The organism is Pedobacter frigidisoli, assembly GCF_032678525.1.
In the GTDB taxonomy this organism is placed as follows: domain Bacteria; phylum Bacteroidota; class Bacteroidia; order Sphingobacteriales; family Sphingobacteriaceae; genus Pedobacter; species Pedobacter frigidisoli_A.
Genome location: NZ_JAVTSE010000005.1, coordinates 1 through 57671 on the forward strand (window position 1 = coordinate 1; position 57671 = coordinate 57671).

A 57671-nucleotide genomic window follows, 5' to 3' on the forward strand; every position below is an offset into this window, starting at 1 on the left:
AGTAGTGGTGGCAGCCGTTGTAGCTTCCTGTGCAAATAATTGTGATGATAGGCCTAATAAAGCAATCAACATTGTTGATTTTGTAATTCTCGTATTCATTTTTTCTATTTTAAATGTTAATGTCTTAACAGTTTTTTTACATCACTGTTTTGCATCATCAGAGAAAAAATCCTGCCAAAAACAGACAAATTCATTCAAATAGCATATTATCAGGCTTTTAAGATAGTCGATTTAACACATAATAATGTTACTTTTAACATTTGGAAATGTCAGATTTTGTATGTATTTCAGTACAAAACATTAAATCGGCATTAGAAAATCAGCTTTTTTCAGATGGATTTTTCTTCCTGCTCAGCAACATATCAACGGTTTTCTCCAGGCGTGAAAGGCGCGTCTTCTCTTGTTTGGCAGATAAAATCCATAACACGTATTCTTTTCTGTGCGAATAGGCCAGACTGTTGAAGTAGGTAAGGGCCACTACATGTTTACTGAGCAGGGCTTCGAGATCAGGTGGTACCTTTATAATTTTATTTACAGGATCGATGTATTCTCCATACTCATTGCTTTTGATGTGGTCATTGCGCATCCCTGAAGCTTTAACTTCGGTAGAAAGTTTCAACCTGAGCCCTGTCCATATCCCGTTCACCGCTGCCGAGGCGCAAGGCGATAAGCCATACACCTCCAGCTCTTTCCAGGTTTTCATCAGGTCGAGGTCCGACTCAACCTTCGATGATTTTTTAGGATAAAACACCCAGAAGATTGTTTTCGCATTGATACGCGGTAAATGATCTTCAATCTGGCGGTTCAAAGTGGATTTAGCAGTAGTAAAAGTAATCAGTGCACTAAAATCACCTTCTCCACCGTACACCAGTGAGACGTCAGAGGGGATATCACCAAATATTGCAGCAGCGTTTTCCGGAGCGTCTACCACTTTAACCCGATAAGCAGGCTTGATTTGAAGTTTCTTAAGTAACAGGTTTTCCATCCCGGACATTTTTAAAGCCTCAATTTAGCAAAGAAATCCCAGAAAACAATACCTGCCGATATCACAATATTAAAAGAATGCTTGGTACCAAATTGTGGTATTTCGATACATTCGTCGATTTTTGACATCACTTCATCACTTACCCCATCAACCTCATTGCCAAATATCAGCGCATATTTCTTAGCCGGATCGGGCTTAAAGGTATTAAGCATGGTACTATTTTCCGCCTGCTCAATGGCCACGATCTCATAACCTTCAGCACGAAAAGCATCTACAGCTGCAGGGGTATCGGCATAATGAACCCAATTGACAGACTGGGTAGCACCCAACGCGGTCTTTTCAATTTCACGGTGTGGTGGCTGCGCTGTGATGCCACATAACACCACTTTCTCTAATGCAAAGCCATCTGCAGTGCGGAATATCGATCCTACATTATGCATACTGCGTACGTTATCTAAAATCACTATAACAGGCAGTTTCTCCTGGGCTTTAAACGCTTCTATGTCCGGGCGATTCAGCTCATCTAACTTTAACTTTCTCATCAGGCCGCAAAATTAAATAATTAATCTGGTTTGCCGTGGCAAAAAACTCCGTCCATCCTGCATCAAAAAAAGAAAATTCAGTTAAGTTTGCTGGGTAAATCAAAGCCAATTATCATTATGAGCGTTCAGCAGATACCAACAGGAATATTTATTGATGGTGAAGAAATCATTGCCATCGAACTCACCAATACAAAAGGCACTTATGTTAAAATCTTTAACTACGGCGCCATCATTAACAAGTTTATCGTAAAAAACGCAAAAGGAGAAAAGCAGGACATTGTACTGGGGTTTGAGACCATCGAACAATACCTTGATCCTGAATATATTGCCAATGGTGTTTACCTGGGCGCTGTTATAGGCCGGTATGCTAACAGAATTAAAAACGGTTCATTTTCTATTGGAGATGAAACCTATAAACTGGCTCAAACGAACGGCACTGAAACCTTACACGGGGGTGTAGTTGGGTTCGACAAAAAAGTTTGGGATATTGTGGAGCTGGATGAAGACGAATCATTTGTGACATTGGAGTATGAGAGTGTGGACGGGGAAGAGGGCTTCCCTGGAAACCTGGTTGTAGATCTTACCTTTGAGCTGACTGAAAATGACGAGCTGATACTAACCTATGAAGCAGAAACTGACAAGGCTACAGCCATCAATTTAACACACCACGGCTACTTTAATCTTTCAGCAACGGGCGAGACTGTAAGTAAACATCAGCAACAGATTTTTGCTTCAAACTCACTGGAACAGGATGGCAATTTTTGTCCCACGGGAAGATTACTGCCCGTTAGCGGAACGCCTCTTGATTTTACACAACCAAAAGAAATCGGTAAAGACTGGAATCCTGATGAAGGTTATGACCAGACTTTCGTACTGGATAAGGAGTATGGGGATTTATCCCTGGCCAGTAAAACAACTGAGCAGAACAGTGGTTTAGTACTCAGTGTATATACAACTGAACCTGTTGCCCATTTTTACACCGCTAAATGGCTGAAGGCAAAAAATGGTAAAGGCGGAAAAGATTACGTTGGTTATGGAGCATTCTGCGTGGAAACACAGCATCACCCGAATGCCGTGAATATTCCGGAATTCCCGACGACGATACTGCAACCTGAAGATTTGTATACACAAACCACGATTTATAAAGTATCACTATATTCCTGAACAATATTTACGAAAGCGCAGATTAAGCGTGCAGAAGCAAAATAAAAACTGGTGAAGGAAAAGATCAAGCCTACATAAGGTCACAGCCTTTCCAGCACCAGTTTGATGGCTTGTTCAACAATTTTATCGGGCGATTTACTAAACTCAAACTTTACCCGGCTGGCCAGGATGGCGTTTATCGACAAAGCCTTATGCCCTAAAACTTTGGCCAGGGCATAGATTCCGGCTGTTTCCATCTCGAGGTTGGTAATCCGGTATTCGTTGCTTTTAAAACTATTGATCAGGCCAATAAAATCAGGTATCAAATTTTCAGCACGAACTTTGCGGCCCTGAGGGGCGTAGAAGCCCGGAGCAGTGATGGTGATGCCATGGGTTAAATCTTTACCAATGGTATTCAATAAAGTGTCATCAGCAGCGGTTAGATAGGGATGGATGTTTGGGAGCTGGCCAAAATGCGAATTTACATCTTGCAGCAAATCCTGTTCCTTACCTGATGGATTTTGCTGGTAATAGTTCATCAGCGCATCCATGCCCAAACCAAATGAGGAGGCGAGAATCGTTCCCATCGGGATATCCGGCTGAACCGCACCAGATGTCCCTACGCGGATGATATTTAGCGACCTTAGCTCTTTTTTGACTTCCCTGCGTTCAAAATCTACATTTACCAGTGCATCCAGTTCGTTGAAGACGATATCGATATTATCGGTACCAATTCCTGTAGACAAGACGGTTACTCTTTTAGCACCTACATAACCGGTATGGGTGATAAATTCACGTTTGCCTTTTTTTAGTTCAACCCGGTCGAAATGCTTACTCACTTCACCTACACGGTCTGGGTCTCCAACAGTGATCACCGTATCTGCGACATCTTCGGGAAGCAGATTCAAATGGTAAATACTTCCATCAGGGTTGATAATCAGATCACTTTCAGCTATTTTCATGGTGGGGTTATTTGAGTTATATGGTTTGTATATACCTGGTCTTCACCTGGTCTATTTTATCAAATTTAGCTAAAACCTGGTTCAAGCTAATCTTTCTGACTTCAAATTTCAGTGTGCAGTTTGTATCGAACTGCTGATCAAGCACCTTCAGTTCTTCGTCTTTCACTACTTTCATCACGTCATTCATCTGAAGATATTCAAAATCTACTTCATAAATATCGTTGACGGTTTTAGAAACGATGTGTGCCGCGTTGAGCGCATCCACACTTGCCGTTTTGTAGGCATTAATTAAACCTGGAACACCCAGCAGCGTTCCCCCGAAATACCGTACTACAACAATTAAAACGTTCGTCGCATCGGCAGATAACAAACAATTTAAGATGGGTCGCCCGGCCGTACCTGATGGCTCACCATCATCGTTAATCCTGAACACTGACCGATCGGGACTAAGCCGGTAAGCGTAACACCAATGCCTGGCTTTGCTATGCTCAGCGCGGAGGTTTAACAACAGGGGCTTCACCTCTTCTTCCGACCGAATAGGGTACGCATAGGCCAGAAACTTACTGCCCTTATCACGAAAAATGCCTTTTGAAGCACCTTCGATCGTTTTATAAGTATCATCGAACAGCATTTTGCGATAAAGTGATGATGATTACTGCGGCCAGTGCCAATAAAATACCCATGTAGTTGAGTTTCGTCAGCTTCTCTTTAAACACCAGGATACCAATAATGCTGCCTACAATAATTACACCCAGGTTCATGGCGGCAAATACGGTCGACGGATTGTTAGCCAATGCCTTATGGGCCTTCATGTAAAAAAGAATATTGCCAAAATTAAATAAGCCCAATATCAGTCCACATGCCAGGTTTACCAGTTGAAGTCTGATTTTCCCGGTGATTGCTAAAAACACCACAATTACCAGGGCAACCACAAAAGCCATTGCAAACACGATAAACAGGGACGTGGTATAAGGAACCGCTTTATATAATGCAATCTGCTTAAAAAGCACATCTATGATACCGAAGCCAGCGAAAACCAATACCGGATAAAGCCAATTTCCTTTAGTTTCATTAGTTTCAGCCTTACGCAGAAACGTGAGAAATATCGCAGGAAAACCTACAGCCAGACCAATGATTTTTAACTGATTGAAGTCTTCTTTAAAAATAAAGAAAGCTGCCAGAACAGGAATGAATAGCGACAGGCGCTGAGCGATATCCGTTTTCACAATACCCAGATTTTTGATCGATGCCGCAAGGATTAAAAATACAGAGGGAAGTAGGATAGCTATGGGTATATAGATCTGCCAGGGTGCCGCAGCATTAAGCAGGCTAACGTCCGGTTTAAAAAACAAGAAACAAAGCAACAGGGCAGCAAAATAATTAACGGCAACGGCTTGAATGATGCTGATCTGGTACCGCTTTGCCAGTTTCAGTAACACGGCTACGGTAACACTACAGCAAATACTTAAAACAATAAATATCATTTATTTATGGCGTTTATGTAAATGGAAAGCTTATCTGTTCCAACCTGTTCCTGGTTGATTAAATGGCCGTTGATAGCAGGCGAGGCTATTCCTTCCGTCCAGCTATTGGCAGAGGTAAATATCCTGGCTTCATCCCAAAGGCCCCCCTCTAAAAACTGCAGGAGAATCTGCACGCCTCCTTCGATGATGACAGATTGAATATCCATAAGATACAGCTGAAAGGCAATTTTCTGGGCCAGATAAAAATGCATGTCTTCCATCTGAATGTAATGGATGTTATTTTCAACATCTGTTTTAACCTCGTTAAAGATGATGGTTTTGGCCTCCTGATTGAAAATGTGATTATTTTGAGGTATTTGTAAATTACGGTCGATCACCAACCGCACAGGATTCTTGCCCGGCCATTCGCGCGCAGTCAAATGCGGATTATCAATGATGGCGGTTTGCTTGCCGATCAAAATGGCATCCTCCTCTGTGCGCCACTGGTGTGCCAGTCGTTTGGCCACTGCACCGCTGATCCATTTCTGATGGCCATCTTTGGTGGCAAAGTACCCATTTGCCGTTTCTGCCCACTTTAAAATTATGTATGGCCTTTGTTTTTCTATACGTGTAAAAAAGCGTCTGTTAAAATACCTGCAGGCTTCATCCAGAATCCCGCTGGAAACCTCAATCCCGGCATTACGCAGCTTTTCGATACCTTTGCCGTCTACTCCCGAAAAAGGGTCACGGTTGCCAATAATCACCTGCTTCAGCTGATGCTTAACAAAAAGATCAGCACAGGGCGGGGTTTTGCCGAAATGGGCACAAGGTTCCAGGTTCACATATGCAATAGCTTGCTTTAAAAGCCCGGGGGCCGCATCGCCATAACGATCAAATACAGATTGAACCGCATTGGGCTCAGCATGTGCCTTTCCAAACTGCTGATGATAACCTTCACCAATGATTTTCCCGTCAACAACGATGACGCAACCCACCATGGGATTAGGACTTACATTACCGATTGCCAACGCTGCTAATTCCAGACAGCGTTTCATATAAAATTCATGGGTCATTGTTGCAAAAATAGTAAAAAATGCCTCATTGAACTCATAAATAGATTCCATATGATGTCAATTAAGTAATTTTACAGCAATGAAAATTGGAGCCTTAAAAGAGGATTATATCCTGGAACTTGAAATGTTATATGATGAGGATGACGCAAAGGTTTTGCTTGAAATGGCAATAGAACATATTACCGGCATTCCTTATCGTAAATTGCTCCTGCTACCAGAAGATCAACGACTCAATCCCATACAGGTTCAGCAGTTACTAACGGTGTTAAACGACCTTAAAATAGGAAAGCCTATCCAGCACATATTAGGAGAGGCTCATTTCTATGGGTCAGTTTTTAAGGTGAATGAAAATGTGCTGATTCCAAGGCCGGAGACTGAGGAACTGGTCGACTGGATCATCAACGATCATGCTGGTTCTTCCACTAAAAACAAAAGTGTGTTGGATATTGGCACAGGCTCCGGATGTATTCCCATATCGATCAAAAAGTATCTTCCGGCATTCCGGGTAAGCACGATGGATGTCTCGCCTCAGGCGCTTGATATGGCAAGAGAAAACGCATCGCAGCTGAAAACAGATATTAATTTCATCAATGCCGATATCCTGAACTATACAACTGAAGATAAATTTGATATCATCGTGAGTAATCCTCCATATATCAGGGAATTAGAGAAAGAGCAGATGCATAACAATGTACTGTCGCACGAACCTCACATGGCCTTATTCGTGAGCAATGAGGAACCACTGGTTTTCTATAAAGCCATTGCTGATTTTGCAAAAAAACAACTTCATCATGGCGGCCAGTTATATTTCGAAATCAATGAATATCTGGGTCAGGAAACAGTTGATATGCTTCTGGCTAAAGAATTCTCTGACATCGAATTAAAAGCCGATATGCAGGGAAAGGACAGGATGATAAAAGCCGTCCGGGTTTAGTGGACGGCTTAAAAGATAAAGCTCCCCATCGCGGGGAGCATCTATCCAACTAACAAAACATATTTTTAAAAGCTGAGATTGGGAGCATCTGTATATTAAGATCCTTTTTTAACCAATTTGTATTCGATTACCGGTTTACCACGGGTACCGCCATCGTTTGAAATAAAGCTCACAAATTTCAATTTGTAAACGTTACCCACGCCATCTTTAATTAAATAGAATACGTTCGAATTCACACCAATTGCTGTCCCTGTAGTAAATCTCCAATTGGATCCAATTACATCTCTTGCAGAAGAAAAAGTAATTCCGGTTAAATTTGATTCTGAAAAAGAAGCATAAGTTAAACTTGTGGTAACAGCTATTGATGCTGCTGTTACACCACCTATATTGTTAATGAAAACTAAATCTGAGAATGCATACGGCAACTGAGTTATAACTCCTGCTGCAGAAGTAGTAGATGTCCAATACATGCTATATCCCCAAACAATATCCCAACTTGCTTTTGCCGGTTCAACAGTTACTGCTGTACCCTTAACCAAGGATGCAAACTGAAAATTGGCTTCAGTATTTTTCGTGATATCCAAAGTTTGGTATGTAGTAGCGGCAACTTTGGCATACTGTAAAGTATAACCTGTAGTTCCTTTTCTGATAACACGTACTTTATATAATTCATCATTGGTAAGAACGGTATTGGTTCCACCTTTTCGGTTGATGATATAAACTTTGTTTTCTAAATCAGTTGCAGAGATTGCAGCAATGACAGGCTTATTGATAATACTTGCTTCCCTTGGATCATCGATAACTACGGGGGTAGTACCAGTTGCAGTCAACACACCGCCACCTTGTCCAACCTTAAGCAGGTTGGCATCAAAATCAGCAATACTTACAGCATTAATATCTGTTTTATTCACCGCTAAAGCAGAGGCGCCATTAGTAGAATTTAAAATTACCTTAAAATCCGATCCTGAATAAAATCCCAAATCCCAACTATCTCTGTCAACAGCGGTTTGCTTATCAGTACTAAAATCAACATAAACACTATTTCCTGCGGCACTTCCCAGTTCTGCTCCAACTAATCCATTCAGTGTAAGCGTACTCCCGTCTGATGGCGGAACTACCACAATAGGTTCGTCGCTATCTTTTTTACAGGCTGCAAATGTTACGGCGATAAATGCTATCGCAATCATTGAGTTAAGTTTGTTCATTTTCTGTTTTTTAATTCTTAGTTATATTTAAATTTTATTCCAGTTATAAGTTAGTCCAAGCGTATATGATCTTCCGTAACTCAGGGGAACAGCTCCGGTGGTTGTGCTATGTGGATTAGCCGATGAAGCTGAAGTCGCCGTACTGTTTAATTGGGTTACGTTGAATATATTTTTAACTCCCGCGTTAATGGTCAGGAATTTCCTGATATTCTTATTAATCATGAAGTCGGCAAAGCTGAAACCCGATATTTTGGTTTGCTGATAGCCGCCGGTGGTGGTTTGAAAGCCCAGTTTATCACCGGTGTACTTATAAAATAAACTCACACCGCCATTTAGCCTGGTAAGCTTGTAGTTCAGGCTTGCCGAAACTTCCGGAGACCATATCACTTTACTGCCGGTGAACTGCTCATCCTCTGAGTAATCATGATAGCTGCCGATGTAAGAGAAACCCAGGTTAGCCTGAAAGCTTTTGTAGATCAAAGTATTATCTAGTGTGGTACCAACCGTTTTAAAGTTAGCCACGTTAAACAGGCTGGTCACCGCATCATCGTTCGGATCTTGTGCAAAATCAATTTTGTTCTTAAACTTATTGAAAAAGCCTGCAAGGGTAGAGCGAAACTGAACACTTTCAGTAGTAATACCCGACCAGGCCACCGAACCATTAAAACTATTTGATTCTTCAGCCTTCAGGTTTGGATTACCGTAAATGACATGACTGGCATCTACAAAATCATAATATAGTTCCCTTAGTGCCGGTGACCTAAAGCCCCGTGCATAAGCTAACCTTAAATCCAGCGTTTTACTCAGCCGGAACTTCGTGTTTAGTGAAGGAATGACCGGTGGTGCATCATAGATTGAATTTTTGATGAATCTGAGACCCGGGCGGATATTCATCCAGTTTACCGGCTTGATTTCTGATGAAGCAAAAAAGGCGTAATCAGAAATGACAGGCGTTCCAGATATCCTTTGTCCTGATGCGCCATCACGATTATATTCAAACCCTGGCTGAAAAGAAATCAGATCATTAAGCTTATAAATAGCAGTAGTGCGAAAAATAGCAGAGTTGAACTTAGCCACATCCTGTTCTCCGGCTGCAGTGGTTAATTCTTCTGTATTGTTAGTAAAATCATGAAGAACGGTACGTGTATTCCTTTGCAAGTCGGTATAACCAGCAATTGCCGTAAGCTGTAGGTTAGGGTTTATCCGCCATTCCGATTGCAACTGCTGCGTATAACGGTCTGTTGTATAAGCTGCGAGTTTACCTTTTCCGAGATCATTAATCCCATAGCGTACATCAATAACTTCATTTACCCCATCTAAGCGGTACCAGATATTAAAGTTGTCATTCTTATAACCCACTTTCGCATTTCCCAGCCATTGCTCTTTTGGTTTCCAAAAGGTACCCCAACTGTTAAACTGCGCAAGTGTAGCCGTTTTGGGAGGGAGGTTCCATCCGCCAAATTCATTATGGCTTCCACCTGCCAGCGCACTCCAGCCATTCTTTTGCCAGCTCAGGTTTAAGCTCTGGTTATGTACCCCAGATCCTGTAAATCCATTATATTCTTTACCAACCGTTTCTTCCTGAACCCGGGCATTAACATTAAAAAGTGCATTTGCAGGTTTTTTAGTAATGATGTTAATTACCCCAGCCAAAGCATCCGTTCCATAAACAACAGACATCGGCCCTTCAACAATTTCAATCCGATCAACTGTATTAATATCAATCTGCCCAAGGCTTTCTCTCGTATCCGAGCGGTCAACCATCGGTACACCATCGAGTAAAATTTTAACGTTTCTTCCAGTCATGCCCATTAACGATACGTCTGTAGTGCCCAATGTCAAATCATTGCTAAATCTAAATCCGAGTTCTGTATTTAATACCTGCTGCAAATTAGTTGCCCCGCGTAGCCTGATCTTTTCGGAACTGATTGTTCTGACGTTATACACGGAGTTTTTTAAAGTTTGCGGACCAAACTGACCTGTTACCACCACATCCTTTAAATCGGTCGCCCGGGCGGTATCCACTTTAACATCCTGTGCAGCAGCAGCAAAACCGCAAAGCAAAAAAGCAACAGATAAATATTTATTCATTTATTTAGACTAATTATAAACAATTGTGCAAATTTGTGCATTATCAGGAAGAAGTGATAACGCCAAACGGATAATTAATGCCGCTACACGGATTAAAACAAATGGAGATTCAGCTTTCAGCACGCCAAACAGGAAAAGTCATTTACAGTAACAACCATGCCTCTGATATGAATACAGAAACGGGCATACAACAGAATAAAGCAGTTATAGATCATCCGGATTACCAGATTTCAATCTTTGAAAAATGGTTTGAAGGAGTGCAGGTCACCAGTATCAGTATCGCAACGGGAGCCCCGGCAGAATTTAGCTTGCAGTACAATGATCAGCAGATTAGCTATCTATTTAGCCTGGAAGGAGAAGTAAGCTTCCCTGCCACCGGTCAGGGGTTGCGATCATTAGATGTCGAAAGTATCCGGCGAACCAAACTAGACGGTTCAGGTTACCAGGATTTCCAGGTTTTAAAAAGTGCGGAACTCATTTATCTCCAGCTCACGTCAGCATACTTCCAGAAAATAACAAGTCAGGAGTGCTCCGGTTGCGCTTTCAGCCTTCCCCCGGATCAGGTCTCTCTGGAAGTTAAAGCATTGTTGCAGCAAACCAGCAACTATGCTTACACCGGCAGGCCCGAACGGATTTACCTGGAATCAAAAATAATGCAACTGTTGCTTTTACTGGCAAAACCAAAGGATCTACAGGTTGCCGGCATCAAAGACGATGATGTAAAGAAGATACTGCTCGCCAGGAAAATTGTAGAAGACAACCTGCAGAAACCGTTTTCACTCATCGAACTCTCACGTAAAGCGGGCATTAATGATTTTAAGCTAAAGAAAGGTTTTAAAGCACTTACCGGATTTACGGTTTTTGGATACCTTTATAAACTGAGGATGGAGAAAGCCCTTTTCTACCTGCAACAGGAGCGAAGACAGGTAAATGAGGTATCTTTTCTGGTAGGTTATAAAAACCCGCAACATTTTATCGTCGCATTTAAACGACACTTCAATTTGCTGCCGGGAAGCCTGAACAAAAGTTAGCGCAAACGTTTGACGAGCCTAGTTTTCGTCGTTTACCACCAAATCAGATTCTACAATCGTATTGAAATATGCCTGATTCTCCACGTTGGGGTTACTCATCAGATCCAGCAGAATATTAGCTGCTTTCTGTCCCTGCAAATAGGGGTATTGCTCTACAGATGCCACAGGGCAATGATCCAGGTAACTGATGAATGGTAAATTCGCATAACTGACCACATCAAAATCATTAATCACCTCCAGCTTTTTGAAATGTTTGATTAAAAACAAGGCTACATAATCATTGAAGGCTACAATAGCTGTCGGCTTCCGTTTGTGGTTAATCAATTCATCCGCAGCAGCAATAGTTCCCTTTTCTGTTAAATCGCAATTAACCACCAGCGTAGGATCAAATTTCAGTCTGTTGTACGTAATCGCCTGCATGTATCCTTCCTTCCGCTCTTCGCTTGCGTAAAGGGTAGTTGGACCATTGATTAAACCAATTGTTCTGTGTCCTTTCTTTAGCAGGTAATTTACAGCCTTCACAGTAGCACTCTCCAGACTGCAGGCTACATAATGGACATTTTTAAAAGGGGGAATGCGGTCGAAAAATACCACAGGGATATTGAAAGTACTTAATTTTTCGAAATGGTCGAACTTTGAGGTGTCTTTACTGATGGAAACCAGCAGACCATCCACCCTTTGATTTTTCATTTTTTCCACCAGCCTTACTTCGAGATCGTAATCATCATGCGACTGGGCAAAGATTACGGTATAGTTCTTTTTCATCGCCTCATCTTCAATGGCAGATATTGCTGTAGAAAAGAAGTGCTCAGACAGTTCAGGTAAAATTACACCAATGGTATAGGTTTTACCTTTCTGAAAAAAGATAGCCGCATTATTGGGCTCGTAGTTTAACGACTTCGCAAGTTGCTTTATTTTCTCACGGGTTACAGCACCAATACTGGGATGATCATGTAATCCCCTGGATACACTAGAAGGAGAAATATTTAATATTCTCGCAATTTCCTTTATGGTTGTTGGCTTTGATCGCATTCTATCAGCTAAAGTACATTAAATTCTTATATCAACTAATTTACACATTAATCAAACGTTTGCGTTCTTTTTTAGACGCGTTTTCTTTCCGTTCGCATCAAAATATGAATACATTCGGAGAATCAAAGATCAACAAAACCAAATCAACAATGAACAGAAGAGAATTTGTACGAAACGCCGGATTAACCACCGCAGCTATCGCTACCATTCCTGATCAAACCTTATTTGCTGCTCAGGTTAAAGACAGAATAAAGGTGGTGATGATAGGAGTGGGCCTGAGGGGACAAAACCATTTAAGCCTGGTTTTGAGGCGTGATGATGTAGAGCTGGTTGCCATTTGTGATGTAGATGACAAAATGCTTCAGATGAGTAAAGCCATCATTTCGAAAAGCGGAAAACCAATGCCTAAGATTTTCACAGGTGATGAGAATGCCTGGAAAAAGATGCTGGAGATAAAAGATCTCAAGGCGGTCATCATCGCTACACCATGGGAACTCCATAAACCCATGATTTTAGGCGCCCTTGATGCCGGCATTAAATATATCGCCACCGAAGTAATTCTGGGAATTAACCTGCAGGATCACTGGGATGTGGTGCATGCTACAGAAAAAGCCAATGCCCATGTAATGATGCTCGAAAATGTATGCTACCGCCGTGATGTACTGACTGCACTGAACATGGTTCGCCAGGATATTTTTGGTGAAATGCTGCATTTGCAAGGCGGTTACCAGCACGATTTAAGAGAGGTGAAATTCAATGATGGTGTAAATCCTTACGGCCATGGTGTTGAATTTGGCGAAAAAGCTTTTTCTGAAGCACGTTGGAGAACCAATCATTCGGTATACCGCAATGGCGATCTATATCCAACCCATGGCATCGGGCCGGTGGCACAATGCATCAACATTAACCGGGGTAACCGTTTCCTTAAACTCAATTCCTTCGCTACAAAATCCCGCGGTCTGCATAATTATATTGTAGATAAGGGCGGAGCAAGCCATCCGAATGCAAAAGTCAACTTCAGACTGGGTGATATCGTAACCACCACAATCGACTGCGCAAATGGCGAAACCATTATTCTTCAGCACGATACCAATCTGCCTCGACCTTACTCCCTGGGTTTCAGGTTTCAGGGTACCAAAGGACTTTGGATGGATGTTAATAAAAGTATTTATGTGGAAGGAGTGAGCAAGCCCCATACCTGGGATAATGCAAAAGAATGGTTAGATAAATATGATCACCCGCTCTGGAAGAAATACGGCAACGATGCCCAGGGCGCTGGTCACGGTGGTATGGATTTCTTTGTGATCCATGCATTCATAGAAGCAGCAAAACGCAACGAGCCTACTCCGCTTGATATATATGACGCCGCAGCATGGAGTGCCATCACACCCTTAAGTGAGCAATCTATTGAGCTGGGCAATGAAACCGTCGAGTTCCCCGACTTTACCGGCGGCAGGTGGATGAGCAGAAAACCTGTATTTGCGTTAAACGATGATTATTAATCCAACAAAAGTATCTCTCCAAACCCGGGAGATACTTTTATACATTTTATTTATGAAACTGATTGATTCCAATTTTATTTGTTAAGTTTACGATAGGTTAATAATGGCTTAATGATACTTGCTTTAATTTGAAAGCGATCATGAATACCTGTAAACCTCATCCCTTTATAATATCATTTTACACCCCAACTGTAATAAACACATGTTTTTTTAACTCATTGTGAATTGGATATGTATAAGGAATTGGAAAGTAACTTCTTTTACCTGGTAAAGCTAAATAAAAACAGGGCATTTCAGCTCGTGTTTGATGCTTACTGGAGTATTATTTTTAATCAGGCATACAAAAAAGTAAACAATACGGATGTGGCTAAAGACCTCGCCCAGGAAGTTTTCGTATGCTTGTGGGATAAGATTGACTTGCTCGATACGGAAGGCAGCGTACTGGCTTATTTATATGCCATCCTGAAGAATAGAACCTTAAAACTTTACGCACACGATGATGTTAAACTTCGCTATGCCAATAAAGTAGCTAAAAGCGGAATTCCCGCAGATCACCACTCTCAGAACATCCTCCTGGAAAAGGAACTCAAAATGATTATCGATGATGAAGTGATGAGGATGCCGGCAAGGATGAAAGAAATCTACCTGATGAAGAAAGAGGATGACCTATCTATCAGGGAAATTGCCGAAGAACTTTCCCTTTCCGAACAAACCATTAAAAATCAACTTCAGACTGCATATCAACGCCTGAGGTTGCGCGTGAGCGAATACGATGCCTCGCTGGCCCTTCTGGCCCTGATGATTAGCAGATACATGTCTTAATCTGCCCATTGTTATTCAGCCCGGGATGCTGCTTTGCATCCGGGTATATGATGGAAACTGAATAAATATTAAGAGGGCTATAGTACTTTATCATGTTTCAGGGTATATCCTAGAAAAGCGACTGTTTTGGAACACGATTACATCAAACAACTGATCAGAAAATACAACAATCAAACTGCAACCGCTGAGGAAAAGTTGCTGGTTGAAGACTGGTACGCCCGTATTGAAGGTGAAGACCTTTCATCTGCTGAAGCTGATCTTGACGCGATTAAAAGCGAAATCTATACAACGGTGATCAGCCGAATCAGTCAGCAGCATTCAGCACCGAATAAACAACAACCCGTAAAAAAGTTGTTTCCCCTTTTTGCAAGGGTTGCGGCATTGCTGATCATCGCCCTCGGAGGCTTTTATCTGTATTTCCACAAACCGATACACCCATTTATTAAACCCAATACCAATCAGGCCGCCCAGCATCAGATTAAGCCGGGAGGAAACAATGCGATTTTAAAACTGGGTAACGGGCAGGAAATTATATTGAACGAAAGCGCCGAAGGCCAACTGGCATTGCAGGATGGTGTGCTCATCACCAAAACCAGTAGTGGTGAAGTGACCTACCATTTCGCCAATCAGCAATCAACGGCCGGCATTAAAAATAATACCATCTCCACCCCAAAGGGAGGCCAGTATCATCTAATTTTAACTGATGGAACCCAGGTATGGCTGAATGCCAGCTCTTCAATTACATTTCCCACCGCATTTACAGGCACTAAAAGAAACGTAGCGATAACCGGAGAGGCTTACTTCGAAGTAGCAAAGGACAAACTGAAACCTTTCATGGTGCATACCGACCAATCGGTAATCACTGTGCTGGGTACCCATTTCAACGTCAATACCTACAGTGATGAGGATGATGAGCGGACAACACTGCTGGAAGGTGCGGTAGCCGTTAAAAATAATACAAAAACGGAGCTTTTACATCCGGGTGAGCAGGCCACTATTGCCAGGTCTTCTCCAAACATAAAAGTGAAAACCATGGAAAATCCCGATGCTGCCATTGCCTGGAAACAGGGATATTTTCAGTTCTCCGGCTCCGATCTGAGGTCTTTTATGCGGCAGATTTCCCGCTGGTATGATACTGAAGTGATTTATAATGGTGAAATACCGGTAAAATCCTATACGGGTAAAATCCCCAGGAATTCAAGTGCCGAAGAGCTGATCAGGATGCTTTCTTACTCAGGTATTCACTGCCGGATTGAACAGGGAAGAATAACAATTAATCCTAAATAAAGAACCAAAACCAAACTAATCTTTAAAAAACCAAACCGCTATGAATTAAGAAATACCAGTCACACCCAGGTAATCTCAAAATAAAGAACGGGAAGTGTTCGTACCACCCCCCGTCAGATTTTAGGGATTTACGCTCCTGAGGGGAAAGTTCCGCTGCAGGAAAACAATATTGATCTAAGCCATAATGTTTTAAAACCCAAATTCAAAGGTATGAATTTAAGTAGATTCTTGTATATGGCATCGTCCATAGCAAGCAGAACAAAACAACTATTAATTGTAATGAAGCTAATTGCAATCATTTTACTTGCTTCTTTTTGTCAGGTTAGCGCCAGTGTTTACAGCCAGAACCTTACGCTTAAGCAAAAGAACGTATCTATCGATGTCGTTTTTCGTTCCATCGAAAAGCAAAGCGAGTATGTATTTCTTTATGACAACCTGGAGCTAAAAAATGCCAAAAAAGTGAGCATAGACGTTAAGGAAATGTCCATTGAGCAGGTGTTGAACATCTGTTTCAAAGACCAGCCGCTCAACTACAAAATATTCGATAAAACAATCGTATTGAAACGCAAATCAGAGCCGGTTATGAACCTGATTTTTGAAGCCATAAAAGGAAAAATACTGGATGAAAAAGGCCTGCCTATTGTGGGTGCCAGTATTTTAGTTAAGGGGACCAAGACCGGGGCTACCACGGATGGGAACGGTGCTTTTACTATTAATGCACCAATCGGCGCCACGCTGGTCATATCCTACATTGGTTATACCTCCAGGGAAGTGGCCATTGACACCCAGCGGGAATACAGCATCTCCCTTCAGCCGGCCTCCAACGATCTAACCGATGTGGTCGTTACCGCCCTGGGTATCAAGCGATCGGAAAAATCTTTAGGCTACGCAGTACAAAGAGTTGGCGGAAAAGATTTACAAACCGTGAAAGGTGTTGACGTCGGCACGTCGTTAACCGGTAGGGTGTCAGGACTGGTAGTCAAAAACTCGACTGAATTCAACGCGCGGCCGACGATCGAGGTACGTGGTGAAGGTGCCTTATTGGTTATTGATGGTGTGCCTTATCGCAACATGTCACTAAGAGATATCCCAACTGATGACATCGAGAGCATGGACATTTTGAAGGGACCAACAGCATCAGCATTATATGGCTCAAGAGCCCCGGGGGGAGTAATTTTAATCACGACTAAAAAAGGTTCGGCAGGAAAAGGATTCTCTATTGATTTTAATAGCAATACCATGACCTCTCTTGGATATCTGGCCATACCTGATGTACAAAGTTCGTATGCACGCGGTCAGAACGGCGTAATTGACAACGATTATGTTTGGGGACCAAAATTAGATGTGGGTGGCACCGCCAGGGACTGGAATCCGGTAACCAAACAATTTGAAGATAATATGCCATTGGTATCAAAGGGAAAAGACAATTTAAAGAACTTCATGTCTAATGGTATCGTACTGAACAATAACCTGAGCATCGCACAATCGGGAGAGAATGGAAGTTTCAGAATCGGTTTAAACGATATTTATAATAAAGGCCAGTTTCCGAACCAAAATTTAAACATGGTAAATCTGACCATGGCTGGTGAAATGAAGCTGAGTGACAAATTTAAACTGGAAGGACACATGGGCGTGAGCAAGAGATGGGCAGATCAGGTATGGGGAACCGGTTATAACAATCAGGGTTATCTTTATCAGCTGGTCATGTGGACGGGAACAGAGTATGACATCCGTGATTACCAGGACTACTGGAAAGTTCCAAATAAAACCCAGAACTGGATGTACACCAACTGGTACGATAATCCATATCTGATTGCTTACGAAAAACTCAATGGAATACAGAATAACACCGTAAATGCAAATGTTACAGCTACGTATAACATCAATAAAGATTTGAGTGTATTGGCAAGAATAGGATACGATAATTATAACAATAAAACCTCTTTCCGAAATCCAACAGCGAATATCTTCAGTACACGTGGTGGCGCCGTAAACGGTAGCGGCTGGAATGCGAAAGGGATGTACTCTATACGTGATTCGGTGGGGTTTAGTACTAATAATGATTTGATAGTCAATTATAAAAAGAAACTAAATAAGGTTACAATTGACGCACTAGCTGGAGGAACTATTTTTTATTTCCAGAATCAAATTTTAGAAGCGACGACTAAAAACGGGTTAATTTCTCCAACATTCTATTCAGTTGCTGGTTCGGTTGAACCTCCGACTGTTGCGCAGGGAGGTAATAGCCAACAACTGAACAGTTTGTTTGGAAGGGCCTCAATTGGGTATGCGGATGCTGTATTTCTCGACTTTACCGGCAGAAATGACTGGAATTCGTCGCAACCAAATACCTCCAGATCTTATTTTTATCCATCCCTAGGCTCAAGTGTAGTCGTTTCAGAACTCGTGGATCTGCCCAAGGTGATTGATATGTTCAAGCTTAGAGGCTCATGGGCTATATTTAAAACGGCCTTTAATCCATACGCCATCAATAGGACATACGGTACTACAACCTCAGCGTGGAACACACTCAATTCTGCTAATTATCCTTCATCACTATTAGGCTCTGATCTATTACCAAGCTCACAAAGAACCTATGAAATTGGTGCGGCCGGATATATGTTTAAAAGACGCTTGCATTTTGATGTCGCCTATTTTAATAAGCTTTATTATAATCGCCAGGCTAGTGCCAGCATTGCTGCCACATCAGGGTTTTCTACAACACTGGTCAACCTCGACGAAACCTATGAAAGACGCGGATTGGAAATCACAGTGGACGGAACTGTAATCAAAAACAGCGATTTCCAATGGAATTCAACCATCAACTGGTCTAATCAGCACCGGTATTATGTCGACCTGGATAGCAAGTATTCACCCGACAATTTATGGACGGCAAAAGGCGCACGACTGGATAGTTATACAGGCACGTATTGGTTAACCGATCCGAGTGGAAATGTTATTCACCAGAATGGTGTGCCTGTCAAAAGCACCTATTCAAAAGTGCTGGGTTATACCGATCCGGATTTTAGTTTGGGTTTCATCAATAATTTCAGCTACAAAAACTGGTCGCTGGGCATTAATATTGATGGCCGTATAGGAGGCTGGATGTACAACTACATCTATGATAAAATGTTCGATACCGGAACCGCACCGGAAACTGATAACCAGTACCGTTATGATCAGGTAGTAAATAAATTAAACAATTACGTTGGCACAGGAGTAAAGGTCGTTTCCGGCACAGTAACCTTCGATAAATATGGGCAGATTGTCAGCGACACCAGACAGTATGCGGTGAACGATGTTCAGGTAGGTTATCAAAATTATGCGCAGAATTTCAGGGGTGGCGATCTCGGCTTTCAGAATGCAAGTTTTGTAAAACTCCGCGAAGTATCATTGGGTTACAGTCTGCCCGCGAAAGTTACAGGCAAACTGGGCTTAAAGAATGCTTCGTTCTCCCTAACCGGCCAAAACCTGTTCATGTGGACGAACTTTAAATACTCCGACCCGGATGTGGATACGGAAAACCTCAACTCACCATCCATGCGAATGGTCGGATTTAATGTTAAAGTCGGCTTTTAGTGATCAACCATATTTAAGAAGATGTTATGAAAAGTAATTTTTTGAAATATACCTTATTATTATCTATACTGATATCAATAAGCAGTGGCTGCAGTAAATTCGAAGCCATTAATACCAATCCGAATGCAACCACTGAGGTTAATTCAGCAATGTTGGCCACCAGCATGATCCTGAGCATTACGCGGAGCGACATCAGTACCACAAAAGCATTTATGCAGCCATTTCTGCTGGGCAAATACCTCACCTGGGGCGAAGGGCAGGAGGGCTTTCAATACAATCGCCTTAACCGCACAGATTTTGATCGCATTACCGTATTAAGAAATATCACCCCAATGGAGACTTATGCTACCAGCGATGCATTGAGAAAATCCTATCAGGCCCTTGGGCACTTTGTAAGGGCATGGCAGTTTTTCATCAGCACCATGCAGGTGGGTGATATCCCTTACACAGAAGCAGTAAAAGGGGAGTCGGCCGGGATTCTACAACCTAAATACGATACTCAGAAAACTGTTTTTCTGGGTATATTAGATGAGCTAGATCAGGCCAATGCCTTATTTGCCCAGGGTGCAACATTTGAAGGCGATCCGATCTTTGCAGGAAGCACCGAAAAATGGCGTCGTTTAACGAACAGTTTTGAACTGCATGTTTTAATGAATCTTTACAAAAAAACCACCGATGCAGACTTAAAGGTTATAGATCGCTTTAAAGACATTGTAGCAAACCGCTTATTGATGAGGGACTACAACGATAATTTCGCACTGGCCTATAATGCTACAGCCGGACAAAATTATCCCTGGAGTGATGTACCCGCGGGCTCAGGAAACTCCTTTGTAAAATCAAACTATACCATGCTTAGCAATGTGCTGCTAGATCCGCTTAAGGTTACCAACGACAGGCGTTTGTTTTATTATGCTAAACCCTCTGCCATCAAAATAACTGCCGGGTTTCCCCAATCAGATAAGGCCGCCTATCCGGGCGTAGAGCCATCTGATGCGTTTTCCGCTTTGCAAACCATCAGGGTAGGCAAGGACTATGCAGATATTAATAACCGCTACACCAATCTGGTGAATGCAGAACCGGTAGGGGTTTTTAACTATTGGGACCTGCAGTTCATTCTTGCAGAGGCAACACTTCGAGGATGGATTTCTGGCACAGCAGCCCAGACCTATTACGCCAATGGAATTAAATCATCGATGACTTTCATTGCGGCCAATACACCCGACCTGGCCGACTACCACCACAACATGAAAATGGATGCCGCCTACATTGATGCCTTTCCGGCTACAGTAGCACTGGCAGGTACTACCGACCAGCAGATTGGTCAGGTCATCACGCAGAAATATGTGGCCAGCTTTCTGCAGGGAAATAAATACCAGTCGTGGTTCGAAAACCGCAGAACAGGTTACCCGGTATTTAAGCTCAATACCTCAACAAACTTAAACACCCCTTCAACCAGTTTACCTTTACGCTGGATGTATCCGTCAAACGAACTGAGTTATAACTCAGTGAACCTTGCTGCAGCCATAGCAAGCCAGTTTGGGGGGAATGATGATAATAACCAGATCATGTGGTTATTAAAATAAACAAAAGCCGGAATAATACCTTTAAAAGCCCTGAGTTCATCAGGGCTTTTTTTGCTTTGGGCTGACGTAAAGCTAATTTCTATTTATATAAATTAGCGCTCTAAAATTTTAAGATGATCTTTATCTATATATTCCTTATCCTGGCACTAGTGGTGTTCATAGTACTCAACCTGCCTGTTTTCGGTCGCTTACCTACCGGCACTCGCCTTAACCATATTCAACATTTATCAAATTACAGGGATGGCGCACTGCAAAACCTATCGCCAACCTTAATGCAACCGGAGGGTGTAAGCTTTTTTACCCTTTTGAACGCTTTTCTTTTCAATAAGAACCGGGATAAGACCCCATCCAATCCGCTGCCATTCATCAAACCCGATCTCAGTAGCCAAGCAGCTGGTGATGAGGTGGAGCTCATCTGGTTCGGACATTCTTCCTACCTGATTAAAATCAACGGATACAGGATTCTGGTCGATCCTGTTTTCAGTGAAACCCCCTCGCCATTTTCTTTCATAGGGAGCAAAGCTTTCAAGGGCACTGGTTTTGTACAGGCTGGCGATTTTAAAGATATCGATGTACTGGTCATCACCCACGACCACTATGACCACCTGGATTACCAGAGTGTGTTAAAAATCGCACCCAATAGTAAATCCATAGTCACCTCTATAGGAGTAGGCTCACACCTGGAAAGATGGGGTGTACCGGCCTCAAAAATTAATGAATTATGCTGGGAGCAGTCGGTTACGCTATTCAATGAGCTGAAGTTCACCGCTGTATCCGGACGGCATTTCACTGGCAGAAAATTCAGGCGGAACCAAACCTTGTGGTCGGCGTTCATACTGGAGTCCGCGCAATCGAAACTTTTCCTGGGAGGAGATTCTGGCTATGATACCCATTTTGCAGAAATCGGCAACCAATACGGTCCCTTCGACCTCGCCCTACTCGAATGCGGGCAGTACAATGCCTACTGGCCTTATATACACATGTTTCCCGAACAAACCGTGCAGGCCGCAATAGATCTGAAAGCAAAAGTACTGATGCCCGTACACTGGTCCAAATTCAGTTTAGCCATGCATAGCTGGGATGAACCTGTAAAAAGGGTAGTGGCAGCTGCAGAAAAGCTGCAGTTCCCGATGGTGACTCCACAGCTGGGTGAGACCGTTATCCTCAATAAATATATGCCTGAAGAGAAATGGTGGCTTCAAGCCTAAAACCCTAAACAAAAACAGCATACTGGTGTTTTATGCTTAAAGTATAAGCTATGAAAACCGATCTTACCGAAATATTTCAAACCATCAGGGCTGGCCTGCAACCTTATGCCACGCGTGGATATACCGTGCATGAAAACTCAGAATCGGGATACGATTTATACAGTGAAAAAAATGTGGAAGAGAGCGGTGGAACCATTACAGAAAGATTTTTTGCTGGTATCTATATCAACGGAGATCAGGTAGAAGTTAAGATAAACTCCACTGTTTTTTCCGCAGGAAAGGACGAGCTTTTGGAATTTAGTCCTGAACAATCTGGTTTAAAAACGAACAGGCTCGATGATACGAAACGCAAAGAAGTGGAAACCCTTATAGAGATAGCTCATTCAAAGTTTAAGGAAAAAGAGTGGATTTAAGATTCTGTTCTTAAATTTGCATCCGGTGACTACAAGTCGCCGGATAAACTGACCCGATTGAACAAAGCAGCTCAAACAGCAACCAACTGGATTTCACTATTACAATCTGAACTGAAAAACGAAGGTTTACAGGGCCGTCTTATTCATGAAGATGGCTTTCGGTTGCTCGTAATCGACGAGGATCAGCTTTACCTGAATCTCATCCCCCTGAATAATCAATGTCATCCTTTTCAGCTCATCAGGCTGCAGGAGAGCTATCATCTCCATCAAAAAAAATGCATTCATTTATGGGAAGATGTTTGGCAAACGCGGTCTCCGCAGGTTTTAGCCAGAATAAAATCCCTTTTGGGAGATAACATCCGGATTCATGGCAGAAAAACCAGGGTGGTTAAACTTGACAAACCTGTCGCAGATTTATTTCTAGCTCAAAATCACCTGCAGGGAAGCGTGAGCAGCCGTTACAAACTGGGCTTGTTCGAAAAAGAAAGTCTTGTAGCCGTAGCCACCTTTTCGGCCCTGCGCAAAATGAAGCATAGCGACAACTATAAGTCTGCAGAACTGATTCGTTTTGCGGTGAAGGCTGGTTATTCTGTAACAGGTGGATTAAGTAAACTACTCAAACACTTTGCAGATCAATATCAGCCAGATGATATCATGAGCTACGCCGACCGGGACTGGTCGGCCGGAGAAGCATATAACAAGCTGAATTTCGAATTCACTAATGCCATTGACCCACAATATTTTTACCTCGATGGAGAAGGGAAACGTAAATTAAAAACGGATGTTTGTACCAGCGGTAAGGAAGTTTTCAATACCGGTAGTCTGAAATTTATATGGAAATGCAAGGATGGAAAATACTAACCTGATCATTATCCTGGGGGCCACGGCTTCCGGAAAAACCCGGCTTGCGGTTCAGGTTGCCCATGCCCTGAACAGCGAGATCATCAGTGCCGATAGCCGGCAGGTATTCCGCAAAATGGATATTGGCACTGGAAAGGACCTGAGCGAGTATTTGCTCGGCAGTCGAAACATCCCATATCATTTAATCAATATCCTGGATGCGGGAGAAAGGTACCATGTGGATGCCTTCAAAAATGATTTTTACCAGGCTTTTGAAAGCATCACTGCAAAAGGTAAAATCCCCGTATTGTGTGGCGGAACCGGAATGTATATCCATAGCCTGCTCCAAAACCAGGCCTTCACTGCTGTACCGGTAAATGAAGCACTCCGAAAAGAACTTGACCTTCTTTCTAAGGAAACACTTCAAACCATGATCAGCAAAAGCCAGCATCTGCCCCTGGTGGATCTTTCTTCAAAGAAAAGACTGATCAGGGCAATTGAAATAGAAACTTTCCTGCAATCGAACACACTTGAGGCAGTTGAACGGCCTGAACTGAGACCCATGGTTTTCGGATTGAAGAGTGAAGTCAACCTGACGCGTTCTAAAATATTAAAGCGGCTGGATGATCGTTTCGACCAGGGAATGATTGCCGAAGTAGAAGCGCTGCTTGCTGAAGGAATCACCACGGATATGCTGGTATTTTATGGTCTGGAGTATAAGTTCATCGCGCAATACCTTGGCGGTTTGCTCGATTTCGACGAGCTGAGAAACAAACTTGGTATAGCCATTTGCCAGTATGCCAAACGCCAGAATACATTTTTCAGGAAGATGGAAAGGGATGGAGTGACCATAAACTGGCTCAATGCCGGCGCTGAAACCAACCTTTTAAAACAGCTTATCCTGCAAAAGGTTTAAACTAAATTAAATTATTCTTTTAAGTGCTGTTTATGACCAGATTATAGCTATTCGCTATAAATAACAGGCTTTTTGGCACAGCCTTTGTAACCATTAACACATATTATTTTACCTAATAAAACGATATCTTAAAATGAAAACAATTACTAAAATTCTAGCTACTTCAGCAGCTGTAGTAGCACTATTTATCTCTACAAATGCAAACGCACAAAATAAACAAAAATTAGGCATAGGAATTATCGGTGGTATCCCTACAAGTGACGCTTACGGTGTGGCTTTAGGTGCAGACTTACGTTATCAGTTTGATGTCGATAAACAATTATCCATTCCGGTAACTGCAGGTTATACCCGTTTCCTGGGTAAGGAAATTGGCAACACAGGCATTGATGCTCCTGATTTTGGTTATATCCCGGTTAAAGTTGGTGCCAAATATTTCTTTAACGATTCAGGATCCGGCGTTTATGGATTAGCTGAACTGGGTGCTGGTTTTGGAACCAATAAAGGCGCAGGAACATCATTTGTATATTCTCCGGCTTTAGGCTATGCCTGGAGCAACGGATTAGATCTTGGTGTTAAATATGAAGGTTTAGCAAGAGACGGTGGTAGCACAGGTTATGTTGGCTTACGTCTGGCTTACGGATTTAGTTTATAAACCACAAAGTATGTTTAAAAAGCCCCGCACCTGTGCGGGGCTTTTTTTATTTCAGGACATTTTGAAAAAGATGAAAATTAATAAATCTGATTACATTCCGGTTACGTAAGTATGATAAACCTTATCATTAAATTACATATCGAATATGAAAAACATTACTAAATTCTTCGCAACAGCAGCAACGGCAGTTGCAATTTTCGCAAGCACAAATTTAAAAGCCCAAACTATGGAAACACCAGCAGCAGGAAGCGGTATGGCATTCAAGGTTGGGGTAGGCGTAAATTATGGCTTATTTCCTGATCGTTCAGAAATGGACTACGGTTACGGTGCAGATTTAAAATTACAATACGACTTAAGTCCGTTTGTGGCCGTTACTGCATCTGGTGGTTACACACGCCTGAAATGGAAAGGCAGTCCTTTGAAATTCGAATTTATTCCATTATTGGGCGGTGTAAGGGTATTTCCAATTGAGAGAATGTACCTGGCTACTGAACTTGGATCAGGACTAGCGGTTAAAGACGGCGCAAATATGAACTTCATCTACACCGGTGGGTTAGGATACGAATGGAAAAATGGTTTAGATCTTGGAATCAAATACGAAGGATATGTGAACAACAGTTCATCGGATTTGTATTTTATGAAAACAGGACAGTTCAATTTGAGATTAGCTTATAATTTCAAATTATAATTAAAACATCATTTAATTGGGAAGCCCTGCAGTTTGCAGGGCTTTTTTTATTGATTTCATATTATAATTGCTATTTTGAGCCGAAAACCAAATACAATGAAAAAAATATTCGGCATTGCCATTTTAGCCACTTTACTTGCTTGTAATCAATCAGAGAAAAAATCGGAAAATCTTTCAGATTCGACAACTAAATCAGCTTCGGCAAATCACGATGTTAAAGTGAAGGATGCCCAAAAGGACAGCATCCTGGTTCAATATTTCAACTTAAAAAATGCCCTTGTAAAATCTGATTCTTCAAAAGCACAAGCTGCAGCAAAAATCCTTGAGAAAAGTTTAGCTGGATACGAAGGCTGTGAGCCTACCGCTTTAATTGCCGGGAAGATTGCTTCAAAGGCAGATTTGGCTACCCAGCGTAAAGATTTCACTACACTAAGTGCAGATATCATTGCACTGGTTAAAAGCAGTGAGCTTGAAAAAGGTACAGTATATGTACAACATTGCCCGATGGCAAACAAGGGCGATGGCGGTGACTGGTTATCTTCAGAAAAGCAAATCAGAAATCCTTACTACGGCGATGAAATGCTGGAATGTGGCAGCGTGGTAGAGGAAATTAAAACCAAATAAGAAAACAGCAGAAAATCTTAATCAAATCATGATTGTTACGTCACACCGACCTAATTTTCATATTAAATTAACAGATTTGTTATGCCCGTATATTAATTTTATATAATTTAGAAAGCTATAAACACAATACAATAATATGTCAGATATTGCAGAGATCAAAGTTGATGGTAAGACAATAGAATTGCCAGTAATAACAGGAACAGAAGACGAAAAGGCCATTGATATTTCGAAGTTGAGAGATCAAACCGGCTTTGTCACTTTAGATACTGGTTTTAAAAATACTGGTTCGACAAAAAGTAAAATCACGTTTTTAGACGGCGAAAAAGGTATCCTGAAATACAGGGGATATTCAATCGAGGAACTTGCAGAGAAATCAAGTTTCCTGGAGGTAATTTATCTGATTATCTATGGCGATCTTCCTACGCAGCAGCAGGTGGATGATCTACAGCTTGAAATCAACAAACACACTTTGATCCACGAGGATATGAAGAAGTTTTTTGATGGTTATCCTTCCAAGTCTCACCCAATGGGTCAGCTAGGCTCCTTAATTTTCTCTTTATCTACATTTTACCCTGAGTGTTTAAAGCCTAACCAAACTGCCGAAGAGCAAAACTTAACCATTATCAAGTTGCTGGCTAAATTACCGACTATCGTATCCTTTATCTATAAAAAGTCGTTGGGTAACCCGCTTATTTATCCTAAAAACAAATACGATTATGTAACTAATTTTCTTTGGATGACTTTCGGACAGCGTACTGAAGATTATGAAGTGAATCCAATTGTGGTGAATGCCATGAACAAGTTGTTGATTCTGCATGCAGATCACGAGCAAAACTGTTCGGCATCAACCGTACGTATTGTTGGATCGTCGGATTGTAATTTGTACGCATCAGTAGCAGCAGGTATAGCCGCATTATGGGGTCCGCTTCATGGTGGCGCCAATCAGGCTGTAATCGACATGCTTGAACTGATTAAAGCTGATGGTGGTGATACAGAGAAATGGATTGCAAAAGCAAAAGATAAAAACGATCCTTTCCGCATGATGGGTTTTGGTCACCGTGTATACAAGAACTTCGATCCACGTGCCAAAATTATTAAAAAGGCATGTGATGATATCCTGGAGAACCTGGGTATCAATGATCCGGTATTGGAGATTGCCAAAAAACTGGAAGAAGCAGCATTAACTGACCAGTACTTCATCGACAGAAAATTATATCCAAACGTAGATTTCTATTCAGGAATCATTTACCGGGCATTGGGTTTCCCTTCAGAAATGTTTACCGTATTGTTTGCACTTGGCCGTTTACCGGGATGGATTGCACAATGGAAAGAAATGCACGAAAACAAAGAACCAATTGGTCGCCCGCGTCAGATCTACGTTGGTGAAACCGACCGCCCTTTTGTAAATATCAAAGACAGAAAGTAAGCTAAATACAGCTAAAATATTAAGCCACAGGTTCATGGAGCCTGTGGCTTTTTGCGTTTTTTACCAGATCTTTTCCACAATCCCAGACCAATTGCAGGGTACCCCCCAAATACTGCATTGGCGGGGGCTCTACAGGGGATTGACAGGGGGGTGGTAGGGGGTTAGTAGGGGCATTTCCGTACCAACCCCCCTTCAAGTCCGGGTTAAGTCCCTATAAATCAACTTGCAAATATTATTCCTAATCGCTATGATTGTATAAAAAAACAGATTATGGGAATTTTAGACAACGGCTTCAATGGAGGCTTTAGAGGAAAACTCGGAAAAGTAGTAAGCTATCCTTTATTTGGGCAGCAGGTTATTCGTACAGTAGGAGAAAGGCATACCCCTTTTTCAGAGAAGGAACTCGCAAATCAGCGTAAGTTTGCATATGTTCAGCAATGGTTCGAACCCTTAACAGAATTTCTCCGCGTGGGGTTTCACGGCTATGCACAAACCTATCAGGGATTTTTAGCAGCAAAATCCTACAATTCAAAAAATGCACTGATCACAGATGATGCAGGATTTTATATGGATCCGGCTCTTGTATTGCTAAGTTATGGGCAGCAATCCATGGCCGCGGAGGTTGAAGTAAGCAGCAATGAAAAAGGTTTAGTTACTTTCAACTGGAGTAAAGAGGGATCCTATAGGTACGATGACCGGGTGATGCTGGTGATCTACAATCCGGAACAGCGTAAGGTAAAGTTTGAAACTGCCGGATGCAGACGTCAGGTCGGAACCGCAACGATAAATGCAGGGGAGCGTTTTTCGGGTATGAAAGTTCATGCGTACATCGCATTCGTATCAGAAGACCGCAAAAGCAGAAGCAATAGCAAATACCTGGGTGAAATCGAAATTCTGTGATGCAAAAAAGCAGCAGAAATAAATTTTTGTTTTACACTGCCACATAATAGATCAGATTGAGCATGATCATTTCGGTGAAGCTAAAGGCCACATAGTACAGGATGAAAATCATTAACATTTTACCCACTACTTTCTGGCGTTGATAGAACACCTTCAGTGCTTTGAACATATACCAGCAAATCCATACGACCACGCCTATTTTAATAATACTGGATACGATGGAATCTGCTCCGAAAATGTATTTGATAATGGGCTGGGTGAATATGGAGATGATAAAATAAGCAGTCATCCCGTGTATAGTAAAAATCAGGTGGTCCAGGTAATAAATGTGGTTACGGCGGAAATTCCACATGATGAAGAGGGCCAGTAAAGGCATGAGGAGGAAGTACTGCTTAGGCCTGTTATGCTCCAGGGTTTCTTCAATTACTTCTGATTTTTCGCCAAGGGTAATCGAGCGCTTTTTGATCATGCGCTCAAACCAGTTGTCTTTTTCCATGAGGGGCAAATGCTTCTGCCTGTTGAGGTAAGCTTCGTAGGTAGAATCATTACGTTCATCGTGAATTTCACTGAACTTTGTAATGATCCGGGACAGTGAATCAGAACGGTTGGCTTTATTTTGTTTTTTCAGATCAGCAAGTACAGTGGTTTGCTGATGGAAAGTCATGCTTTTGAAAGTACTTTTATCGATATCTTCTTTAATGCCTTGTTTTACATCGTTAGCAATGCCTGGGGCATGCTTGAGAATGCCCGCGGCACCCAGGCGTTTATCAACAGAATCGAGCGCTGCTCTCTGCTTGTTTTGTGTCTCCACGCTCACATGCTCTTTTTCTTTGGATGTATGTTTGGGGGAGTACGCCACCAAAAAATAAACGATGGAAACAAAGATGTACATGCTCACCGGATTGATGTAGCGGGCACGTTTACCGGCAAGGTAATCGAGCGTTACCTGACCAGGCTGAGTGAGCAGGGGGGTTAAAGTTTGAAAGAACTTATTGTCGAAATGAAAATAGTGGGCAATGCTGTGGCTGATAAAGCCCCAGAAGCTTTCCTTAAGTTCTAAATTAGGCTGACCACAGTCGCTGCAATAATGTTTTTCTACATGCGATCCACAGTTCAGGCAATTGTGTTCTTTTCTATATTTTCCGGCAGACATGAGCGTATTTCGAGATAAAAAATTTTAATGGGTAATGGCATCTATGGCTTTCTCTTCGGCGATGGTGTGCTTGTGTTTAAACATCAACGCAAAAAGAATGGTAATCAACAAAGCATAAATGGTGAACGACAGCCAGATATGGTGCCAGTCTTTCATGTGAATGGCTTTATCAAAGGAGCCATCTGCTAGGATGCTGACGCCCTGACTTTTTACAAAATCAATAAGGTGGCTATTGGTACTTTCGGCACCTACAAATTCTGATGTGGCCTGTAGGTTTGAAAATGAACGGGTGAAATATTTATCGATCATCCATCCTGAAACCAGACTACCGAAAACGGCACCGAATCCGTTGGTCATCATCATAAACATGCCCTGGGCTGAAGACCTGGTTTTAGGGGTAGTGGAAGTTTCTACGAAAAGTGAGCCTGAGATGTTAAAGAAATCGAAGGCCATACCGTAAACTACGCAAGAAAGGATAATCATCCATAAATTTCCGGCAGGGTTGCCATAAGCAAACAAGCCAAAGCGGAACACCCAGGCAAGCATGGCAATAATCATTACCTTTTTAATTCCAAAACGCTTTAAAAAGAATGGAATCGCCAGAATGAAGAGGGTTTCTGAAACCTGAGATATCGACATGATGATGGTAGAATAGCGCACCACAAAAGAATCTACATATCTTGGAAAGTGTTTAAACTCATCCAGGAAAACATCGCCGTAGGCATTGGTAAGTTGTAATGCACCACCCAGAAACATGGAAAAGATAAAGAACAAAGCCATTTTGTAGTTTGCAAAAAGCTTGAAGGCCTCCAGACCTAAAGTTTGCATTAGCGAGGCTTTCTCCGATATCAGTTTACTTGGTTTGCATTTAGGGAGACTAAAACTATAAATACCCAATAATAATGCGCCCGTACCTGCAATGTAGAACTGATTTGCACTTGCTTTACTGCCACTGAGGTTGGTAATCCACATGGCTGCAATGAAACCCACCGTTCCCCATACGCGGATGGGCGGAAAGTCTTTCACCACATCAAGGTTACCCGATTTCAATGTGGTGTATGATATTGAATTACTTAATGATATGGTAGGCATATAAAAGCACATGGCTATCAGGATGGTCCAGAAAAAAGCATTCGGACTTTCCACCTGCGGAAGATAAAAGAGTACGGCTGCGTATAAAATATGAAGGATACCATACAATACTTCTGCATTTACCCATTTATCTGCTATGATTCCTGTTAAGGTAGGCATGAACAAGGATGCAAATCCCATGGTCGCGAATATGGCACCAAACTGTGTACCATCCCATTGTTTTGTTCCGAACCAATAATTTGCAATTGTAATTAACCAGGCGCCCCATACAAAAAACTGCATAAAGCTCATCAGCGTTAAGCGAAACTTAACATTCATCATATCGTGTTGTTTGATTTTTGAAAGTAAAGGTTGAATATAGAACTATTTTAAAAGATATTTAAAAAAAGGCCCAAATTATTTTAAACAATTTGGGCCTGTTCTATTATGGCTGTATTTTATCTGTTGTTTTCATGAAAAAAGATGAAAATTCACCCGGTTTTATGATTTTCCCCGTTTATTCAGTTCATCTCTCAGCCTTGCAGCTTTTTCATAAGCTTCATCGGCAATAGCTTCCTGTAATTTTTGCTGCAACTCTTCAGTGGTTAAATCCCCAAATCCCTGTTGCGGGGTGGCTGTCATGCTTTCTGCTTCAGGTTCTTTGGCAATAGAGTCCATATTTTCCAGAAAAAGAAAATCATTACCTTCAATTACAATCCCTGCCGAAGCCAGAATAAACTCATAGGTATAAATCATGGCATCGAAGCGCACGGCGAGAGCAATCGCATCAGATGTGCGGGCATCAATCTCATGCGTATTTTTCCCGTCGCTACAAATCAGTTTGGCATAAAAAACGCCGTCTACCAGATTATAAATAATGATTTCCTGAATATTGATATGAAAAGTATCGGCCATCGATTTGAACAAATCATGAGTTAAGGGCCTGCTTGGGGTCATTTTCTCAATTTCGATGGCAATGGCCTGCGCCTCAAAGGCACCTATAATAATGGGGAGGCGCCTACGTCCGTTTACTTCACCTAAAACCAGGGCATAAGCGCCGGATTGTGTCTGACTGTAAGATAAACCTACAATATCTAACTTAACTTTTTTCATATATAAACGAAGACCTTACAGGTTTGGAAAACCCATAAGGTCTTATCAGTCTTACCCTTTATGTGCTTTTAAAGCTTCAATTAATTTAGGAACAACTTCAAAAGCATCGCCCACGATGCCATAATCTGCAACCTTAAAGAAAGGTGCTTCAGGATCTTTATTGATAACAACAATCACTTTTGAGGAGCTTACACCTGCTAAATGCTGGATCGCTCCTGAAATTCCGATTGCAATATACAAATTAGGACTGATAGCAATCCCGGTTTGTCCAACGTGTTCTGAGTGAGGTCTCCAATCGGCATCAGAAACCGGCTTAGAACAAGCCGTTGCAGCACCCAATAAGGCTGCAAGCTCTTCAATCATTCCCCAGTTTTCCGGACCTTTCAATCCTCTCCCTGCCGAAACCACCAGTTCAGCATCAGGTAATGATACCTTATCCGAAGCACGAACGATATCTTTGATCACCGTACCTAAATCGGATTGTTTTACATCAGCAGCAAAATTTTCGATGGCGATGTCTGTGGCATTTTCTTTTACTCCAAATGCATTCGGATTCAATGCGATGACTTTATTGGCAGATGTCAATTCGGTAATGGCAAAAGCTTTTCCCGAATAGGCTGTTTTTTTAATGGCAAACTTTCCGTCAGTGCTTGGAAGCTCAACTGCCCCGTCTGCTAAACCTGCCTGGAGTTTTACCGCAATACGGGGCGCCAAACCTTTACCTGAGAAAGAGTTGGAAAGCACGATGATATCTGCGCCTTCTTTTTCAGCTGCAGCAGCAATTACGCTGGCATAAGCCTGGTTCACAAATGTTTTCAGCTGCTCAGCACTTACGTTCAACACTTTCGATGCACCGTATTTACCTAATTCTTTTAATTCGCTTTCGGCCACGTCGCCAATGGAGATGGCAGTTAAACCAGTTGACTGCTGATCGGCAATTGCTTTGGCATAGGAAACTGCTTCAAAAACAGATTTTTTAAACTTACCTTCAGCTTGCTCTACATATACTAATACTGACATATATTTATTTCTTGATCCTTAAAAAGGATGGTGTAAACGATTGGATAGTTAATATTTACCTTCAGGGAATCCGGATTAGATCACTTTAGCTTCGCTGTGTAATAGTCCGATTAAAGATTCAGCCTGATCTGCAGCGATTAATTTTACAGCACCACGTGGGGCAGGAGTTTCATATTTGGTTACTTTGGTCACGGCATCAATTGCAACCGCCTCTACAACAGTTAAAGGTTTTGTTCTGGCACTCATAATACCACGCATGTTCGGGATTTTAGGTTCAGCAACGCCTTCAGCGCAGCTGGCTACAAACTTCCCAGTAACCGTTAACACTTCTTTTCCGCCTTCAATTTCTCTTTCGATGGTTGCTGTGCTTCCGTCATAATCGAGTTTCTTGATGATGGAAACAGAAGGGATGTCTAAAAATTCGCCAACCATAGCGGCAACCTGGTTTCCATTGAAGTCGATGGATTCGCGGCCGGTTAATATCACATTAAAATCTTTATCTGCAGCGTAAGAAGCAATTTGCTTTGCTACAAAATAGGCATCGCGTGGAGCAGCATTTACACGTACCGCATCATCGGCACCAATGGCTAATGCCTTTCTGATGGTTGGATCGTTAGCAGCCTCACCCACATTAATTACGGTTACGGTGCCTTTACCACCTTCGGTTAGTTCAATAGCCCTTGATAATGCAATTTCATCATAAGGATTAACAATATACTGAACTCCGGCAGTATTGAATTCGGTATTATCGTTGGTAAAAGTTATTTTTGTCGTCGTGTCGGGCACGTTACTGATACAAACTAATATTTTCATATGTTAAATTGATTTTTAAGTGATATGAATCTGAACAAGCAATAAAGATGCCTATAAATGTTTCATATTTGTTTTGAATTATATATAAGGTCTGTTGCAAATTTAATTAAAAAAGCAAGGAAATAAAATGTCATCTACACGTTTAGCCAAGTTATTGGAGTTTTTAGAAAGTGATCCTAACGATCCGTTTATATTATATGCCTTAGCCACAGAGTATAACGCTCAGGATGATAAGGAAAAAGCCTATTCTTTTTACCTTAAGTTAACTGATGAGCACCCGGATTATGTAGGCACGTACTATCACCTTGGCAAGTTGCTGGAAAAAGACAATCAGAAAGAGAAGGCGATTGAGGTTTACCAGAAAGGGATGGTGGTAGCCCGGAACAAGCGGGATATGCATGCATTCTCGGAGTTACAAGGCGCTTACAATACCGCAGCAGGCCTGGATTACGAAGATGATTAATCCGGCAAAACCTATAGCCGCCAAGAGGCAGTGGCTTTTCATCAGAAACGTACTCTTTTTCACGTTTACTTCCTTTGGTGGTGCGCAGGCCCATTTAGCCTTGCTTTTAAAGTATTTTGTGCAGGGCACGAAGTTCATTTCAGAAGAAGAGTTATTGGAATTAAATGCACTGGCTCAGGTACTTCCGGGTCCGGCCTCTACACAAACTTTAGTTGGTATTGCCTGGAAAGTAGGTAAGCTTAAACTGGCAATTATTACCTTTCTGATCTGGATTTTGCCTACGGCAGCGGTCATGACTTTTGCCGCCATCAGTTATGCCTTATTGGATCAGAAGCAGAAGTTCAATGACATATTAGAGTACATTCAGCCCATTGCGCTGGGAATTGTGGCCTATGGTGCCTGGCAACTGGGCAAAAAAGTACTCACTTCGCAGGTATCTGTATTTCTGGCTGTCGGTGCGGTGGTAGCCACATTTGTACTACGCAACGCTTATGTTTTTCCATTGGCCATTCTGGTGGGGGGAATTATTTCTTCGGCTATTGAAACACCAAAAGAAGAAACCGAGCTTCGGGTAAAGTTATTCTCGAACATCAATCCCAGAAAAATGATTTACTTTTTAGGTGCGCTGCTGCTGTTTGCGATGGTTGGTGCGGTAATTAACAGAACATCACCTTTCAGTTTGCCTATACGTTTACTGGAAAACTTTTACCGTAACGGTATCCTGGTGTTTGGTGGCGGGCAGGTATTGGTGCCACTGATGTTTACCGAGTTTGTAGAGATGAAGCACTACCTGAGCTCTTCCGGTTTTTTATCGGGGTTTGCCTTACAGCAAGCACTGCCGGGCCCTACGTTTTCTTTCACCAGTTATCTGGGTGCCCTGAGCATGAGAAACTTTGGCTATGGCATGACCGGACAAATACTGGGCGGTTTAATTGGGGTGATCGGGATTAACCTGCCGGGATTAATCCTGGTGCTGTTTATTGTTCCGTTCTGGGATGATTTAAAAAAGATATCCAGAATCCGTCATAGTTTATCGGGTATCAATGCCGTAAGTGTAGGCTTTATCATTGCGGCTTTTATCCTGTTATTAATCCCCATGAGTCTTAACTGGCTTTTTATGGGCATTATGGTGGCTACTTTTCTGCTGTTGAATTTCACTAAAATCAGTCCGCCGGTTATTGTGCTGATCGGTATTTTGATCGGGTATTTGTTTTAAGCTTTTCGAAGCATAACCAAATCCATTAGCCCAGGCTGTTGGTGAACCTCATCTTAATCCCGCTTTGGAAATTCTGAATGGTTTTAAAAATTTCGATCAGGGTAACCTTATCAATTTTAGTGAGGCTGTTGATTTCGATGAAATTATTGGGGGCAGCGTGGTCAGCAATGATTTGTCGCGATTGATTTTTCAACCGCAAGCCCATCAGGTAGTAGTAAGACTGCATCAGCTCGTTGAATTGTGTATCATTAAATACGCCCATGTCTTTCAATGCCCTCAGGCGTTCGCCGGTATTTTCTTTCTGAAAGATCCGGTTTTGCAGCGCATACACGCGCACCAGATCCACAATCGGCGTCATGGCTGTTTTGATATCAAAAACCTCTTTACTTGCTATTTTCTGGGTTCTGATGTTTCTAAAATAGGTGAGGGGTGGCTCATACAGCAAAGCATTTTTGGCCAGGTATACATAGAATTTCTCTATCGGTTTTTTAAGCTCATCATCAACGAACAGCCGCAGCTCCTGCATAATACTATCGTCGCCATAAATGGCCCGGCAATCAAAGAAAGCGGCAAACTTAACTGCAGCTTCGGGTAAGGCCTCTTCAATCCAGTTTTTGTAATTGTATTTCCAGTGCGACAGGGAGTGGGTCCAGTTGGGGTTGGTGGCCATATAATCTCCATCGCAGTATACGAAACCAACGTAGTTTAACTTATCAGAAACCTGCGTGGCAAAATCGAGAAAATAGGTCCGTACCATTGCCCTGTTCTCTTCAGGTGTGTCCTCATAAATAATGGCGTTATCCTGATCGGTTTTAAGCGTAAGTTCTTTTCGTCCTTCGCTACCCAATACCATAAAAACAAATTTAGCTGGTGGAGGACCGAGTTTAGCAATCACATCCTCAATGATTTTATTGGAAATGGCATCAGCAATGGTGGTTACCACCTCGTTTACAATTTCGGCATGTACGCCACGGGCGAGCAGCTGGGCGACGATGCCGGGCACTTTGCGCCATTTGGACCGTAAATCGGTGGTATTGGCTGCTGATTTCACCGACTGGATGAAGACCAGTGGCGATTGGGCCTGTTCACTTAATAACCTGTTTTTACTGAGAAAACCTACATATTCATGTCCGTTTTTAACGAGCAGGTAGCGCGATTTGGTATTAAACATGAGCAGGAGTGCTTCATACACATATACATCACTTGCTATGCTCACAATATTTTCGTCCATTACGTTACTGATGGGCGATTGCGAATCCAGTTGGGTGGCAATTACCCGATCGCGAAGCGTAATATCGGTCACGAAGCCTAAATATTCGTGATTGTGATTTCTGATGAAAAGACAGCTGGTTTTATTGGCAGCCATTTGCTGTGCCGCCTGATATATTGGAGTTTCAGGCAGGCAACTGATGATCTTTTTATAGGCAAGATCATTAATTCTGGTATTATAAAGCTGATCAGCAAGCAAATAATTACTGGATACGTCAGTTTGATCGTTCACGGCTGCTACCAGTGAGGCGGCGACGTCTTCCTGTGATTTGCTGAATTTTTCATCCATAGATTAAAATGAAAATAACCGGCTGATAAAACTTTTAGCAGTTTCCGGATTTGCGCCTTTATGGTTAATGGTAAAATTATTATTTTGTTTAGTAATGCTTTCTGCTGTTACATTACCCATTCTTTTAAGCTCGAAAAAAATACGCGAGGTATTTAATGCATCGGCAAGGGCCTGATGAAAAGCTTCAGGCTCTTCATTAAATAAGGCCTCGTAAAACTCATTAAGCTTTAAAAGCTCTTTTGAGGGGTTTGTTACAAAGGGTGCACTCGCTTTCATGGTACAAAATAACGGTAAATGATTCAATTCAGTTGGTTTTCCGATGCGCTGGTGCTCGGCGTTGACCATATGGTAATCGAACTCCATAAAATGGCCGACAACCAGTGGCTGATACCTGATCAGGTCCTGATTTAAAGCTTCAAGGGCCACCTCACGCGAACCACCATTGATCATCAGAAATGCTTCTGTAATATGGTGTATTTTCTGTGATGATTTTTCAATTTTAAAATCGCTACACTTGATAAAATAATTAGCGCGCTTAACCTCCCGGTATTCCTGATCAAAAATCACCCAGGCTAACTGTATAATATAGGGCCAGTTCTTTTCCTTATCGTAGGGAGCCGACCAGTTTTTTGGCAAACCGGAAGTTTCAGTATCGATAAATAAGAAAAAATCTTGCACTATATTTGGATTAGCTGTTGAGATCAGATTAACATTGATCACCTGGTTCCAAAGATAGCGATTTTGCTGAGAATTGGAAGTCGCCGAGATAGCCATTGGCCACCTCGTGGAATTGCTGCACCTGCGCTTGTTCCCAGGCCTGGTCGAACTGAAAAACGGCAGCCATAAGTGTACCGACGGTGGGAGCCATCTCTTTTGCAGCTTTCGCATCTACAAATAGTACTCTTAGCCTGCGCGCTAGTATGTCCTCCACCGTTTCAGCCATTTCATGTTGTGCAATCCAGACTACCTCTGCCTGTACGTGGGGGAAACCGGGATGAAGTTTTTGGTTAAGTGCAGGATTCTTGAGGATCAGTTCCGCAATCTTAAGCCGGTCGGTCCCATAGATATTCAGGTAGTGAGAGTCAGTCGCTTCTGTTGACCCATGAATGGTGAGGTTGTGGGTGACACATGCCCTGGGTTGCAGCTGTGCGCGGCTGACGGCGAGTTCTACCGTTTCCTCTGCCATTTTTCTATAGGTAGTCCATTTACCTCCAGTGATGGTGATCAGGTTTTGGGGCGATACAACCAGCTTATGGTCTCTGCTGATTTCCTTTGTGCTTTTCTTTGCGGAGTTGGTAGTTGCCGCTAATGGCCGGAGTCCGGAAAATACGCTGAGTATATCTTCAGCCAATGGCTTTTGTGTAAGGTATAATCCTGCGGTTTTTAAAATAAAATCAATTTCCTCCTGAAGTGCCCGGGGCTCCAGAAGATGTTCCTTTAAAGGGGTATCGGTAGTGCCCACCAATACACGATCGTGCCAGGGAACAGCAAATAAAACCCTGCCATCAGAGGTTTTGGGAATCATGAGCGCTGCCTCAGTGTTGAGGAAGTGCTTGTGCAGTACAATATGTACCCCCTGACTGGGGCGAACCATTGGCCGCGCCTGCGCATTACTCATTTTGATGATATCATCCACAAACACACCCGTGGCATTGATCACCACCCTGGCGCTGAATGTTGATTTATTACCAGTAATCACATCCTCCGTTACCACACCATTGATGTTTCCGCTACTAGCTGTGGTTAATCCGGTAACTTTGGTATATGTAAGCAATGTCGCACCGTATCGCACGGCCGTTTGCGCCAGATTAACGGCCAGGCGGGCATCGTCAAATTTCCCGTCATAGTAACTGATACATCCCTTTAAGCCCTTTTCTTTTATACCAGGCATTTTGGCTATACTCTTTTCTCGGGAAAAGTATTTCGACTTTCCAAAACTGTATTTCCCTGCGAGCCAGTCGTATAATGTGAGTCCGGCAAGGTATTTAATTACTGAAAACCAGCTGTAACAAGGGATCAGAAACTCTTCTTTACTGACGAGGTGCCGGGCATTGTGCCACAGAAGGCCGCGTTCTTTTAAGGCATGTTTTACGAGATCGACATCACCCTGTGCCAGGTAGCGCACCCCTCCATGAACCAGTTTGGTACTTCTGCTGGAAGTGCCTTTGGCAAAATCAGATTGCTCGACCAGAAGGGTATTAAATCCTCTGGAGGCCGCATCTAAAGCAGTTCCTAATCCGGTTGCACCACCGCCAATGATGATGATATCGAAAACTGTACCGGGTGGAATATGTGATTGATGGAACCTCTTCATTAACAAAATGCAACAAAACGAAACAATGGGTAATTATATAAAATAAAAATCACAAGCATACCAGGCAAAGGATTAAAAAATCATTAAATAATGATGTAAAATATTTGTGAGAATGTTTTTATTGCTATTTTGCACCAAGTTAATTATATATATCTATGATGAATTTGGCTGAAAGGCACCAGTTTATTTTGAGTCGTTTACAACGTGACCAGTACATTAATGTTGTTGATTTGTGTAAGGAGTTGAAAGTTTCGTCGGTTACAATAAGAAAGGATTTAAAACTTCTGGAGGATAAGAGCTTACTTTTTAGAACACACGGGGGCGCCACCGTTAACAATCCTTACACTGTTGACCGCCCGGTAAATGAGAAAGAGAAGATACAATCATCTGAAAAAAACAAGATAGGAGCGGCGGCGGCGGCGCTGTTAAACGATAATGATTCCATTGCCATTGCATCAGGAACAACAGTCCTTTATTTTGCAAAAAACATTACACCAACAGCAAATTTAACTGTTGTTACTTCGGCATTGAACGTAGCGCTTGAACTGCAAAGGGAACCAAATGTTGAAGTGATTCAACTGGGCGGGATTTTACGTAAAAGTTCATCGTCAGTTTTAGGTCCTTATGCAGACATGATCCTGCAGGATTTTTATTTTAACAAACTGTTTTTAGGTGTGGATGGAATAGACCTGGATTTTGGTTTAACCACTACCAATGCCATGGAGGCCCATTTGAACAGGAAGATGATCAGTGTGTCGCAGAAGACGATTGTACTGGCTGATTCTACCAAATTCGGTAAAAGGGGATTTGGAAAAATCTGCGGACTGGAAGAAATAGATCATATTATCACAGATAAAGGAATTTCTGAACAAATTGTAAAACATTTAGAGGGTTTAGGTGTTACTGTTACTATCGTATAGAAACCAACCCTATTCGAATTAACCCAAACGTATAATTGAGAAATGGAAAAAAAGAGAATACACATCCTTGAAGATGATCAGGAAATTAGAAATGTAATTCAGATTTTATTAGAGGAAGAAGGCTTTGAACTTCAGCTTTCATCATCATTTGCAGAATTGAAACAAAACATTCAGGATGCCATGCCTGATCTTTTCTTATTGGATGTGATGTTACCAGATGGTAACGGCGCAGAGATTTGCGAGGATTTAAAAACAGATATATTTACTAAACACATTCCGATTATTGTGATGTCGGCACAGAATAACAGTGAGCAGAAGGCAATAGATGCGTTCGCTGACGATTATATCAGTAAACCATTCGACATTTACGATGTATTGGACCGCATCAATGCACAGATTAAAAAGAGTGAATCGAAAAGCGCTACGAAAGCATAATCAGATTTAACTTCATTTATATTGAAAAAGGGTTGGCCATTGAAATGGCTAACCCTTTTTCTTTTTCTCAGGATTTTTCCCTATCTATTCGATAAAAGTCCACTTGCATCGATGACCGCTTGCACCATTTTGTAACATTTTTAGGTGATTTAGGCAGGACAGGCCTTTAACCAATTCTTTTTCAGCGGCTTTAAGTTGATTTGACATTTAGTCCTTCTTATTTGGATCAAGTCTAAATAACCCCTATATTTGCGACATAAAAAAAATGCCACACGGTTTCGGACCCGTGTGGCTAACCGGAAACCGGCTCACCTTTAATCTCTGTTAAAAGTCATGCAAATTAAGAAAATTTTGCTAACGGGTATACTATGTGCCTACGTAATTTTCAGCTACGCCCAAAATTTAACCGCCACCGTTTCAGGAGTTGTTAAAGGGGACAATGGCGACCCCATTCCAGGGGCGACTATTAAGATTCAAAAATCAAACTATGGCACGATCTCGGATGCCAATGGCGTTTTCCGGATCACGAACATTGCACCCGGTGCTTACAGCATTCACATCAGCGCAATAGGCTTCAAAACACAAAAGAAAGACATCAGACTGAATGCGGGACAGGACTTCAAACTGAACGTGACTATTGCTGAAGATGCTGCTCAAATGGAAACGGTAAACGTACTGGGCCGCACCAAAGCGCAGGAGGTAAACCGCCAGGCATTTAATGTTACAGCTATCGATGCGACAAAACTTTACAACACCACGCTGGATATTTCGGGTGCGCTGGATAAGGTTGCCGGTGTACGTGTACGCGAAACCGGTGGAGTAGGATCGAGCTTCAATGTTTCGTTGAATGGCTTCTCCGGAAATCATATCCGCTATTTTATTGACGGGATCCCGATGGATAATTTCGGATCTTCTTTCCAGATCAATAATATTCCAATTAATGTGGCAGAAAGGGTAGAGGTATACAAGGGCGTAGTGCCGATGTGGCTGGGCTCAGATGCGTTGGGCGGTGCGGTAAACATTGTAACCGGGAACAGTAAAAGGAATTATATCGATGCATCGTATTCGTATGGAAGCTTCAACACCCACCGTTCGGTGGTTAATGCTGCTGCAACTACAAAATCGGGGGTTACTTTTCAACTGAGTGCGTTCCAGAATTATTCGGATAATGATTATAAGACAGATTTACCGCAGCGCTTGCTTGCAAACGTTCAGGGAACTACGGCAACTTCTTTAAGGAGGTTCAATGATACCTACCATAACGAAACGCTGATTGCAAATGTAGGCCTGGTAGGTAAAAAGTTTGCTGATAATCTTCTGCTGGGCATTACGCTGGGACAAAATTACAAGGAGATACAAACAGGGGCAAGGCCTGATGCTGTTTTCGGACAGCTGCACAGGCGCGGAACGATAATTATGCCATCATTAAAATACAAAAAATCCAATTTGGTTAAGGGTTTAAATGTAACGCTAAATGCTAACTATAATCTGGGTTACGAAAAAACGATTGATACGGCCTATGCGAAATATGACTGGGATGGTATACGTGATCCAAAAGCTACCATGGGGGAGCGCGAGGGTGGTCAGCTTTCCAAGTTTACCAATAACAACGGCCTGGCTACGGCGATGGTTAGCTATCAGATTGCGCCTCATCATTCTGTTGCTATAAACAATGTATTCTCCACTTTTAACCGCAAAATGGACAATATTCTTTATCCAGATAACAACGCTTTAGATCCGGCTAAAAAAGTGAACAAAAATGTACTGGGTTTTGGTTATAGCTATGCTGTAGATAATAGATGGAGCAGCAGTGTTTTCGGGAAATATATCTATCAGAATAATGTGATTGGCAGCAGAGGCATCTCCTCTTCGACCGAGAAGTTGGGTTACGGACTTGCGTTAGCCTACTTCTTCAATCGGAATGTACAGCTCAGAACTTCTTACGAACTCACGAACAGAATGCCTGAGGCAACCGAAATTTTTGGTGACCTTGAAAATCAGGAAGCTAATCCTGCATTAAAGCCAGAGCGGAGCGACAACCTCAATTTGGGTTTAATTTATAGTTTCCAGATCAATGAGATTAACCGTTTTTCGTTAACAGCAAACGGTGTTTACCGCTATTCTGCCGATTTTATTTATAACAGGCTTAACAATAACCAGACTAAAACGGTTGCAGATAACAGGGAAGGCGTTCGTACCCTTGGAGCAGATGCAGAAATACGATACTCTTATAAAAACTGGTTATCTGCAGGAACAACCGTTACCTATCAGTATTTGCAGAACTTACAGCAATACGAGCCGGGTTACAATGGCGAAAGTCCAGTTTACCTTGACCAGATGCCAAATATCCCATATCTCTTTGGTAATACCGATGTGAGTACCACCTTTACCGATTTCGGCAAAAAAGGCAACAACTTAACGATAGGCTATAATTTACTATACGTCCATGCATTCTGGCTATACTGGCCAAGTCTGGGGAGCAAAGAGGCGAGCGCAGATAAAAAAGTGATTCCTATGCAAATGGCTCATGATCTAAATTTCGTGTACAGCATGAAAAACGGCCGCTACAACATATCATTTGAAGCAAGAAATATTACCAATAAACCGCTGTTCGACAATTTCAGCTTGCAAAAACCTGGTCGTGGTTTTTACCTCAACCTTCGGTACTTCATTAATAAATCTTAATCATTTAAAAAAACCAATATGAAATCAACAATTACAAAAGCGCTGGTAGCGCTGGCATTTACGGCTGCATTTAGTGCGTGTAAAAAAAGCAATGATGACGTTCCTGAAAATCCGGGCAACTATGTGCTTGCGGTTACTCCTGTAGCTTCGACAGGCGTTGCCGACTATCTGGTAACGGCAAGCAACCTTGAATCGGGATCAGTTTCGATTATCGGTAATGGTGTAGAACAAGATGGTACATACCGTTACTATGTAACTCTGGGCAATAAGTTTTTCAGTATGTTATACGGTCAGGGAAATCCTGGTGCTGTAACGGTTTATGGGGTTCAAAGTGGTAAACTGACCAAACTAAATGATTTTACAGCTGCCACTGTTCAGGCCTTTGCGCCTGTAAACAATGATATCCTGATGGTTAAGGTTCCCAGAACTTATGCTGCTACAGGGGCAACTTTGGCTAACTGGTATATTGTGAGTTCGGAAACGAACAAGCAAACCGCTGAGGGTACTTTAGATGCTGTTTTACCATCTGGTAATGGCGAAATTGCTCACTTTAGCTGGTTGACTCAGGTTGGCACGAAGGTGTTTGCGCCATTCTTCTCCATCACCGGCCGTACTTTTGAAACCGAATACCCTGACTATGCAGGTATTGCAGTTTATTCTTATCCTTCCATGACCTATGAAAAAACCATTAAGGATACCAGAACAAGCTTTATTGGCAGGTACTTTACAGATGGCTTAGGGGTGGTTGAAAATGGCGATACTTATGCGTTTTCATCATCTGTGGCTGTTAAAGGTGGTGTTTATACTTCTACGAAACCATCTGCAATTACCAAAATTAAATCGGGAACTACGGAGTTTGATCAAACTTACTACATGGATTTTGAAGCCGCTTCGAACGGTTATGTAATTACCAACTGGTTATATGTTGGTGCGAATAAATTTATTGCCAATGTTGAACCAAAGGCGACTAAAGGTGCTTATACCACAGGTAAAAGACTTGCAGTTGTGGACGTATCTGCTAAAACAGTAAACCTGGTAAGCGGCTTTCCTGATGCAGCAAGCGTTGCCAGCATTACAACTACTAATTATTCGCCAAAAGATGGAACAACAGGATACGTTGGGGTAAACTTAACTGATGGTACTACCTGGGTTTATAAGATAAATGCGTCAACACGCACAGCAACGAGAGGATTAAAAGTTGAAGGTGGATTAATCACAGCGATCCAGCATGTAAATTAATCAGCCTGGCTGACCACTACTTTGTAAGGTCTGTAGTGAGTTTGTACAGGAATTAAGAAAAGGATGTTCATTGATGATGGGCATCCTTTTTTTGTGGGAGGGATGCTGTCCTCTTGAGTTCGTTGGCCAGTTGACTCGAGGTTATCCCGGAACTAACCGCAGGTTGGTGTAGATTGGACGTAGAGAAAAGGTTGAGTTGAGGTAGACTTTAGGTGGACTGAAAAAAACGAAAGCCCGACTATCGTCGGGCTTTCGTTTTTTTGTGCGGAAAGCGAGGGATTCGAACCCCCGGACCTGTTACAGTCAACAGTTTTCAAGACTGCCGCATTCGACCACTCTGCCAGCTTTCCGGAGGCAAAAGTACGAACTCTGGTTAAATCTGCAAACTGCGGAGGTCTTTTTTTTATATTAAATTGATAATTACTTAACAATGAGGAGGAAAAAATTATTTCTTATGCAAATCATCCTCGATAGGAGCTGATTTTTTGAATAAATTGAAGGTAGGGCGGATAATCTTTACGCTTCTTTTACTCACATCTACGCTTGCATTCAGCTCAAAACCAATCAGCAGAATGAGGGAGTTGAGGTAAAGCCAGATCATAATCACGATTAAAGTACCTATGGATCCGTAAACTTTATTGTATGAAGCAAAGTGGTTAATGTAAAAAGAAAAGCCCCAGATGGTCACAAATGCCAAGAGGGTAGCTAACCAGGCACCGGCACTAAATAACTTCCATTTTTTGGTATGTGATGGCCCATAACGGTATAAAATGGAGATGGTGGTGAAATACAACACGGCCAGAATTGCCCAACGCGAAAACTGAATGATGTAAACCAGTAATCCTGCTTTGATGTGTAACTCATCCTTAATACTGGTTAGCAGTACCTCACCAATAGCCATGGCGCTGATGCACACGATGATAGAGAAGCAGATAACACAAGTAAGAATAAAGGCAATGAGGCGCTGCCTGAGCCAGCTCCGCGTTTCGATGATCAGGGACGACTTATTGAAAGCTTTCATTAGGTTTTTAACGCCATTGGTAGCAAAAAATATAGCTGATAAAAATCCGAAAGATAGTAATCCTGTATTCTGGTTTTTAACAATATCTTTTAGTGTTGTTTCAAAGGCTTCGTAGGCATTGCGGGGCAACACCAGCTGAATTAAGTTCAGCAGCTGATCCTGGAATCCATTGATCGGGATAAATGGGATGAGTGTAAAGAGGAAGATAATCCCTGGAAAAATGGCCAGCATAAAGCTGTACGCCAGTGAAGAGGATTTATTTACCAGGGTGTCTTTTCCTATTTCCCGAAAAAAGAAAGTGGCAACTGTATACAGTGGAAGCGGGCTAAATCCGGGTAATATACATCCTTTAGTCCATTCGATAAACCTCGAATAGAACTTAAGATGTAATAATTGCCGGTGTAACCATTCCATTGAATTAACTAAAAGTATTGACTAACATGCTCCATAAAACTTTTTGGCGGATGGCAAGGTCTTCTTGTTACCTTGTCTACGAAAACCAGTGTGGTTGAAGCGATATTAATCAACTCGTTTGATTCATTATATATCTCGTAATCGACCTTTAGCCGTACTGTCGGCAAACCTTTTACAATCGATTTTACTGTTAACACCTGATTATATAAAGCAGGCTTCAAAAACTTCGAGGTCATCTCGAGAATAGGGAGCATAACCCCTTCAGCTTCCATTGATTCGTAGGACATGCCTGAACAGGCTTCAAAGCATTCCGTTCGGGCAATTTCATAATATTGAGCGTAGTTACCGTGGTGTACTACACCCATTTGATCGGTTTCAGCATAGCGAACCCTCACTTTCGTTTCGTAAGTAAACATTATCTGAAGATATTTCTTTTATTTAAAGCTTCGCGATATTTCCTGGCGTTAATTTCATGTTGTGCTTTGGTTTCTGCGAAATTGTGGTATCCCGAAAAATCTTCTTTGGCACACATGTAAATATAATTGTTCTGATCACGGTTTAATACGGCATCGATGGCTTTGATGCTTGGCATCATGATCGGGCCCGGAGGCAAACCTGCATATTTGTAAGTATTGTAAAGCGATTGCACCTGAAGCAACTTACCGGTTACCCTTTTTACGGTGAAATCGTCATTGGCAAAAATTACAGTAGGATCTGCCTGCAATAAAATACCTTTGTTTAACCTGTTCAGATATAAACCGGCAATGATGGGCATTTCTTTATCATAAAGTGCTTCGGCATCTACTATGGATGCAAGGGTGTAGACCTGCGCCGGTGTCAGATTTAAACTGGCTGCCTTCTGTTTGCGCTCAGCAGTCCAGAAGGAATCATATTCCTTGTGCATACGTTCAAAGAATTCAACAGGCGAGATATTCCAGTACATTTCATAGGTGTTTGGAATAAACATCGCATAGATATTATCCTGATTGAAGCCATATTTACTGATGAGTGCAGTGGAGTCCAGCACCTGAATAAAGCTGAGGGAATCGGCTTCAAGATTGCTGGCCAGATAGGCTGCAAAGTTTTCTTTTTTACGGATATTTTGAAACTTCAGCTTAACGGGATCCTGATTACCTGCTTTAATCATATTGATCAGCGTTCTGTTCGTCATGCCATGTGTTAAGCGGTAGCGGCCCGGCTTTACATTATTTGCCAGGTTCATTTTTCCGGCCGCAGCCGTGAAGGCTGAAATGCTTTTTACGATGTCTTTTTGTTTCAGGTTAGCCACCAGCTGATCGTAACTGCTCCCGGTTTTAATATATAAATATTTCTGGTTCTCAGTAATGTTGGGGGCAAAGTACAGGCGGTACAGGTTCAATGCAAAGTAACCTGCTACCAGTATGATAATCAAGGCAACGGTTATGGAAACTTTTTTGCCAGTACTCATGTTCTTTTTTTCTGTATCAGTCATTTCTCTTTAACGGAAAGTTATGGTTGTTTATTAGATAAGGTAATGTTAATTTTTGTTCCGATGGCTACCTTGGTTAAAGAATCAGCAGGCATAGGATCTTGCCTGGTGATTACTGCATTTGCGCTGTCGGTGATGGCGCCTTCGTAGATGATATTGCCCAAAGTTAAATTGGAACCTTTCAAGCTGAATTTAGCTTCATCTACGGTTAAGCCCACCAGCTGTGGTACATCTACTTCTTCGTTACCTCTGCCATCACCCAGTACCAGATTAATTCTTGATCCTACAGGGATGATGTCTCCGGGTTGGATGGGTGCGCCGCCAAAAGAGGCTTCCAATACTACATCTCTGCTTACGTCGGGTTTGTAGGTGGTATCACCCAGTTTTAACCGGGAACTTTCAATAATGGCCTGTGCTTCCCTCAACGTTTTAAATGCAATATCAGGGAATTTGGTATTTGGTATTTTACCCGCATTGATGGTCAGGTAAATGGTTCTGTTATCTTTAACAAAAGTATTAGGATCAGGATCCTGATCAATCACAATGCCTGCAGGCTGGTCCATGATAAAAACAGAATCAACTTCATATTTTAAACCCGCCTCTTCCAGTTTCTGAACAGCCTGTTCAAAAGACAAACCTTTTACTGTTGGTACGTTTAGTCCCTGACCGTGTTTAGTATAATATCTCAGACTGAAAAATGCAATCAGCAAAAGGCCAATCACGGTTAATACTGCGGCTAATAGATTGCTTCTGAAAGACTTGGTTTTTAAATAATCTATAAATTTAGACATGAATGGTAAATGCTGGGGTTTATTCGTATAAAATCAAATGTACTTATTTAATTTTTCAATAGTCATCAATGAATGGATTGCGATTCAATAACCGCAAATACGATACCATCAATTTCTATTTCTGTTGCTCAAAATTAAATAAAGCACAAAGATATTTATATTTTTGAGGATATATTTACTTATCAATTTCTATTTATATAAAGGATTTTCATCATGAAAAAGACTATTGCATTGTTAACAGGCGGTACTACAGGCGAATGGGTAGTTTCGGTAAAAAGTGCGGCTACGATTGCGCAAAATATCGACTCCGACTTGTACGATGTCTATAAGATTATGCTCAATGATAAGGGCTGGTTTTACGAGCCTGCAGATTCGGTGAAGATAGCAGTTGATAAGAACGATTTTTCGATTACACTGGAAGGTCGCAAAATAAAGTTTGAAGGCGTTTTCATTGCCATCCACGGTGCTCCGGGTGAAGATGGTAAACTTCAGGGCTACTTTGATATGCTCAATATCCCTTATACTACCTGCGATGCGCTTACCTCGTCCATCACGATGAATAAAGGTTATACAAAAGCCATTGTGGATGGCATTCCAAATTTAAACGTTGCCAGATCGGTACAGATTTTTAAGGGGGGAGATTATTGTGTTAGCCAAATCAAAGCAGATTTAAAGTTACCTTATTTCGTAAAACCAAATAGTGGCGGCAGCAGTATCGGGATGACCAAAGTTAAACATGCCGACGACCTGGATGAAGCGATTGAAAAAGCATTCAAAGAAGATAATCAGATCTTAATAGAAGAATTTGTGAGCGGAAGGGAGTTTTCCATTGGTGTATTTAAGGCCAACGGAGAGATTACCGTTTTGCCAACCACCGAAGTAATTCCTTCGAATGAATTTTTCGATTTTGAGGCCAAATATACCCCGGGGGCAACTAAGGAAATTACACCCGGCGATATGAACGATGAGGAATACGCCAGGGTGCACCAGATTATTAAAGATATTTATGTTAAATTGAACTGCAGGGGTGTTGTCCGTGTAGACTATTTTCTGGAAGAAGGTACAGGTAAATTTTATTTTATCGAGATCAATACCATCCCTGGCCAAACGGCAACCAGTTTTATTCCGCAGCAGGTGGCTGCAATGGGCATTAGCCTGAAACAGTTTTATACGAACTTAATGAAAGAAACCTTAGGTTAAGGGTAAACGCAGTTATGGATATTCAGCACATCATCAATAAAGGCTTTATGCCTAAGGAATATCCAAAGGATGCGGTAATTTACGAGCCAGGCGCGCTTCCACGTTATGTGTATTTCATTAAGTCGGGTGAAGTGCGGATGGTTACGGTTAGTGAAGATGGCAAGGAGTTTATTCAGGGCATTTTTAAAACTGGCCAATACTTCGGTGAGCCTGCGCTGATTTTAAACCGCCGTTACCTGGCTTACACCATCGCAAGTAAAGATTCGGAGATTATTCGTGTGGACAGGGAACAGTTTTTCGGACTGATTGGAAATGAACCTAATTTCAGTCTGGAGCTGATCCACACGTTAAGCAACAGGTTGTTTTATAAATCGATGATGCTGGAGGAACTTGCCAGTGAAAAAGCTGAACACCGGCTGCTCACCATGATCAATTATCTATTGGCGGATATGAAACCGGGTGACCACTTGAAGGTTACGCGACAGGATCTGGCTGATATGACCGGACTGAGGGTTGAAACCGTAATCAGGGGCGTAAAATTGCTTGCAGAAAAAGGGAAGATCCAAACCATTAAAGGGAAAATAGTAAAACCTTAGTCTTTAAAATATTGTTCAAAACATGATATAGGTCATAATGCAGGGCATTTTAAAAACCTACATTTGTACTGTTAAACAACAGATCATGGCAGAGCTATCTAAATTTCAGGCTTTTATTCAGTGCAAATGTCCACGTTGCCGTAAAGGGGAAATCTTTTCGGGGAACGCATATTCTTTCAGACTTCAGAAAACGAATGTAAACTGTCCGCACTGCAACCTCAAATTTGAGCGGGAGCCCGGCTTTTTTTATGTTGCCATGTTTGTGAGTTACGCGATGAACGTGGCCGAAATCATTACTATAGGAGTGGCATCGTATGTACTGGGCCTGGATTTGGTTTATGAAAATCTGTGGTACTATGTGGGCTTAATTTTATTCGGTGTGCTGTTATGTTCGCCTTTTAATTACCGGTACTCGAGAGTGATTTTACTTCACTACCTTACCCCGGGACTTCATTTTATACCCGGAAGCGGAGATCAGGCAAAAGCCTGATTGCTCAGGAATTTGAAAATGATTGAATTACGTTAACCAGGGCTTTGACTTTTTCGGGCGATGTTAGCTCATACTGGTATTCATCATCGATGGTTCCCATTTTTGCCGACTCATTTCTGAAAACCATTTTACTGGCCACGAAAGTTTTGGCTGAAGCATGAAACTGAGTTGCACCCGTTTGCTGAATCAGTTCAGTGATATTGTTTTCATTGATTCCGGCACCGGGCATGATGCTGATTCTACCATTAGCTTGTGCGACCAACCTGGCTAAGGTTTCTGCGCCCTTGGATGCAGTGGTTTCTCCACCGGAGCTTAACACCCTTACAATCCCCAGATCAATCAGATCTTCAAGGGCTTTTTCCATGTTGTTGGTCATGTCAAACGCCCGGTGAAAAGCAACGGGGAGCGGCCTGGCCAGTTCTATTAATTCGGCTGTACGCACTTTATCAATGCTACCATCCGCATTCAATAAACCAGTGACTATTCCATCACAATTTAATGCCTTACAGTTCTTTACATCCTCTTTCATCAAGTTAAACTCAATATCAGAGTATAAAAAATCTCCTCCTCTGGGACGGATAATCGGCCAGATTTCGATATCTAGATTTCTCTTGGCCAGGGCAAGTTGACCATAACTTGGGGTGGTACCGCCTTCAGCGAGGTTATCGCAAAACTCCACACGGATAGCTCCGCCTTCCTGTGCAGCCAGCGCTGATTCATAGCCGTTTGCACATACTTCCAATGCCCAGACTGCCGTTGAATTTGATTGAAATTGATTCATTTGATCAGGTGGTAAGCCGCAGGTGAACAGGTCAATTCATGATTAATACTCATCACCTGCGGCAGGATATTTTAATAATAACTTTTTCCTTTAATTAACAGATCCTGTTTTTCGGCATTACAAACAGCATAGCTAAAGCCTTGCTGGATGGCATAAGCACCATACTCACCTTTTTTATTGATAGCCAGGAAGCCGACCTGAATATTTTTTGCTGTTTCTGGTTTCTTTTTAATGATCCGCATAACGGCTTCTTTACAAGCGGCTTCTGGAGTATATCCCTGACGCATGAGTTCAACTACAAGAAAGGAGCCTACGTTACGCACTACTTCTTCACCAACACCTGTTGACGTTGCGCCACCAACCTCGTTATCGACATATAAGCCGGCACCGATAATCGGGCTATCGCCAATTCTGCCATGAAGTTTATAGGCCATGCCACTGGTGGTACAAGCACCCGAAACATTTCCCTGGGCATCTATTGCCAGCATTCCAATGGTATCGTGATTGTATTGGTTCCCCGGTAGTTTCTGAGGGGCAGCTTTTTCGTACAGTTTATTTTCAATATTCATTACAGGCTCGTACTTTGCTGTTTTGAGCCATTCTTTCCATGCCTTTTCGCTTGAAGGGGTAAGCAGATTCTCTTTTTTGAAACCCTGTTCTAAAGCAAACTGAAGGGCACCATCACCTGCAAGCATGACGTGAGGTGTTTTTTCCATCACTTTGCGGGCTACAGATATCGGGTGTTTAATGTGTTCGAGGGCGAGTACGGCACCGCAATTGCCTTGTTCATCCATGATGCAGGCATCCAGGGTAACCTTTCCGTCGCGATCGGGCAGACCGCCGTAACCCACCGACTGGTTTTTTTCATCAGCTTCGGGTACCCAGACGCCTTGCTCTACGGCATCAAGGGCTTTTCCGCCTTTTGAAAGTACTTTCCATGCATCGGCATTGGCGGCAATACCAAAATCCCAGGTTGAAATGACAATGGGTAGATTGGCTTTGATTGCTGTTGATCTGGGAACGGCATCAGCGATACTGGTTTTGTCAATAGCTAGCAATCCTGCTGAAAGGGCAGAGGCCTTTATAAATTTGCGGCGGTTAAACATTGGTGTTATGATAGGGTTTGTTTGTTGTTTTCGGTTCAATAATTCAATACTTAGTTTGCTGAACTGGTTAATCGTTTAACTAGTCAGACCCATAATCGTTAGGCTAGTGAGTGGTTAATCGTTGATTTGATCAGAATTACTTAACTGATGGTAAAATGATCTGCATCTTTTAAGAAAGGAAACTGTCGCCTTACCTTTACCAATTCCTCATAATTAATACTAAAGGTATAGAGATCTTCATCTTCAGGTTTATAATAGACGGTACTTCCATAAGGATCGATACACATAGAATGGCCACTGTGGTATATCTGGTTGCCATCGTGCCCTACGCGGTTAACGCCAATTACGTAACTCTGGTTTTCGATTGCTCTTGCGGGAATCAGTGCTTTCCAGTGTGATGAACGCTTATCAGGCCAGCTGGCGATGAGCAAGAGAATATCATATTCCTCATTTTGATTTCGTAACCATACCGGGAAGCGCAAGTCGTAGCAAATTGCCAGTCTAATTTTCCAGCCTTTAAGGGTTACAATCAGTTTATCATGCCCTGCGCTAAAGTTCTCATCTTCTTCACCCATCCCAAATAAATGGTGCTTATCATATTTCTGATATTCACCATTTTGCTCCATCCAGATCATCCGATTATAGTATTGTCCGTTTTCCTTAATAATCAGGCTTCCGGTGACTACGCAATTGTACTGACGGGCTATTTTTTGCATCCATTGCATGGTAAAGCCACCCATCTCTTCGGCGAGAGTTTCGGCGTTCATGCTGAAGCCGCTGTTAAACATTTCAGGTAAAACAATCAGATCCGTTTTTTCACGCACGCCCATAGATAAACGAAGAGTGAGGTTTTGTAAATTCTTCTCGATGTTTTCCCAAAACAGGTAAGCCTGAAAAACAGTAACTTTCAGATTCTCTATTTGAGTGTAAAGAGGTGCTTCCATATGTTTATTTTAACGGGATGAGTTAAACATTCTTTAATTTTTCTGCCGCCTGCAGAAGGGTTGAGTTTTCTTTGGCGAAACAAAATCTTATAATTTTATGGTCGGTTGATTTCTGGTAAAATGCTGAAACCGGGATGGTGGCCACACCAAATTCTTTGATCAGCCTGATGCTGAAGTCTGTATCTTTTTCATCGCTGAAGTGCGCGTAACTTGCACTCTGAAAATAGGAACCATGGCAGGGCAATAGTTCAAAACGACTTGCGGCCAGCAATCCCCTAAAGTAATTTCGTTTCTCCTCAAAAAATGAAGTGATGCCTGTATAATTTTCCGGATCCTGAAGGTATTCGGCAATGGCTTGCTGCATGGGACTATTAACGCTGAAAACGTTAAATTGGTGTACTTTCCTAAATTCTTTGGTCAGTTTTTCGGGTGCAAGGCAATATCCGAGCTTCCAGCCAGTGGCGTGCAAAAGTTTTCCAAAAGAGGCAACGATGAAACTTCTCTCTCTCAATTCAGGATAAAGCATTACACTTTTGTGCTGCTGGCCATCATAAATCAGGTGTTCATACACTTCATCGCTCAGTATCAAAATGTCTGTTCCGCTAACAAGTTTGATCAGCGCCCGCATATCTTCATCAGATAATATGCTACCGGATGGGTTTTGCGGAGAATTCAGAATGATCATCCTGGTATTTGCCGTGAAAAGCTTCTTCACCATATCCCAATCGATACCATAAGCCGGTGGGGTAAGTTCGTAGGTTTTCACCAGACCTCCGAAAAGTCTTATGGTGGGTGCGTAACAATCGTAGGCAGGCTCGAATATAATGACCTCGTCTCCAGGGTTGATAATGGTGGCCAGGGCGGTAAAAATAGCCTGGGTGCCACCGGCAGTTACAGTTACTTCGGTATCGGGATTATAGGAGATACCATACATGTTGTGCACCTTTTGAGTGATAGTCTCCTTCAACAGGATATTACCCGGCATTGGTGCATATTGATTGAAACCGTCCTTCATGGCTTTGTGCACCAGCTCAGTCAATTTCGGATCGCTGGGGTAATCGGGAAAACCCTGTGATAGATTTATGGCTTTGTGTTCTGCCGCGAGTTTCGACATCACCGAGAAAATGGTGGTGCCTACACCAGGAAGTTTTGATTGTATGTTCAACATGTTATAAGCGAAAGTAGTAAAAAAAGAGAAAAGCGCGCAGGGAGTAGCGGTATTTTATCTACCTGAGTCATTTTAAAAAAGCGAAGATTAGCTTAAAATGACTATTGGGGGCAGAAACCATTAGAAAACGGAGCTAAAATGGCCTTACATTCCTTATATGATGCAGAATTTCTACCATGTAAGTAATGTAAGGAAATATAAGACCGTTTATTTAATCATTTTTACTGCTCTACTTACCAGAAACAGATTAATGACCAACAACAGCGGCGTCGGCTGAGGCTGCTACTTCGTTTTCGATAAATTTTCTGCCGATGAGGAAACACAATAAGGCGGTAAAGGCAGCAATAGTCATGACCAGGGGCATGGGTACTACAGAGTGTTCACTAAACAAACTGACTACCACAGAGGCCAAGGCACCTAAGCCCATTTGTGTAGCGCCCATTAAAGCTGATGCGCTACCGGCGTTTTTAGTGAACGGCGCCAGAGACAATGCTGCAGCATTTGGATTAATGAAACCTAAGCAACATAAAAACAGCGCGATAAAGCCAATGGTTGAATATAGGTCTAGCCAGTTATTTAAGGCAAAAACCAGAAAAATTAAACTGAAAGCGCATTGTGCCAATAGCGCCCAGGTTACAATCTGTTTACTGCTGAACCATTTCAAAATCATGCTGTTCAGCTGACTTGAACCGATAAATGCAACAGACAGCAGGGCAAAGATCCAGCCATAGCCCGTTTTACTTACCTCATATATCTTCATGAAAACCGTTGGCGATGAAGAAACATAGGCAAACAAACCAGAGAAGGTAATGGAGCTGATGAGTGCGTAAGTGGAAAACTGTGGCTCCTTTAAAACAGACAAAAAGCTATTGATGATCGGCCTGGGTTTTAAGGAGTAATTTGGATCGGGCTTGTAGCTTTCGGGAAGTTTAAATATGGAGGCCAGCAGAATAACAATGGCCATAAAGCCGAGAAATACGAATACATATTTCCAACCCAGGGCTGAGATAAGATATCCACCTGCAGTTGGCGCAAGCATCGGGGAAACGGCAATTACGAGCATAAGTGATGCAAAGACCTTTGGGCTATCTTCGACAGAGAAAAGGTCGCGAACCATAGCCACAGATGCAACGGCAGTAGCACAACTTCCGATGGCCTGCACAAACCTCAATATGATCAACTGGTTTACATCGGTAACGGCCAAACACAGAAAAGAGGCCACAATGTATAAGGCCAGTCCGAAATAAAGCGGCTTTTTCCTTCCGAATTTGTCTAACAGCGGTCCGTATAAGAGCTGACCAGCCGAGATACCGATAAAAAAGCTGGACAACGATAAGGCAACTGTAGATTCTGTACTTTTAAGGTCATTGGCAATATCGACAAATCCAGGCAGGTACATATCGATTGAAAAGGGACCGAGTGCTGCCAGTGAGCCTAATATAAGAATGAGGAAGAAGTGTTTTTTCTGAGCCATGTTTAATAGTTTTGAGCGGCGCAAAGATTGGGAGATTTAACTTCTTAACCTATTTTTATGGTTGAACGATTGTAAAAAGGTAAAGGCTTTTAAAAATTAACATTTAAAACCTGAGAATTGAAACGATTTATCTTTAGATTTATGGTCTATGACTTTTAAAACTAAAGAAAGCCGTTTACTTCTCATTCTGGGGAGTTTTTTTGTGGCCAATGCGATCTTATCAGAATTTATTGGTGTTAAATTATTCAGTGTCGAAGAAACCCTCGGTTTTAAAAAGTTCGACATCAACTTATTCGGCGTACCGAATCTTTCCTTTGTGATGTCTGCAGGTGTTTTAACCTGGCCAATCATTTTCATCATGACGGATATTATCAATGAGTATTTCGGGGTGAAACAGGTGAGGTTTCTGTCTATACTTACTTCAATCCTGATCGCCTTTGCTTTTATAGTGGTATGGGGATCAATGCATTTAAGTGCCGCAGATTTTTGGGTACACCAGAAAATAAATGGCGAAGACCTGAATATGAACAACGCATTTGCCGGCATTTTTGGTCAGGGGATGTGGATCATTGTTGGGTCGATTATAGCCTTTATTGTTGGGCAACTGGCGGATGTTTTAATTTTTCATAGGATAAAAAGGATAACAGGGGAGCGGGCTTTATGGTTACGGGCCACCGGTTCTACATTGGTATCTCAGCTTATTGATAGCTTTGTGGTTATATTTATTGCTTTCTATCTGAACCCGCAATATCATTACAGCTGGCAAATGGTGGCTGCTATAGGCCTGGTAAACTACACTTACAAATTTATAGTTGCCATCTTAATGACTCCGATCCTATATATTGTTCATGCCATAATTGATGGTTACCTGGGAAAAGATTTAGCCAGGAAACTGATGGATATGGCGGGCAGGGGTTAATATCTGTTTTTACTATATACGAGCGGAAATATCAGATATTTGGCAAAATACGATAACAGAATATTATTCTGATCAAGATTTTATATCACTATATTTCAACAACTTAAAAATATTGAGTTAAATGTTTGCAAGATGAAAATGATAGACCTTCTGCCAGTAGGCGTGAATTTTACAGAATAATATTTTGATTAGCCGTATTAAAACCTACAGATCAGACAGTTACCTTCCTATAAATCTAATATTGATGTCTGTTATAGGCAGCTGTGAAATCAGTCCTCATGACCTTAAAGCGTTCTATGACTGTGGCAATAAATTCCTCATCAAGAATCTCGAAAACATCATTCACACCTCCACCACTGAGATCCAGTTCGGCAAGTTTGAAGCTTTGTTCAAAAGTG

General features: G+C 42.0%; 54 protein-coding genes and 1 tRNA gene (1 of these 55 running past the window's edge). 27 read left to right on the plus strand and 28 right to left on the minus strand.

Going from position 1 to position 57671, the window contains the following annotated elements; all coding sequences use genetic code 11:
* Positions 1-319: 319 nt before the first annotated feature.
* Both R2Q80_RS14570 and R2Q80_RS14575 read right to left on the minus strand, forming a co-directional pair.
* Entirely contained in the window at positions 320-985 is a 666-nt protein-coding gene (locus tag R2Q80_RS14570; RefSeq protein WP_316800294.1) for a YdeI/OmpD-associated family protein, read from the minus strand.
* Positions 986-996: 11 nt separating this feature from the next.
* Entirely contained in the window at positions 997-1527 is a 531-nt protein-coding gene (locus tag R2Q80_RS14575; protein WP_316800295.1) for an RNA methyltransferase, read from the minus strand.
* Positions 1528-1644: 117 nt separating this feature from the next.
* On the opposite strand from R2Q80_RS14575, the gene R2Q80_RS14580 reads away from it, so the two are divergent.
* Positions 1645-2691, plus strand: coding sequence for an aldose epimerase family protein (locus R2Q80_RS14580; protein WP_316800296.1), 1047 nt, complete (start codon positions 1645-1647; stop codon positions 2689-2691).
* Positions 2692-2771: 80 nt separating this feature from the next.
* On the opposite strand, the gene R2Q80_RS14585 is transcribed toward R2Q80_RS14580, so the two are convergent.
* The 4 genes from R2Q80_RS14585 to ribD are packed head-to-tail and all read right to left on the minus strand — an operon-like array spanning position 2772 to position 6168.
* Positions 2772-3632 (minus strand): nucleoside phosphorylase, encoded by an 861-nt coding sequence (locus R2Q80_RS14585; RefSeq protein ID WP_316800297.1) that lies wholly within the window; start codon positions 3630-3632, stop codon positions 2772-2774.
* 16 nt (positions 3633-3648) lie between these two features.
* Positions 3649-4263: a YigZ family protein gene (locus R2Q80_RS14590; protein ID WP_316800298.1), complete on the minus strand. Its 615-nt coding sequence runs from the start codon at positions 4261-4263 to the stop codon at positions 3649-3651.
* Positions 4250-5116 (minus strand): EamA family transporter, encoded by an 867-nt coding sequence (locus R2Q80_RS14595; protein WP_316800299.1) that lies wholly within the window; start codon positions 5114-5116, stop codon positions 4250-4252. Before R2Q80_RS14595 ends, R2Q80_RS14590 begins: the two co-directional genes overlap by 14 nt.
* Positions 5113-6168, minus strand: coding sequence for a bifunctional diaminohydroxyphosphoribosylaminopyrimidine deaminase/5-amino-6-(5-phosphoribosylamino)uracil reductase RibD (gene ribD, locus R2Q80_RS14600; RefSeq protein WP_316800619.1), 1056 nt, complete (start codon positions 6166-6168; stop codon positions 5113-5115). Before ribD ends, R2Q80_RS14595 begins: the two co-directional genes overlap by 4 nt.
* A gap of 79 nt (positions 6169-6247) precedes the next feature.
* Here ribD and prmC point away from each other — a divergent pair, with 79 nt between their 5' ends.
* Entirely contained in the window at positions 6248-7102 is an 855-nt protein-coding gene (prmC, locus tag R2Q80_RS14605; RefSeq protein WP_316800300.1) for a peptide chain release factor N(5)-glutamine methyltransferase, read from the plus strand.
* 95 nt (positions 7103-7197) lie between these two features.
* Here prmC and R2Q80_RS14610 read toward each other — a convergent pair whose 3' ends face one another.
* Positions 7198-8307, minus strand: a complete 1110-nt coding sequence (locus tag R2Q80_RS14610) for an HmuY family protein (RefSeq protein WP_316800301.1) — start codon at positions 8305-8307, stop codon at positions 7198-7200.
* A gap of 27 nt (positions 8308-8334) precedes the next feature.
* Complete coding sequence (locus R2Q80_RS14615) at positions 8335-10398, minus strand: TonB-dependent receptor (RefSeq protein ID WP_316800302.1); 2064 nt, start codon at positions 10396-10398, stop codon at positions 8335-8337.
* Positions 10399-10475: 77 nt separating this feature from the next.
* Here R2Q80_RS14615 and R2Q80_RS14620 point away from each other — a divergent pair, with 77 nt between their 5' ends.
* Positions 10476-11429 (plus strand): AraC family transcriptional regulator, encoded by a 954-nt coding sequence (locus R2Q80_RS14620; protein ID WP_316800303.1) that lies wholly within the window; start codon positions 10476-10478, stop codon positions 11427-11429.
* Positions 11430-11447: 18 nt separating this feature from the next.
* On the opposite strand, the gene R2Q80_RS14625 is transcribed toward R2Q80_RS14620, so the two are convergent.
* Complete coding sequence (locus tag R2Q80_RS14625) at positions 11448-12461, minus strand: LacI family DNA-binding transcriptional regulator (protein WP_316800304.1); 1014 nt, start codon at positions 12459-12461, stop codon at positions 11448-11450.
* A 149-nt stretch (positions 12462-12610) separates the two neighbouring features.
* Between R2Q80_RS14625 and R2Q80_RS14630 the strand changes: the two genes are divergently transcribed.
* From R2Q80_RS14630 to R2Q80_RS14695, 14 genes are all read left to right on the plus strand, one after another.
* Positions 12611-13963, plus strand: a complete 1353-nt coding sequence (locus tag R2Q80_RS14630; protein WP_316800305.1) for a Gfo/Idh/MocA family protein — start codon at positions 12611-12613, stop codon at positions 13961-13963.
* Between the two features lie 231 nt (positions 13964-14194).
* Positions 14195-14785, plus strand: a complete 591-nt coding sequence (locus tag R2Q80_RS14635; RefSeq protein ID WP_316800306.1) for an RNA polymerase sigma factor — start codon at positions 14195-14197, stop codon at positions 14783-14785.
* 126 nt (positions 14786-14911) lie between these two features.
* Positions 14912-16072: a FecR family protein gene (locus tag R2Q80_RS14640; protein ID WP_316800307.1), complete on the plus strand. Its 1161-nt coding sequence runs from the start codon at positions 14912-14914 to the stop codon at positions 16070-16072.
* A 279-nt stretch (positions 16073-16351) separates the two neighbouring features.
* The gene (locus R2Q80_RS14645; RefSeq protein WP_316800308.1) at positions 16352-19651 is read left to right on the plus strand and encodes a SusC/RagA family TonB-linked outer membrane protein; all 3300 of its coding nucleotides are present in this window, start codon (positions 16352-16354) and stop codon (positions 19649-19651) included.
* 26 nt (positions 19652-19677) lie between these two features.
* The gene (locus tag R2Q80_RS14650) at positions 19678-21234 is read left to right on the plus strand and encodes a SusD/RagB family nutrient-binding outer membrane lipoprotein (protein WP_316800309.1); all 1557 of its coding nucleotides are present in this window, start codon (positions 19678-19680) and stop codon (positions 21232-21234) included.
* A gap of 113 nt (positions 21235-21347) precedes the next feature.
* Positions 21348-22442, plus strand: a complete 1095-nt coding sequence (locus tag R2Q80_RS14655) for an MBL fold metallo-hydrolase (protein ID WP_316800310.1) — start codon at positions 21348-21350, stop codon at positions 22440-22442.
* 50 nt (positions 22443-22492) lie between these two features.
* The gene (locus tag R2Q80_RS14660; RefSeq protein WP_316800311.1) at positions 22493-22855 is read left to right on the plus strand and encodes a hypothetical protein; all 363 of its coding nucleotides are present in this window, start codon (positions 22493-22495) and stop codon (positions 22853-22855) included.
* A gap of 57 nt (positions 22856-22912) precedes the next feature.
* Positions 22913-23716 (plus strand): hypothetical protein, encoded by an 804-nt coding sequence (locus R2Q80_RS14665; RefSeq protein WP_316800312.1) that lies wholly within the window; start codon positions 22913-22915, stop codon positions 23714-23716.
* Positions 23703-24611 carry a tRNA (adenosine(37)-N6)-dimethylallyltransferase MiaA gene (gene miaA, locus R2Q80_RS14670; RefSeq protein ID WP_316800313.1) on the plus strand — a complete coding sequence of 303 codons (909 nt, stop codon included), beginning with the start codon at positions 23703-23705 and terminating at the stop codon, positions 24609-24611. The genes R2Q80_RS14665 and miaA overlap by 14 nt, the downstream gene beginning before the upstream one ends.
* Before the next feature lie 133 nt (positions 24612-24744).
* Entirely contained in the window at positions 24745-25263 is a 519-nt protein-coding gene (locus R2Q80_RS14675) for a hypothetical protein (protein WP_316800314.1), read from the plus strand.
* Positions 25264-25408: 145 nt separating this feature from the next.
* The gene (locus R2Q80_RS14680) at positions 25409-25951 is read left to right on the plus strand and encodes a hypothetical protein (protein ID WP_316800315.1); all 543 of its coding nucleotides are present in this window, start codon (positions 25409-25411) and stop codon (positions 25949-25951) included.
* A gap of 96 nt (positions 25952-26047) precedes the next feature.
* Positions 26048-26575, plus strand: a complete 528-nt coding sequence (locus R2Q80_RS14685) for a DUF3347 domain-containing protein (protein WP_316800316.1) — start codon at positions 26048-26050, stop codon at positions 26573-26575.
* Between the two features lie 136 nt (positions 26576-26711).
* The gene (locus R2Q80_RS14690; RefSeq protein ID WP_316800317.1) at positions 26712-28001 is read left to right on the plus strand and encodes a citrate synthase; all 1290 of its coding nucleotides are present in this window, start codon (positions 26712-26714) and stop codon (positions 27999-28001) included.
* Between the two features lie 270 nt (positions 28002-28271).
* Positions 28272-28901: a DUF6266 family protein gene (locus R2Q80_RS14695; protein ID WP_316800318.1), complete on the plus strand. Its 630-nt coding sequence runs from the start codon at positions 28272-28274 to the stop codon at positions 28899-28901.
* Positions 28902-28932: 31 nt separating this feature from the next.
* On the opposite strand, the gene R2Q80_RS14700 is transcribed toward R2Q80_RS14695, so the two are convergent.
* From R2Q80_RS14700 to R2Q80_RS14720, 5 genes are all read right to left on the minus strand, one after another.
* A complete protein-coding gene (locus tag R2Q80_RS14700) occupies positions 28933-30054 on the minus strand; it encodes a DUF3667 domain-containing protein (RefSeq protein ID WP_316800319.1) in 1122 nt (373 codons plus the stop codon).
* 24 nt (positions 30055-30078) lie between these two features.
* Entirely contained in the window at positions 30079-31464 is a 1386-nt protein-coding gene (locus R2Q80_RS14705) for a nucleoside permease (protein ID WP_316800620.1), read from the minus strand.
* A 162-nt stretch (positions 31465-31626) separates the two neighbouring features.
* On the minus strand, positions 31627-32238 hold the full coding sequence (locus R2Q80_RS14710) for a bifunctional nuclease family protein (RefSeq protein ID WP_316800320.1): 612 nt from the start codon (positions 32236-32238) through the stop codon (positions 31627-31629).
* Between the two features lie 51 nt (positions 32239-32289).
* The gene (locus R2Q80_RS14715; RefSeq protein ID WP_316800321.1) at positions 32290-33258 is read right to left on the minus strand and encodes an electron transfer flavoprotein subunit alpha/FixB family protein; all 969 of its coding nucleotides are present in this window, start codon (positions 33256-33258) and stop codon (positions 32290-32292) included.
* Positions 33259-33333: 75 nt separating this feature from the next.
* Positions 33334-34071 (minus strand): electron transfer flavoprotein subunit beta/FixA family protein, encoded by a 738-nt coding sequence (locus R2Q80_RS14720; RefSeq protein ID WP_316800322.1) that lies wholly within the window; start codon positions 34069-34071, stop codon positions 33334-33336.
* Between the two features lie 127 nt (positions 34072-34198).
* Here R2Q80_RS14720 and R2Q80_RS14725 point away from each other — a divergent pair, with 127 nt between their 5' ends.
* The gene (locus tag R2Q80_RS14725; protein WP_047800467.1) at positions 34199-34534 is read left to right on the plus strand and encodes a tetratricopeptide repeat protein; all 336 of its coding nucleotides are present in this window, start codon (positions 34199-34201) and stop codon (positions 34532-34534) included.
* Complete coding sequence (gene chrA, locus R2Q80_RS14730; protein ID WP_316800621.1) at positions 34527-35750, plus strand: chromate efflux transporter; 1224 nt, start codon at positions 34527-34529, stop codon at positions 35748-35750. Before R2Q80_RS14725 ends, chrA begins: the two co-directional genes overlap by 8 nt.
* Before the next feature lie 25 nt (positions 35751-35775).
* Here the strand turns inward: chrA and R2Q80_RS14735 are convergent, their stop codons facing one another.
* From R2Q80_RS14735 to R2Q80_RS14745, 3 genes are read right to left on the minus strand one after another with little or no spacing between them, the layout of a single operon-like run.
* Positions 35776-37308 carry a DUF294 nucleotidyltransferase-like domain-containing protein gene (locus R2Q80_RS14735; RefSeq protein WP_316800323.1) on the minus strand — a complete coding sequence of 511 codons (1533 nt, stop codon included), beginning with the start codon at positions 37306-37308 and terminating at the stop codon, positions 35776-35778.
* Positions 37309-37311: 3 nt separating this feature from the next.
* Positions 37312-37986 carry a 3'-5' exonuclease gene (locus R2Q80_RS14740; RefSeq protein WP_316800324.1) on the minus strand — a complete coding sequence of 225 codons (675 nt, stop codon included), beginning with the start codon at positions 37984-37986 and terminating at the stop codon, positions 37312-37314.
* A gap of 28 nt (positions 37987-38014) precedes the next feature.
* Complete coding sequence (locus R2Q80_RS14745) at positions 38015-39622, minus strand: glycerol-3-phosphate dehydrogenase/oxidase (RefSeq protein ID WP_316800325.1); 1608 nt, start codon at positions 39620-39622, stop codon at positions 38015-38017.
* 155 nt (positions 39623-39777) lie between these two features.
* Here R2Q80_RS14745 and R2Q80_RS14750 point away from each other — a divergent pair, with 155 nt between their 5' ends.
* The 4 genes from R2Q80_RS14750 (at position 39778) to R2Q80_RS14765 (ending at position 44901) form a co-directional block, all read left to right on the plus strand.
* Positions 39778-40542, plus strand: coding sequence for a DeoR/GlpR family DNA-binding transcription regulator (locus R2Q80_RS14750; RefSeq protein ID WP_047800470.1), 765 nt, complete (start codon positions 39778-39780; stop codon positions 40540-40542).
* A gap of 42 nt (positions 40543-40584) precedes the next feature.
* Positions 40585-40977 (plus strand): response regulator transcription factor, encoded by a 393-nt coding sequence (locus R2Q80_RS14755; protein ID WP_047800471.1) that lies wholly within the window; start codon positions 40585-40587, stop codon positions 40975-40977.
* A gap of 333 nt (positions 40978-41310) precedes the next feature.
* Positions 41311-43662, plus strand: a complete 2352-nt coding sequence (locus R2Q80_RS14760) for a TonB-dependent receptor (RefSeq protein ID WP_316800326.1) — start codon at positions 41311-41313, stop codon at positions 43660-43662.
* A gap of 18 nt (positions 43663-43680) precedes the next feature.
* Entirely contained in the window at positions 43681-44901 is a 1221-nt protein-coding gene (locus R2Q80_RS14765) for a DUF4374 domain-containing protein (protein WP_316800327.1), read from the plus strand.
* Positions 44902-45166: 265 nt separating this feature from the next.
* Here R2Q80_RS14765 and R2Q80_RS14770 read toward each other — a convergent pair.
* The 5 genes from R2Q80_RS14770 to R2Q80_RS14790 all read right to left on the minus strand — a co-directional run bounded on the left by R2Q80_RS14770 (position 45167) and on the right by R2Q80_RS14790 (position 48595).
* Positions 45167-45251, minus strand: a tRNA-Ser gene (locus tag R2Q80_RS14770).
* 95 nt (positions 45252-45346) lie between these two features.
* Positions 45347-46336, minus strand: coding sequence for a YihY/virulence factor BrkB family protein (locus R2Q80_RS14775; RefSeq protein ID WP_047800474.1), 990 nt, complete (start codon positions 46334-46336; stop codon positions 45347-45349).
* A gap of 8 nt (positions 46337-46344) precedes the next feature.
* Positions 46345-46752 carry a thioesterase family protein gene (locus R2Q80_RS14780; protein ID WP_316800328.1) on the minus strand — a complete coding sequence of 136 codons (408 nt, stop codon included), beginning with the start codon at positions 46750-46752 and terminating at the stop codon, positions 46345-46347.
* Entirely contained in the window at positions 46752-47807 is a 1056-nt protein-coding gene (gene mltG / locus R2Q80_RS14785) for an endolytic transglycosylase MltG (protein ID WP_316800329.1), read from the minus strand. Before mltG ends, R2Q80_RS14780 begins: the two co-directional genes overlap by 1 nt.
* Positions 47808-47824: 17 nt before the next feature.
* Complete coding sequence (locus tag R2Q80_RS14790) at positions 47825-48595, minus strand: PASTA domain-containing protein (RefSeq protein WP_316800330.1); 771 nt, start codon at positions 48593-48595, stop codon at positions 47825-47827.
* 213 nt (positions 48596-48808) lie between these two features.
* Between R2Q80_RS14790 and R2Q80_RS14795 the strand changes: the two genes are divergently transcribed.
* The 3 genes from R2Q80_RS14795 (at position 48809) to R2Q80_RS14805 (ending at position 50881) form a co-directional block, all read left to right on the plus strand.
* A complete protein-coding gene (locus R2Q80_RS14795) occupies positions 48809-49795 on the plus strand; it encodes a D-alanine--D-alanine ligase (protein WP_316800331.1) in 987 nt (328 codons plus the stop codon).
* A 14-nt stretch (positions 49796-49809) separates the two neighbouring features.
* Positions 49810-50391, plus strand: a complete 582-nt coding sequence (locus tag R2Q80_RS14800; protein WP_316800332.1) for a Crp/Fnr family transcriptional regulator — start codon at positions 49810-49812, stop codon at positions 50389-50391.
* A gap of 85 nt (positions 50392-50476) precedes the next feature.
* A complete protein-coding gene (locus R2Q80_RS14805; protein ID WP_316800333.1) occupies positions 50477-50881 on the plus strand; it encodes a DUF983 domain-containing protein in 405 nt (134 codons plus the stop codon).
* 4 nt (positions 50882-50885) lie between these two features.
* On the opposite strand, the gene R2Q80_RS14810 is transcribed toward R2Q80_RS14805, so the two are convergent.
* From R2Q80_RS14810 to R2Q80_RS14830, 5 genes are all read right to left on the minus strand, one after another.
* Complete coding sequence (locus tag R2Q80_RS14810) at positions 50886-51662, minus strand: copper homeostasis protein CutC (protein WP_316800334.1); 777 nt, start codon at positions 51660-51662, stop codon at positions 50886-50888.
* Positions 51663-51733: 71 nt separating this feature from the next.
* Positions 51734-52768 (minus strand): N(4)-(beta-N-acetylglucosaminyl)-L-asparaginase, encoded by a 1035-nt coding sequence (locus R2Q80_RS14815; protein WP_316800335.1) that lies wholly within the window; start codon positions 52766-52768, stop codon positions 51734-51736.
* Between the two features lie 140 nt (positions 52769-52908).
* Complete coding sequence (locus R2Q80_RS14820) at positions 52909-53712, minus strand: nitrilase family protein (RefSeq protein ID WP_316800336.1); 804 nt, start codon at positions 53710-53712, stop codon at positions 52909-52911.
* Positions 53713-53734: 22 nt separating this feature from the next.
* Complete coding sequence (locus R2Q80_RS14825; protein WP_316800337.1) at positions 53735-54880, minus strand: methionine aminotransferase; 1146 nt, start codon at positions 54878-54880, stop codon at positions 53735-53737.
* A 247-nt stretch (positions 54881-55127) separates the two neighbouring features.
* On the minus strand, positions 55128-56354 hold the full coding sequence (locus R2Q80_RS14830) for a multidrug effflux MFS transporter (RefSeq protein ID WP_316800338.1): 1227 nt from the start codon (positions 56352-56354) through the stop codon (positions 55128-55130).
* A gap of 148 nt (positions 56355-56502) precedes the next feature.
* Here R2Q80_RS14830 and R2Q80_RS14835 point away from each other — a divergent pair, with 148 nt between their 5' ends.
* Positions 56503-57273 carry a queuosine precursor transporter gene (locus tag R2Q80_RS14835; protein ID WP_316800339.1) on the plus strand — a complete coding sequence of 257 codons (771 nt, stop codon included), beginning with the start codon at positions 56503-56505 and terminating at the stop codon, positions 57271-57273.
* A gap of 235 nt (positions 57274-57508) precedes the next feature.
* Here R2Q80_RS14835 and R2Q80_RS14840 read toward each other — a convergent pair whose 3' ends face one another.
* On the minus strand, positions 57509-57671 hold the 3' portion of the coding sequence (locus tag R2Q80_RS14840) for a hypothetical protein (RefSeq protein WP_316800340.1). Its footprint extends 89 nt past the window's final position; the window shows 163 of its 252 coding nt (coding positions 90-252); the start codon falls outside the window, past its right edge — the gene reads right to left on this strand; the stop codon is at positions 57509-57511.

What these genes read in the sequence shown, in the direction of transcription:
- R2Q80_RS14585 (WP_316800297.1), bottom strand. Translation starts at nt 3,632, where the DNA reads ATGAAAATAGCTGAAAGTGATCTGATTATCAACCCTGATGGAAGTATT.
- prmC (WP_316800300.1), top strand. Translation starts at nt 6,248, where the DNA reads ATGAAAATTGGAGCCTTAAAAGAGGATTATATCCTGGAACTTGAAATG.
- R2Q80_RS14825 (WP_316800337.1), bottom strand. Translation starts at nt 54,880, where the DNA reads ATGTTGAACATACAATCAAAACTTCCTGGTGTAGGCACCACCATTTTC.
- R2Q80_RS14755 (WP_047800471.1), top strand. Translation starts at nt 40,585, where the DNA reads ATGGAAAAAAAGAGAATACACATCCTTGAAGATGATCAGGAAATTAGA.
- R2Q80_RS14635 (WP_316800306.1), top strand. Translation starts at nt 14,195, where the DNA reads ATGTATAAGGAATTGGAAAGTAACTTCTTTTACCTGGTAAAGCTAAAT.
- R2Q80_RS14625 (WP_316800304.1), bottom strand. Translation starts at nt 12,461, where the DNA reads ATGCGATCAAAGCCAACAACCATAAAGGAAATTGCGAGAATATTAAAT.
- ribD (WP_316800619.1), bottom strand. Translation starts at nt 6,168, where the DNA reads ATGACCCATGAATTTTATATGAAACGCTGTCTGGAATTAGCAGCGTTG.
- R2Q80_RS14650 (WP_316800309.1), top strand. Translation starts at nt 19,678, where the DNA reads ATGAAAAGTAATTTTTTGAAATATACCTTATTATTATCTATACTGATA.
- R2Q80_RS14680 (WP_316800315.1), top strand. Translation starts at nt 25,409, where the DNA reads ATGAAAAACATTACTAAATTCTTCGCAACAGCAGCAACGGCAGTTGCA.
- R2Q80_RS14760 (WP_316800326.1), top strand. Translation starts at nt 41,311, where the DNA reads ATGCAAATTAAGAAAATTTTGCTAACGGGTATACTATGTGCCTACGTA.
- R2Q80_RS14615 (WP_316800302.1), bottom strand. Translation starts at nt 10,398, where the DNA reads ATGAATAAATATTTATCTGTTGCTTTTTTGCTTTGCGGTTTTGCTGCT.
- R2Q80_RS14720 (WP_316800322.1), bottom strand. Translation starts at nt 34,071, where the DNA reads ATGAAAATATTAGTTTGTATCAGTAACGTGCCCGACACGACGACAAAA.
- R2Q80_RS14630 (WP_316800305.1), top strand. Translation starts at nt 12,611, where the DNA reads ATGAACAGAAGAGAATTTGTACGAAACGCCGGATTAACCACCGCAGCT.
- R2Q80_RS14590 (WP_316800298.1), bottom strand. Translation starts at nt 4,263, where the DNA reads ATGCTGTTCGATGATACTTATAAAACGATCGAAGGTGCTTCAAAAGGC.
- R2Q80_RS14745 (WP_316800325.1), bottom strand. Translation starts at nt 39,622, where the DNA reads ATGAAGAGGTTCCATCAATCACATATTCCACCCGGTACAGTTTTCGAT.
- R2Q80_RS14710 (WP_316800320.1), bottom strand. Translation starts at nt 32,238, where the DNA reads ATGAAAAAAGTTAAGTTAGATATTGTAGGTTTATCTTACAGTCAGACA.
- R2Q80_RS14700 (WP_316800319.1), bottom strand. Translation starts at nt 30,054, where the DNA reads ATGTCTGCCGGAAAATATAGAAAAGAACACAATTGCCTGAACTGTGGA.
- R2Q80_RS14835 (WP_316800339.1), top strand. Translation starts at nt 56,503, where the DNA reads ATGACTTTTAAAACTAAAGAAAGCCGTTTACTTCTCATTCTGGGGAGT.
- R2Q80_RS14805 (WP_316800333.1), top strand. Translation starts at nt 50,477, where the DNA reads ATGGCAGAGCTATCTAAATTTCAGGCTTTTATTCAGTGCAAATGTCCA.
- R2Q80_RS14830 (WP_316800338.1), bottom strand. Translation starts at nt 56,354, where the DNA reads ATGGCTCAGAAAAAACACTTCTTCCTCATTCTTATATTAGGCTCACTG.
- R2Q80_RS14580 (WP_316800296.1), top strand. Translation starts at nt 1,645, where the DNA reads ATGAGCGTTCAGCAGATACCAACAGGAATATTTATTGATGGTGAAGAA.
- R2Q80_RS14595 (WP_316800299.1), bottom strand. Translation starts at nt 5,116, where the DNA reads ATGATATTTATTGTTTTAAGTATTTGCTGTAGTGTTACCGTAGCCGTG.
- R2Q80_RS14620 (WP_316800303.1), top strand. Translation starts at nt 10,476, where the DNA reads ATGCCGCTACACGGATTAAAACAAATGGAGATTCAGCTTTCAGCACGC.
- R2Q80_RS14685 (WP_316800316.1), top strand. Translation starts at nt 26,048, where the DNA reads ATGAAAAAAATATTCGGCATTGCCATTTTAGCCACTTTACTTGCTTGT.
- R2Q80_RS14780 (WP_316800328.1), bottom strand. Translation starts at nt 46,752, where the DNA reads ATGTTTACTTACGAAACGAAAGTGAGGGTTCGCTATGCTGAAACCGAT.
- R2Q80_RS14775 (WP_047800474.1), bottom strand. Translation starts at nt 46,336, where the DNA reads ATGGAATGGTTACACCGGCAATTATTACATCTTAAGTTCTATTCGAGG.
- R2Q80_RS14655 (WP_316800310.1), top strand. Translation starts at nt 21,348, where the DNA reads ATGATCTTTATCTATATATTCCTTATCCTGGCACTAGTGGTGTTCATA.
- R2Q80_RS14695 (WP_316800318.1), top strand. Translation starts at nt 28,272, where the DNA reads ATGGGAATTTTAGACAACGGCTTCAATGGAGGCTTTAGAGGAAAACTC.
- R2Q80_RS14800 (WP_316800332.1), top strand. Translation starts at nt 49,810, where the DNA reads ATGGATATTCAGCACATCATCAATAAAGGCTTTATGCCTAAGGAATAT.
- R2Q80_RS14820 (WP_316800336.1), bottom strand. Translation starts at nt 53,712, where the DNA reads ATGGAAGCACCTCTTTACACTCAAATAGAGAATCTGAAAGTTACTGTT.
- R2Q80_RS14575 (WP_316800295.1), bottom strand. Translation starts at nt 1,527, where the DNA reads ATGAGAAAGTTAAAGTTAGATGAGCTGAATCGCCCGGACATAGAAGCG.
- R2Q80_RS14715 (WP_316800321.1), bottom strand. Translation starts at nt 33,258, where the DNA reads ATGTCAGTATTAGTATATGTAGAGCAAGCTGAAGGTAAGTTTAAAAAA.
- R2Q80_RS14815 (WP_316800335.1), bottom strand. Translation starts at nt 52,768, where the DNA reads ATGTTTAACCGCCGCAAATTTATAAAGGCCTCTGCCCTTTCAGCAGGA.
- R2Q80_RS14750 (WP_047800470.1), top strand. Translation starts at nt 39,778, where the DNA reads ATGATGAATTTGGCTGAAAGGCACCAGTTTATTTTGAGTCGTTTACAA.
- R2Q80_RS14610 (WP_316800301.1), bottom strand. Translation starts at nt 8,307, where the DNA reads ATGAACAAACTTAACTCAATGATTGCGATAGCATTTATCGCCGTAACA.
- R2Q80_RS14705 (WP_316800620.1), bottom strand. Translation starts at nt 31,464, where the DNA reads ATGAATGTTAAGTTTCGCTTAACGCTGATGAGCTTTATGCAGTTTTTT.
- miaA (WP_316800313.1), top strand. Translation starts at nt 23,703, where the DNA reads ATGGAAAATACTAACCTGATCATTATCCTGGGGGCCACGGCTTCCGGA.
- R2Q80_RS14795 (WP_316800331.1), top strand. Translation starts at nt 48,809, where the DNA reads ATGAAAAAGACTATTGCATTGTTAACAGGCGGTACTACAGGCGAATGG.
- R2Q80_RS14645 (WP_316800308.1), top strand. Translation starts at nt 16,352, where the DNA reads ATGAAGCTAATTGCAATCATTTTACTTGCTTCTTTTTGTCAGGTTAGC.
- R2Q80_RS14690 (WP_316800317.1), top strand. Translation starts at nt 26,712, where the DNA reads ATGTCAGATATTGCAGAGATCAAAGTTGATGGTAAGACAATAGAATTG.
- R2Q80_RS14660 (WP_316800311.1), top strand. Translation starts at nt 22,493, where the DNA reads ATGAAAACCGATCTTACCGAAATATTTCAAACCATCAGGGCTGGCCTG.
- R2Q80_RS14675 (WP_316800314.1), top strand. Translation starts at nt 24,745, where the DNA reads ATGAAAACAATTACTAAAATTCTAGCTACTTCAGCAGCTGTAGTAGCA.
- R2Q80_RS14725 (WP_047800467.1), top strand. Translation starts at nt 34,199, where the DNA reads ATGTCATCTACACGTTTAGCCAAGTTATTGGAGTTTTTAGAAAGTGAT.
- R2Q80_RS14790 (WP_316800330.1), bottom strand. Translation starts at nt 48,595, where the DNA reads ATGTCTAAATTTATAGATTATTTAAAAACCAAGTCTTTCAGAAGCAAT.
- R2Q80_RS14570 (WP_316800294.1), bottom strand. Translation starts at nt 985, where the DNA reads ATGGAAAACCTGTTACTTAAGAAACTTCAAATCAAGCCTGCTTATCGG.
- chrA (WP_316800621.1), top strand. Translation starts at nt 34,527, where the DNA reads ATGATTAATCCGGCAAAACCTATAGCCGCCAAGAGGCAGTGGCTTTTC.
- mltG (WP_316800329.1), bottom strand. Translation starts at nt 47,807, where the DNA reads ATGACTGATACAGAAAAAAAGAACATGAGTACTGGCAAAAAAGTTTCC.
- R2Q80_RS14735 (WP_316800323.1), bottom strand. Translation starts at nt 37,308, where the DNA reads ATGGATGAAAAATTCAGCAAATCACAGGAAGACGTCGCCGCCTCACTG.
- R2Q80_RS14810 (WP_316800334.1), bottom strand. Translation starts at nt 51,662, where the DNA reads ATGAATCAATTTCAATCAAATTCAACGGCAGTCTGGGCATTGGAAGTA.
- R2Q80_RS14765 (WP_316800327.1), top strand. Translation starts at nt 43,681, where the DNA reads ATGAAATCAACAATTACAAAAGCGCTGGTAGCGCTGGCATTTACGGCT.